Annotated in this window: 52 protein-coding genes and 1 pseudogene (2 of these 53 cut by a window edge); 20 read left to right on the forward strand and 33 right to left on the reverse strand. The window is 66.3% G+C overall.

Features of this window, described 5'->3' with window-relative positions; genetic code table 11:
• The 10 genes from APT59_RS01290 to APT59_RS01335 form a co-directional block, all read right to left on the reverse strand.
• Positions 1–749 carry the 5' portion of a curlin gene (locus tag APT59_RS01290; protein WP_059313201.1) on the reverse strand. It extends 364 nt beyond the left edge of the window, so the window shows 749 of its 1113 coding nt (coding positions 1–749); the start codon lies at positions 747–749; the stop codon falls past the left edge of the window.
• A gap of 76 nt (positions 750–825) precedes the next feature.
• Entirely contained in the window at positions 826–1497 is a 672-nt protein-coding gene (bioD, locus tag APT59_RS01295) for a dethiobiotin synthase (protein ID WP_059313202.1), read from the reverse strand.
• A 5-nt stretch (positions 1498–1502) separates the two neighbouring features.
• Complete coding sequence (bioC, locus tag APT59_RS01300; RefSeq protein ID WP_059313203.1) at positions 1503–2300, reverse strand: malonyl-ACP O-methyltransferase BioC; 798 nt, start codon at positions 2298–2300, stop codon at positions 1503–1505.
• Complete coding sequence (locus tag APT59_RS01305) at positions 2281–3006, reverse strand: alpha/beta fold hydrolase (RefSeq protein WP_059313204.1); 726 nt, start codon at positions 3004–3006, stop codon at positions 2281–2283. Before APT59_RS01305 ends, bioC begins: the two co-directional genes overlap by 20 nt.
• Before the next feature lie 7 nt (positions 3007–3013).
• The gene (gene bioF / locus APT59_RS01310) at positions 3014–4189 is read right to left on the reverse strand and encodes an 8-amino-7-oxononanoate synthase (protein ID WP_059313205.1); all 1176 of its coding nucleotides are present in this window, start codon (positions 4187–4189) and stop codon (positions 3014–3016) included.
• A gap of 89 nt (positions 4190–4278) precedes the next feature.
• Positions 4279–5328, reverse strand: a complete 1050-nt coding sequence (bioB, locus tag APT59_RS01315) for a biotin synthase BioB (protein ID WP_059313206.1) — start codon at positions 5326–5328, stop codon at positions 4279–4281.
• Positions 5329–6071: 743 nt separating this feature from the next.
• On the reverse strand, positions 6072–7622 hold the full coding sequence (locus APT59_RS01320) for a phospholipase D family protein (protein ID WP_059313207.1): 1551 nt from the start codon (positions 7620–7622) through the stop codon (positions 6072–6074).
• A complete protein-coding gene (locus APT59_RS01325) occupies positions 7619–8899 on the reverse strand; it encodes an NAD(P)/FAD-dependent oxidoreductase (protein WP_059313208.1) in 1281 nt (426 codons plus the stop codon). The genes APT59_RS01320 and APT59_RS01325 overlap by 4 nt, the downstream gene beginning before the upstream one ends.
• 188 nt (positions 8900–9087) lie before the next feature.
• Entirely contained in the window at positions 9088–9897 is an 810-nt protein-coding gene (locus APT59_RS01330) for a class I SAM-dependent methyltransferase (protein ID WP_059313209.1), read from the reverse strand.
• A 72-nt stretch (positions 9898–9969) separates the two neighbouring features.
• Positions 9970–10458: an Lrp/AsnC ligand binding domain-containing protein gene (locus tag APT59_RS01335; RefSeq protein WP_007159864.1), complete on the reverse strand. Its 489-nt coding sequence runs from the start codon at positions 10456–10458 to the stop codon at positions 9970–9972.
• 157 nt (positions 10459–10615) lie between these two features.
• Between APT59_RS01335 and dadA the strand changes: the two genes are divergently transcribed.
• The 4 genes from dadA to APT59_RS01355 all read left to right on the forward strand — a co-directional run bounded on the left by dadA (position 10616) and on the right by APT59_RS01355 (position 14142).
• On the forward strand, positions 10616–11914 hold the full coding sequence (dadA, locus tag APT59_RS01340; RefSeq protein WP_059313210.1) for a D-amino acid dehydrogenase: 1299 nt from the start codon (positions 10616–10618) through the stop codon (positions 11912–11914).
• Positions 11889–12245: a RidA family protein gene (locus APT59_RS01345; RefSeq protein ID WP_059313211.1), complete on the forward strand. Its 357-nt coding sequence runs from the start codon at positions 11889–11891 to the stop codon at positions 12243–12245. The genes dadA and APT59_RS01345 overlap by 26 nt, the downstream gene beginning before the upstream one ends.
• Positions 12246–12339: 94 nt before the next feature.
• A complete protein-coding gene (gene alr, locus APT59_RS01350; RefSeq protein ID WP_059313212.1) occupies positions 12340–13410 on the forward strand; it encodes an alanine racemase in 1071 nt (356 codons plus the stop codon).
• A gap of 177 nt (positions 13411–13587) precedes the next feature.
• Positions 13588–14142, forward strand: a complete 555-nt coding sequence (locus tag APT59_RS01355) for a cupin domain-containing protein (RefSeq protein WP_059313213.1) — start codon at positions 13588–13590, stop codon at positions 14140–14142.
• Between the two features lie 253 nt (positions 14143–14395).
• On the opposite strand, the gene APT59_RS01360 is transcribed toward APT59_RS01355, so the two are convergent.
• A complete protein-coding gene (locus APT59_RS01360; protein ID WP_059313214.1) occupies positions 14396–14947 on the reverse strand; it encodes a DinB family protein in 552 nt (183 codons plus the stop codon).
• 145 nt (positions 14948–15092) lie between these two features.
• Here APT59_RS01360 and APT59_RS01365 point away from each other — a divergent pair, with 145 nt between their 5' ends.
• The 3 genes from APT59_RS01365 to kdgT all read left to right on the forward strand — a co-directional run bounded on the left by APT59_RS01365 (position 15093) and on the right by kdgT (position 20965).
• Positions 15093–16079: a glycosyl hydrolase 53 family protein gene (locus tag APT59_RS01365; protein WP_237140559.1), complete on the forward strand. Its 987-nt coding sequence runs from the start codon at positions 15093–15095 to the stop codon at positions 16077–16079.
• A gap of 282 nt (positions 16080–16361) precedes the next feature.
• Positions 16362–18977 carry a cellulase family glycosylhydrolase gene (locus APT59_RS01370; protein WP_059313215.1) on the forward strand — a complete coding sequence of 872 codons (2616 nt, stop codon included), beginning with the start codon at positions 16362–16364 and terminating at the stop codon, positions 18975–18977.
• A 989-nt stretch (positions 18978–19966) separates the two neighbouring features.
• Positions 19967–20965 carry a 2-keto-3-deoxygluconate transporter gene (kdgT, locus tag APT59_RS01375; protein WP_059313216.1) on the forward strand — a complete coding sequence of 333 codons (999 nt, stop codon included), beginning with the start codon at positions 19967–19969 and terminating at the stop codon, positions 20963–20965.
• A gap of 232 nt (positions 20966–21197) precedes the next feature.
• Here the strand turns inward: kdgT and rep are convergent, their stop codons facing one another.
• Positions 21198–23210 (reverse strand): DNA helicase Rep, encoded by a 2013-nt coding sequence (gene rep, locus APT59_RS01380; RefSeq protein ID WP_059313217.1) that lies wholly within the window; start codon positions 23208–23210, stop codon positions 21198–21200.
• A gap of 59 nt (positions 23211–23269) precedes the next feature.
• Positions 23270–23962 carry a hypothetical protein gene (locus APT59_RS01385; protein WP_059313218.1) on the reverse strand — a complete coding sequence of 231 codons (693 nt, stop codon included), beginning with the start codon at positions 23960–23962 and terminating at the stop codon, positions 23270–23272.
• Positions 23963–24137: 175 nt separating this feature from the next.
• Between APT59_RS01385 and APT59_RS01390 the strand changes: the two genes are divergently transcribed.
• On the forward strand, positions 24138–24722 hold the full coding sequence (locus tag APT59_RS01390) for a flavin reductase family protein (RefSeq protein WP_059313219.1): 585 nt from the start codon (positions 24138–24140) through the stop codon (positions 24720–24722).
• A gap of 39 nt (positions 24723–24761) precedes the next feature.
• On the opposite strand, the gene APT59_RS22845 is transcribed toward APT59_RS01390, so the two are convergent.
• From APT59_RS22845 to APT59_RS01415, 6 genes and pseudogenes are all read right to left on the reverse strand, one after another.
• Positions 24762–25307 carry a methyl-accepting chemotaxis protein gene (locus APT59_RS22845; protein ID WP_420480532.1) on the reverse strand — a complete coding sequence of 182 codons (546 nt, stop codon included), beginning with the start codon at positions 25305–25307 and terminating at the stop codon, positions 24762–24764.
• Positions 25308–25508: 201 nt separating this feature from the next.
• Positions 25509–26723: pseudogene (locus APT59_RS22850) on the reverse strand (methyl-accepting chemotaxis protein); the annotation flags it as partial.
• Positions 26724–26821: 98 nt separating this feature from the next.
• Complete coding sequence (locus APT59_RS01400; protein ID WP_059313221.1) at positions 26822–27151, reverse strand: Arc family DNA-binding protein; 330 nt, start codon at positions 27149–27151, stop codon at positions 26822–26824.
• 31 nt (positions 27152–27182) lie between these two features.
• Positions 27183–27824, reverse strand: a complete 642-nt coding sequence (locus APT59_RS01405) for a LysE family translocator (protein ID WP_059313222.1) — start codon at positions 27822–27824, stop codon at positions 27183–27185.
• A 1-nt stretch (position 27825) separates the two neighbouring features.
• Positions 27826–28596: a 2OG-Fe(II) oxygenase family protein gene (locus tag APT59_RS01410; RefSeq protein WP_059313223.1), complete on the reverse strand. Its 771-nt coding sequence runs from the start codon at positions 28594–28596 to the stop codon at positions 27826–27828.
• 35 nt (positions 28597–28631) lie between these two features.
• Positions 28632–29270 (reverse strand): alanyl-tRNA editing protein, encoded by a 639-nt coding sequence (locus tag APT59_RS01415; RefSeq protein WP_059313224.1) that lies wholly within the window; start codon positions 29268–29270, stop codon positions 28632–28634.
• 92 nt (positions 29271–29362) lie between these two features.
• Between APT59_RS01415 and APT59_RS01420 the strand changes: the two genes are divergently transcribed.
• From APT59_RS01420 to APT59_RS01430, 3 genes are all read left to right on the forward strand, one after another.
• The gene (locus APT59_RS01420) at positions 29363–30346 is read left to right on the forward strand and encodes a LysR family transcriptional regulator (RefSeq protein WP_059313225.1); all 984 of its coding nucleotides are present in this window, start codon (positions 29363–29365) and stop codon (positions 30344–30346) included.
• A 199-nt stretch (positions 30347–30545) separates the two neighbouring features.
• Positions 30546–31946, forward strand: coding sequence for a sugar porter family MFS transporter (locus tag APT59_RS01425; protein WP_059313226.1), 1401 nt, complete (start codon positions 30546–30548; stop codon positions 31944–31946).
• Between the two features lie 78 nt (positions 31947–32024).
• Entirely contained in the window at positions 32025–32513 is a 489-nt protein-coding gene (locus APT59_RS01430; protein ID WP_059313227.1) for a UPF0158 family protein, read from the forward strand.
• A gap of 31 nt (positions 32514–32544) precedes the next feature.
• Here APT59_RS01430 and APT59_RS01435 read toward each other — a convergent pair whose 3' ends face one another.
• The 6 genes from APT59_RS01435 to APT59_RS01460 form a co-directional block, all read right to left on the reverse strand.
• Positions 32545–33702 (reverse strand): ATPase, encoded by a 1158-nt coding sequence (locus APT59_RS01435; RefSeq protein WP_059313228.1) that lies wholly within the window; start codon positions 33700–33702, stop codon positions 32545–32547.
• A gap of 86 nt (positions 33703–33788) precedes the next feature.
• Positions 33789–34313, reverse strand: a complete 525-nt coding sequence (locus tag APT59_RS01440; protein WP_059313229.1) for a glycine cleavage system protein R — start codon at positions 34311–34313, stop codon at positions 33789–33791.
• 59 nt (positions 34314–34372) lie between these two features.
• A complete protein-coding gene (locus APT59_RS01445; protein ID WP_059313230.1) occupies positions 34373–35431 on the reverse strand; it encodes a hypothetical protein in 1059 nt (352 codons plus the stop codon).
• Between the two features lie 136 nt (positions 35432–35567).
• Positions 35568–36848 (reverse strand): MFS transporter, encoded by a 1281-nt coding sequence (locus APT59_RS01450; RefSeq protein ID WP_059313231.1) that lies wholly within the window; start codon positions 36846–36848, stop codon positions 35568–35570.
• A gap of 219 nt (positions 36849–37067) precedes the next feature.
• Positions 37068–38801, reverse strand: a complete 1734-nt coding sequence (locus APT59_RS01455; protein ID WP_059313232.1) for an OPT/YSL family transporter — start codon at positions 38799–38801, stop codon at positions 37068–37070.
• 72 nt (positions 38802–38873) lie between these two features.
• Positions 38874–39788: a LysR family transcriptional regulator gene (locus tag APT59_RS01460; protein ID WP_059316800.1), complete on the reverse strand. Its 915-nt coding sequence runs from the start codon at positions 39786–39788 to the stop codon at positions 38874–38876.
• 112 nt (positions 39789–39900) lie between these two features.
• Here APT59_RS01460 and APT59_RS01465 point away from each other — a divergent pair, with 112 nt between their 5' ends.
• Together APT59_RS01465 and APT59_RS22515 are read left to right on the forward strand one after the other, a co-directional pair.
• On the forward strand, positions 39901–40881 hold the full coding sequence (locus APT59_RS01465; protein WP_059313233.1) for an aldo/keto reductase: 981 nt from the start codon (positions 39901–39903) through the stop codon (positions 40879–40881).
• A 65-nt stretch (positions 40882–40946) separates the two neighbouring features.
• Positions 40947–41099 (forward strand): hypothetical protein, encoded by a 153-nt coding sequence (locus APT59_RS22515; protein ID WP_167348550.1) that lies wholly within the window; start codon positions 40947–40949, stop codon positions 41097–41099.
• Positions 41100–41198: 99 nt separating this feature from the next.
• On the opposite strand, the gene APT59_RS01470 is transcribed toward APT59_RS22515, so the two are convergent.
• Genes APT59_RS01470 through APT59_RS01480 form a run of 3 tightly spaced genes read right to left on the reverse strand, consistent with a single transcriptional unit; the run spans position 41199 to position 43299 of the window.
• A complete protein-coding gene (locus APT59_RS01470; RefSeq protein WP_059313234.1) occupies positions 41199–42179 on the reverse strand; it encodes a DUF3618 domain-containing protein in 981 nt (326 codons plus the stop codon).
• Positions 42176–42589: a phage holin family protein gene (locus APT59_RS01475; protein ID WP_059313235.1), complete on the reverse strand. Its 414-nt coding sequence runs from the start codon at positions 42587–42589 to the stop codon at positions 42176–42178. The genes APT59_RS01470 and APT59_RS01475 overlap by 4 nt, the downstream gene beginning before the upstream one ends.
• Positions 42586–43299 carry a hypothetical protein gene (locus APT59_RS01480; protein WP_237140560.1) on the reverse strand — a complete coding sequence of 238 codons (714 nt, stop codon included), beginning with the start codon at positions 43297–43299 and terminating at the stop codon, positions 42586–42588. Before APT59_RS01480 ends, APT59_RS01475 begins: the two co-directional genes overlap by 4 nt.
• Before the next feature lie 372 nt (positions 43300–43671).
• Between APT59_RS01480 and APT59_RS01485 the strand changes: the two genes are divergently transcribed.
• Complete coding sequence (locus APT59_RS01485; protein WP_059313236.1) at positions 43672–44202, forward strand: Dps family protein; 531 nt, start codon at positions 43672–43674, stop codon at positions 44200–44202.
• On the opposite strand, the gene APT59_RS01490 is transcribed toward APT59_RS01485, so the two are convergent.
• Positions 44184–45437: a XylR family transcriptional regulator gene (locus tag APT59_RS01490; protein ID WP_059313237.1), complete on the reverse strand. Its 1254-nt coding sequence runs from the start codon at positions 45435–45437 to the stop codon at positions 44184–44186. The two genes, APT59_RS01485 and APT59_RS01490, sit on opposite strands and share 19 nt — an antisense overlap.
• A gap of 184 nt (positions 45438–45621) precedes the next feature.
• On the opposite strand from APT59_RS01490, the gene xylA reads away from it, so the two are divergent.
• The 4 genes from xylA to APT59_RS01510 all read left to right on the forward strand — a co-directional run bounded on the left by xylA (position 45622) and on the right by APT59_RS01510 (position 50813).
• Complete coding sequence (gene xylA, locus APT59_RS01495) at positions 45622–46938, forward strand: xylose isomerase (RefSeq protein WP_059313238.1); 1317 nt, start codon at positions 45622–45624, stop codon at positions 46936–46938.
• A 117-nt stretch (positions 46939–47055) separates the two neighbouring features.
• Positions 47056–48057, forward strand: a complete 1002-nt coding sequence (xylF, locus tag APT59_RS01500) for a D-xylose ABC transporter substrate-binding protein (RefSeq protein WP_059313239.1) — start codon at positions 47056–47058, stop codon at positions 48055–48057.
• A gap of 63 nt (positions 48058–48120) precedes the next feature.
• Positions 48121–49677 (forward strand): D-xylose ABC transporter ATP-binding protein, encoded by a 1557-nt coding sequence (gene xylG / locus APT59_RS01505; RefSeq protein ID WP_059313240.1) that lies wholly within the window; start codon positions 48121–48123, stop codon positions 49675–49677.
• Positions 49677–50813, forward strand: coding sequence for a sugar ABC transporter permease (locus APT59_RS01510; protein WP_059313241.1), 1137 nt, complete (start codon positions 49677–49679; stop codon positions 50811–50813). The genes xylG and APT59_RS01510 overlap by 1 nt, the downstream gene beginning before the upstream one ends.
• A gap of 507 nt (positions 50814–51320) precedes the next feature.
• Here APT59_RS01510 and APT59_RS01515 read toward each other — a convergent pair.
• Positions 51321–51605, reverse strand: a complete 285-nt coding sequence (locus tag APT59_RS01515) for a hypothetical protein (RefSeq protein WP_059313242.1) — start codon at positions 51603–51605, stop codon at positions 51321–51323.
• A gap of 269 nt (positions 51606–51874) precedes the next feature.
• Between APT59_RS01515 and APT59_RS01520 the strand changes: the two genes are divergently transcribed.
• Positions 51875–53194 carry a Na+/H+ antiporter family protein gene (locus APT59_RS01520; RefSeq protein ID WP_059313243.1) on the forward strand — a complete coding sequence of 440 codons (1320 nt, stop codon included), beginning with the start codon at positions 51875–51877 and terminating at the stop codon, positions 53192–53194.
• 69 nt (positions 53195–53263) lie between these two features.
• A complete protein-coding gene (locus APT59_RS01525; RefSeq protein WP_059313244.1) occupies positions 53264–54205 on the forward strand; it encodes a GNAT family N-acetyltransferase in 942 nt (313 codons plus the stop codon).
• On the opposite strand, the gene APT59_RS01530 is transcribed toward APT59_RS01525, so the two are convergent.
• From APT59_RS01530 to APT59_RS01540, 3 genes are all read right to left on the reverse strand, one after another.
• Entirely contained in the window at positions 54202–54432 is a 231-nt protein-coding gene (locus APT59_RS01530; protein WP_059313245.1) for a DUF2934 domain-containing protein, read from the reverse strand. The two genes, APT59_RS01525 and APT59_RS01530, sit on opposite strands and share 4 nt — an antisense overlap.
• Positions 54433–54607: 175 nt before the next feature.
• Positions 54608–55435: an AraC family transcriptional regulator gene (locus APT59_RS01535; RefSeq protein ID WP_059313246.1), complete on the reverse strand. Its 828-nt coding sequence runs from the start codon at positions 55433–55435 to the stop codon at positions 54608–54610.
• Positions 55436–55497: 62 nt separating this feature from the next.
• On the reverse strand, positions 55498–55517 hold the end of the coding sequence (locus APT59_RS01540) for an AzlD domain-containing protein (RefSeq protein WP_059313247.1). Its footprint extends 292 nt past the window's final position; 20 of the gene's 312 nt are visible here — the last part of the coding sequence; its start codon lies off the right edge, out of view; it ends in the stop codon at positions 55498–55500.

Here is a 55517-nt window from a genome sequence, read left to right on the forward strand (position 1 = left end):
TGGCGCGTGTTGACGGCCTGCGGTCTGTTTTCAAGGCCGTTCTGCTGCACCGCCGCGCTGTTGCGATTGCCGATCTGGATCAGCTGAACGTCTTGCTGCCGCGTGCCCTGGCGGGCCCCGGCCTGGTTGTCGTCACCGCGTTGCTCGACCACGGCCCGGTTGGCGTCGCCGCCCTGCAACAGGTCAACCTCGTTGCGCGCGCCCAGGGTCAGCACATCCTGCACATGATCATCGCCCACCTGCTTGAGTCGCGAGCGGCTACCGCTGTCGCGGCCGTCCTGAAACAGGCTCAGTTGATTGCGTGCGCCCTGCTGCTCGATGAGCATCCGCTGGTCGTAGCCACCCTGGCGCACCAGGGCTTCGTTCTGCAGACCGCTCTGGAGGATGTCCACCCCATCGCGCTGGCCGTGGCCCTGGTAGACATAGGCATGGCTCTGGCTGGCCTCGCGCTGGTCGATGACGATCTCGCGCGCGCCGCCGGCGGCCTGAGTGACATTGGTGAAGTTGCCGACACCGCCCTGCTCGACGCGGGTACGGTCGCCCTGGGAGTCGCGCTGGGTGAGATAGGCCTTGCTGGCGCGACCGGTCTGGACGACTTCCAGGCTGCCCTGGCGGCTATCGGGTTCCTGGGTGAGGAAGGCGCCGAGGCGCTCGCCGCGCTGATCCACGAGGGTCTGGTTGTCCAGCGCCCAGGCGGTGCTGGTCAGGCCAAGCAGGCCCAGGCAGGTCAGGAACGTGGAAGTGGGCACGGGGCGAATCCGGTAGCGGCAGACAGGGCAGTCTGCCGCCGGCCTGGCCCTGCGGCCATCGCCCGAAAGACTGATATCAGCCCGGCAGGCGCAGGTGCGCCGCGACCGCGGCGGGAGTGGCCGCAGCCAGGTGCGGCACCGTGCCCAGGCAGGGCGCCGGCAGGCGCTCGTGCAGGGTGGCGAGGTTGTCGTCCAGGCGCAGGGTGGCCGGGGCTACCAGATTGGCTACCCAGCCGGCCAGCGGCAGGCCGTCGGCGAGGATGGCCTCGGCGCTGAGCAGGGCGTGGTTGATGCAGCCCAGGCGCACCCCGACCACCAGGATCACCGGCAGGCCCAGTTCGCGGGCGAGGTCGGAGAGCGACTCGCGGCCGGCCAGGGGCACGCGCCAGCCACCGGCGCCTTCCACCAGGGTGAAGTCGGCCTGCAGCGCCAGGATCCGGCGCACCGGCGCGGCCAGGGCGGCGACGCTGAGGTCGATACCCGCCTCGCGGGCGGCCAGGTGCGGCGCGATGGCCGGTTCCAGGGCGATGGGATTGATGTCGGCATAGCCGAGCGGCAGCGAGGTCTCGCCCAGCAGCGCCAGGGCATCACCGTTGCGCAGGCCGTCGGCGGTGCGTTCGCAACCGGAGGCCACCGGCTTGACCCCGGCGGTGGCGAGGCCCTGCTGGCGGGCCCGATGCAGCAGGCCGGCGGCGATGGTGGTCTTGCCGATCTCGGTATCGGTGCCGGTGACGAAATAGGTGGGCATGGCGGTCATTCCTTGCGGAGCAGAACGTGGATTACCTGATAGGTGGCCGGCAGGCCGGCGGGCTGGCGCAGACTTTCATAGGCGCGAGTAAAGGCCGCCAGCCGCTGGCGCCCGGTGAGGCCCTGGGGGCGACCCTGGTTGAGGTTGTGGGCACCGATGGCCTTGAGGTGCTGGGTCAGGGCGCGCAGGTCAGGGAAGTGCAGGCGCTCGGGCTCGACGTCCAGCCCCAGCACCTGCAGGCCACTGGCTGCGGCGGCGTCGGCATAGGCCGCCTGGCGGCGGAAGCGATTGACGTGCACCTGGTCGTCCACCTGGGCCCAGCTCTGGCGCAATTCGTCGAGGGTGCCCTCGACCAGGCTGCTGAAGGCCAGTACACCGCCTGGCCGCAGGATGCGCCGCGCTTCGGCGAGCACGGCGGGCAGGTCCGGGCACCACTGCAGGGCCAGGCTGGACAGGATGAGGTCGCAGCAGTCCGCGCGCAGCGGCAGGCGCTCGGCGTCGGCGGTCAGGTAGTGGCGGGCGCCGGCACCTTGCTCGCGGGCGTGGCGGAGCATGCCGAGGGCCAGGTCCAGGGCCAGGCCTTCGGCGTGCGGATGGCGCCGGGCCAGGGCCCGGCTGCAATAGCCGGTGCCGCTGCCCAGGTCCAGCCAGCGTTGCGGGGCCTGGAGGGGCAGCCGACTGAGTAGGCGATCGGCGACCCGGCGTTGCAGGAGGGCGGCGCCGTCGTACTGCGCGGCGGCGCGGGAAAAGGACAGCGCCACCTGGCGCTTGTCGGGCAATACGTCAGCCATCTCGTCCTGCATAGATGAATTCACGGATACGGGTGGCCACCTCGTCCGGGCGCTCCAGCGGCAGGCCATGGCTGGCATGTTCCAGCACCTCGACCTGGGCGGTGGGCAGCTCGTCGCTCAAGGCCTGGGCGGCGGTAGCCGGGACCAGGGCGTCATGGGCACCGAACAGGTGCAGCTGGGGACCGCTGAAGGCCTGCAGGGCGGCGCGGGTGTCCAGGCGTGCGAGCAGCTCCAGACCGGCGATGACCGCCTCGGGATCGACCTCGGGCAGGGTTACCTGCAGCTGGCGGGCGAGGGTGCGGCTGTCGCGCGCGCCCTGGGCCACTAGCAGGGTGAAGCGCTTGAGGGTCAGCTCGGCGTCCAGCGAGCAGGCCTCGAAGAAATCGGTGAAGACGCTGCGCGCCAGGGCGGTCTGCCAGCCGGCGCGGGCGACGAAGCAGGGATTGCTGGCCAGGGTGATGAGGCCGTGCACGCCCTCGGGGCGGCGCAGGGTGAATTCGCTGGCGAGCATGCCGCCCAGCGACCAGCCACCCAGCCAGACGCCCTCGGCGATGCGGGCTTCCAGGTCGGTGAACCAGTCCTGGGTGTCGGCCAGGGTCGGCAGTGGCTCGATCAGAACGTCGAGAAAGGGTTCCTGCTCGACGAGTTCGTCACGCAGGGGCTCCAGCGGAGCGTTGCCCAGGCCCCAGCCGGGCAGCAAGATCAGGGTATCGCGCATTGGTCGGTCACTTATCCGCGTCGGGCGGTAATTCGGCCATGGCCTGGGCCAGAGCGTCGAGCAAGAGGTCCACGTGCGCTTCGCGATGGGCCGCCGTCAGGGTCACCCGCAGGCGGGCACTGCCGGCCGGTACGGTGGGCGGTCGGATGGCGGTGACCAGGATCCCGCGTCGGCGCAGGGCGGCGGAGAGTGCGAGGGCGCGCGCGCTGTCGCCGACCAGGATCGGCTGGATCGGCGTGGCGCTGAGCATAAGGTCCAGGCCGAGGGCCGTCGCGCCCCTGCGGAATCTCTGGATCAAAGTGTGCAGAAGCTCACGGCGCCAGCCCTCTTCGCGGACGAGCTGCAGGGCGGCCAGGGTGGCGCAGGCCACCGCCGGCGGCTGGCTGGTGGTGTAGATGTAGGGGCGGGCGAACTGGATCAGCGTCTCGATCAGTTCCTCGCTGCCGGCGACGAAGGCCCCGGCGGTGCCGCAGGCCTTGCCCAGGGTGCCGACCAGTACCGGGACCTGGCGCTGGTCCAGGCCGAAATGCTCGACGATGCCGCCGCCGGTGGCGCCCAGGGTGCCGATGCCATGGGCATCGTCCACCAGGGTCCAGGCGCCGTGGCGCTGGGCGACCTGGCAGAGCTCGGGCAGGGCAGCGAGGTCGCCGTCCATGCTGAAGACGCCGTCGGTGACCACCAGGGTGTCACCGGTGGTCTTGGCCAGGCGCGCGGCCAGGCTGGCGGGATCGTTGTGCAGGTAGCGGGCGAAGCGCGCGCCGCTGAGCAGGCCGGCGTCGAGCAGGGAGGCGTGGTTGAGGCGGTCTTCCAGCACGGTGTCACCACGGCCGACCAGGGCGGTGACCGCCGCCAGGTTGGCCATGTAGCCGGTGGAGAACAGCAGCGCGCGCGGCCGCCCGGTGAGGTCGGCCAGGGCCTCTTCGACCTGATGGTGCGGGCCGCTGTGGCCGATCACCAGGTGCGAGGCGCCTCCGCCCACCCCCCAGCGTTCGGCCCCGGCGCGCAGGGCGGCGATCACCTGGGGATGGTTGGCTAGGCCCAGGTAGTCGTTGCTGCAGAACGCCAGTAGGGCTTCGCCATCCACCACCACCTCGGGCCCCTGGGGCGCTTCCAGCAGGGGCCGGCGCCGATAGAGGTGCTCGGCGTGACGCTGAGCCAGGCGGGCGGCGAGGTCGAAGGCCATTGGGATTCTCGGCAGCGGTGGTTGCAGATTGTGCCCTCACCCCGGCCCTCTCCAGGGGGAGAGGGGGAGGAGCGGGGAGGGGCGCGGGATCAGGCGGTGGCGGCGTCGTAGAAGAGCTCGCTGTTGCGCTGCTCCACCAGGGCCTGCTCGATGGCGGCCCGGTGCACCTCGTCGGCATGCTCTTCGCGAGCTTCGGGCTGGATGCCGAGGCGGGCGAACAGCTGCATGTCCTTGTCGGCCTGGGGGTTGCCGGTGGTCAGCAGTTTCTCGCCGTAGAAGATGGAATTGGCGCCGGCCAGGAAGGCCAGGGACTGCATCTGCTCGTTCATCTGCTCGCGACCGGCGGAGAGGCGCACGTGGGACTTGGGCATGAGGATGCGTGCCACCGCCAGGGTGCGGATGAAGTCGAAGGGATCGACGTCCTTTTCCTCGGCCAGCGGGGTGCCCTGGACCTTGACCAGCATGTTGATCGGCACCGACTCGGGGTGCTCGGGCAGGTTGGCCAACTGGATCAAGAGGCCGGCGCGGTCATCCACCGATTCGCCCATGCCGAGGATGCCGCCGGAGCAGATCTTCATCCCGGCTTCGCGGACGTAGGCCAGGGTCTGCAGGCGCTCGCCGTAGGTGCGGGTGGTGATGATGTTGCCGTAGAACTCCGGCGAGGTGTCCAGGTTGTGGTTGTAGTAGTCCAGGCCGGCGTCGGCCAGGGCACGGGTCTGCTCCTGGTCGAGGCGGCCCAGGGTCATGCAGGTCTCCAGGCCCAGGGCCTTCACACCCTGCACCATCTGCAGGACATAGGGCATGTCCTTGGCGGAGGGGTGCTTCCAGGCGGCGCCCATGCAGAAGCGCGTCGAGCCGATGGCCTTGGCCTCGGCGGCCGCCTCCAGCACCTTCTGCACCTCCATCAGCTTTTCCTTTTCCAGGCCGGTGTTGTAGTGGCCGGACTGGGGGCAGTACTTGCAGTCTTCCGGGCAGGCGCCGGTCTTGATCGACAGCAGGGTGGAGACCTGCACGCGATTGGGATCGAAGTGCTGGCGATGCACGCCCTGGGCCTGGAACAGCAGGTCGTTGAAGGGCTGCTGGAACAGGGCGCGGACTTCGGCGAGAGTCCAGTCGTGACGCAGGGCGGTAGCGCTCATGGGAGATCCTCGATGCATTGAAACGGCCGGGTGCCGAAGCGGGGCCTTTGAATGCGGTCGACCTTAGCCGAAGTGTAGGTCGACTACTGTTCATAAAAAGACCAATTTCCGGATTTTTTGCAGGGAGATTGACCAAGTCGTAGGTTGGGTTGAGCGCGAGCGAAACCCAACAGGGTTGGCACGGTACCTGTTGTTGGGCTTCGACGATGGAGCTGTCTCAGCCCAACCTACGGGCGTCCAGCCGTTCAGCCGTTGGCTCGCGTAGGTTGGGTTGAGCGCGAGCGAAGCCCAACAGGGTTGGCACGGTGCCTGTTGTTGGGCTCCGACGATGGAGCTGTCTCAGCCCAACCTACGGGCGTCCAGCCGTTGGCTCGCGTAGGTTGGGTTGAGCGCCAGCGAAGCCCAACAGGGTTGGTACGGTGCAGGTTGTTGGGCGTCGACGATGGAGCTGTCTCAGCCCAACCTACGGGCGTCCAGCCGTTGGCTCGCGTAGGTTGGGTTGAGCGCCAGCGAAGCCCAACAGGGTTGGCACGGTGCCTGTTGTTGGGCTTCGACGATGGAGCTGTCTCAGCCCAACCTACGGGCGTCCAGCCGTTGGCTCGCGTAGGTTGGGTTGAGCGCCAGCGAAGCCCAACAGGGTTGGTACGGTGCGGGTTGTTGGGCGTCGACGATAAAGCTGTCTCAACCCAACCTACGATCTAACCCCCTCTCCCTCTGGGAGAGGGTTGGGGTGAGGGCGAAGCCTAGAGCATCCGCTCCAGCCCCACCGCCTTGACCACCCAGGCGTTGAAGCGGCGCCAGCCACTGCCGGGTTCGTGGTGCAGCACCCGGGGCTCGCCATTGCGCTCGCTGACCCACTCCAGCCGCACCTGCCCCCGATCCTCGACACGCTTGACCGCGTAGGAGACGCTGGGGTCCATGCCCTGCAGCATCAGCTGCCGCAGGCGACCGGTGAGGGCCGGGCTGTCCACCAGCACCCCGACCTCGGTGTTCCACAGCACCGAGCGCGGATCGAAGTTGAAGGAGCCGATGAAGGACCAGCGCCCGTCGATGGCCATGGCCTTGCTGTGCAGGCTGGATTCGGATTCGCCGAAGCTGTAGGGCAGGGCGGAGCGCTTCTGGTCCGGACGGGCGCGCAGCTCGAAGAGCTTGACGCCCTGGGCCAGCAGGGCCGCGCGATAGGGCGCGTAGCCGGCATGCACGGCGGGCACGTCGGTGGCTTCCAGGGCGTTGGTCAGCACCCGCACGTCCACGCCACGGGCGGCCAGGCCTCCCAGGTAGGCGACCCCCTGATTCATGGGCACGAAGTAGGAGGAGACCAGCAGCAGCTCGTGCTGGGCGCCATCCAGGATCGGTTGCAGCTGGCGGGTCAGCAGCAGCTGCCAGTCCGGCTCGTCGTCGGCCAGCACCTTGCGCGGCGCATCCCAGAACGCCTGGGCGTGGGCCCAGGTCAGCTCCTGCAGCCAGCCGTCGAGTTGCGGGGCGGTGGCGTAGCGACGCAGGCGGTTGTACAGCGCCAGGTCGCGGGTACGCTCGCTGTCGAGATAGTGGTGCAGCCGCGCGCGCAGCCGCACCAGGGCGGAGGACGAGGGAGCGAACCAGCGTAGCCGCCGGGCCGGCTGGCTCAGGGGGCTGTTCCAGTATTGGTCGAAGCTGGTACCCAGTTGCCGCGCCACCGGGCCAGCGGCGAGCAGGTCGAGATCGGTGAAGTTCATCTCCGGGCGGGCATCGAAGTACTCGTCGCCCAGGTTGCGGCCGCCCACGATGGCTACGCTGTCGTCGGCCAGCCACAGCTTGTTGTGCATGCGCCGATGCTGGTGGTTGAGATCCACCAGGCGGCCCAGGGCCCGGGTCGGGCCGGTGCTGCGGCCCAGGTGCAGCGGATTGAAGACGCGGATCTGCACGTTGGGGTGGGCGGCCAGCACGGCGATCTGGTAGTCGTTGCCGTCGCTGCTGGTGTCATCGATGAGAAAGCGGATGCGCACGCCGCGATCCGCCGCCTTGAGCAGTTCGTTGACCAGCAGCCGCGTGGTCAGACCGTCGTGGACGATGTAGTACTGGATGTCCAGGCTGCGTTGGGCCTTGCGGATCAGCTCGGCGCGGGCAGTGAAGGCATCGGTGCTGGTTTCCAGCAGGCGCAGGCCCGACAGGCCGGGATGGGCGGCGCCGGCCGCGCGTACCTGGCTGTCCAGGGCGGTGTCGGCGACCGGCAACACCTGGGAGGCCTGGCGCGGGATCGGTGTGGCGCAGCCGGCCAACAGCGCCAGCAGCAGCGGAACGACCAGGCGGATCACAGGCTGTCCTTGAGGCGATACCAGAGCATGCCCAGGGCCAGCAGCGGCGAGCGCAGGTGGCGACCGCCGGGGAAGCGCGCATGGGGCACCTGAGCGAAGAGGTCGAAACCGGCCGATTGAGCCAGGATCGCCTCGGCCAGCAGATGGCCGGCCAGGTGGGTGGCATTGACCCCATGGCCGGCATAGGCCTGGGCGTGGAAGACGTTGGGATGCTCGCGCAGCCGACCGATCTGCGGCAGGCGATTGGCGCCGATGCCGATCATGCCGCCCCAGGCGTAGTCCACCCGGACGTCCGCGAGTTCGGGGAAGACCTCCAGCATCTTCGGCCTCATGTAGCCGGCGATGTCCTTGGGATCGCGTCCGGAATAGTGGCAGGCACCGCCGAACAGCAGGCGGCGGTCGGCGGAGAGACGGAAGTAATCCACCGCCACGTTCTGGTCACAGACCGCCCGGTTGCCTGGCAGCAGGCGCGCGGCGCGTTCGGCCGAGAGCGGTTCGGTGGCGATCACGTAGCTGCCGGCCGGCAGGACCTGGGCGGCAAGGTCAGGCTGCAGCTCATTGATGTAGGCGTTGCAGCAGAGCACCAGGGTGTCGGCGGAAACTCGGCCGCGGGCGGTATGCACCCGCACCTTGGAGCCGTATTCCAGGCGGGTGACCTGGCTGTCCTCGAAGAGCTGCACGCCCAGGGCCTGGGCCGCGGCAGCCTCGCCCAGGGCCAGGTTGAGCGGATGCAGGTGGCCGGAACCTTCGTCCACCAGGGCGCCTTCGTAGCGCTGGGAGCCGACCACCTCGGCCAGCTGGGACTTGGGCACCAGGCGCAGTGGATGGGGATAGCCCAGGGCCTGGAGCGCGGCCTGTTCCTCCTGCAGGTGCTGCCAGTGACGCGGCTTGTTGGCCAGGTCGGCGAAGCCCCAGGTGAGATCGCACTGGATGTCGTGGCGGGCGATACGCTGGCGGACCAGATCCACCGCCTCGAAGCCCAGGCGCTTGAGTTCGCGTACCCCCTCGGCGCCTATGACCGATTCGAACTGCTCGACGTCGTGGCCGACGCCGCGGATCAGCTGACCGCCATTGCGTCCGCTGGCACCCCAGCCGATACGCCGGGCCTCCAGCAGCACCACCCGCGCGCCGCGCTCGGCCAGTTCCAGGGCGGTGTTGAGCCCGGAGAAGCCACCGCCCACCACGCAGACATCGGCCTGGATCTCACCCTCCAGGGGCGGAAAACTCAGTGTCTGGTTGGCGGTGGCGGCGTAGTAGGAGGGCGCGTGGGGCTGCATAGGCGGCGTCTGATTTTGCGGGTGAAAGGGACAAGAGCCTGTTCAACGTCTTGCGAGCTAGAGCCAGGCAAGGAGAACAGACTCGAGGAAGCGGATCGGACTGCGCTCGAGTTTACACAGAGTAAATGAGCATTCCGAACGTCTGTTCGACGCGGTTTGGCCGACGCGCAGCTGACTTTGAATAGGTTCTAAGCCGTCGGCCGTTGTGCCACCAGGGTAAAGCTCATCGGCAACTGGGCGGCCTGGCCCTGATAGCGGTCGTAGTCGACCTCGCGATTGGAGTGTGGATGCTCCTCCAGCCGTTGCAGGATCAGGCCTGCGTCCAGGCAGGCGGTCACGATGGCGCCCAGGGTGTGGATATGCCAGTAACTCGCTGCGCCCTGCCCATGGGATTCGCCGTCATAGGCGATGAGCGCCTCGCTGACCAGGGGCTCACGGCGGAAGTAGCTGTAGTGGGGCAGCAGCGGCTGGTCCGCGTGGGGCTCGAACATCTCCAGGAACGGATGGGTCTCGTAGATCACCAGGCGCCCACCCGGGGCCAGCAGACCGGTCACGGCGGCGAAGAAGGCGGGCAGGTCCGGCATCCAGTTCAGCACGCCGATGGTGATCAGCACCAGGTCATGCTGGCCGAGATCCTCGGGCAGCGCATAGATGTCGGCTGCTACCAATCGGGGCGCCAGGCCTGCCGCCGCGGCCAGTTGCTCGCCTTGGGCGAGGAAGGCGGGTGCCTGGTCGATGCCCAGCGCGGGTCGTGCGCCGAAGGCGGCCAGGGAGAGCAGTTCGCGGGCGTTGTTGCAGCCGACCTGGGCGCAGCTCAGGCCACGGATGTCGAGATCGACGAGAGTGGCGGTCAGGCAGGCATCGAGGACCGAGAAACCGGGTTGCCGGGCCTGTTCCAGCAGGCGCTGCCAGTCCTCACCCTGGGCGTGGAGCGAGGCCGACACCTCCCAGGCCTGGCGATTGGCGGCGGTGATGAGCTGACGCTGACGTGGATCCATGGGCAGGCCTCCTTGGCCATCCTGCGAAAGACCGCAGCCTAGACGCCCAGCGCCGGGATCGCCAGGCGAGCGCTAGTCCGGCACCGGCAGGCTCAGGGTCTCCTTGATCTCTTCCATGACAATGTAGCTCTTGGATTCGCGCACATGGGGCAGCTTGAGCAGGATGTCACCCAGCAGCTTGCGATAGGAGGCCATCTCCGAGATGCGTGCCTTGACCAGGTAGTCGAATTCGCCGGAGACCAGGTGGCATTCCAGCACCTGGGGCAGCTTGAGCACGGCGCGGCGGAATTCCTCGAAGGTGTCACCGGACTTGTAGTCCAGGCTCAGTTCGACGAACACCAGCAGGCCGGCCTTGAGATGCTGCGGATTCAGGCGGGCGTTGTAGCCCTGGATGATGCCTTCGCGCTCCAGGCGGCGGACGCGTTCGGTGCAGGGCGTGGTGGACAGCCCCACGCGCTCGCCCAGCTCGGTGAAGGAGATGCGGCCATCGTCCTGGAGGATGCGCAGGATGTTGCGGTCGATCTTGTCCAGCTCGCGTCTGGCCTGGTGATGAGTACGCATCGCGGGGGTCTCTGCCAAAGGGGGCTTTACCGGAAAATTACTCCGAATATAGGCAATTCTTCAGTGATTAGCACTGCAAGCGCCTTTCTATACTTGCCGTATATGCCTTCATTCCGACGAAAGCCGGCGAAATCCTCTCGCCGGCCAGGAGCTAGCGATGCGTGTACTGGTTTTGGGTAGCGGCGTCATTGGTACGACCAGCGCCTACTATCTGGCCCGCCAGGGTTTCGAGGTGGTCGTGGTCGATCGCCAGGCCGGTCCCGCCCTGGAGACCAGCCATGCCAATGCCGGTCAGGTGTCCCCTGGCTATGCCTCGCCCTGGGCCGCGCCCGGCGTGCCGCTCAAGGCATTGAAGTGGCTGTTCCAGAAGCATGCGCCCCTGGCCATCCGCCTGACAGGTGACAGCAACCAATACCTGTGGATGGCGCAGATGCTGCGCAACTGCACGGCTGCGCGCTATGCGGTGAACAAGGAGCGCATGGTGCGGCTGTCCGAATACAGCCGCGATTGCCTCGACGAGTTGCGTGAGGACACTGGCATCGCCTACGAAGGCCGCCAGCTGGGCACCACCCAGATCTTCCGCACCCAGCAGCAGGTGGATGCCGCGGCCAAGGACATCGCCGTGCTGGAGCGTTCCGGCGTGCCCTTCGAACTGCTCGACCGTGATGGCGTGGCCCGGGTCGAACCGGCGCTGGCGGCGGTCAAGCACAAGCTGGCTGGTGGCCTGCGCCTGCCCAACGACCAGACCGGCGACTGCTTCCTGTTCACCAATCGCCTGGCCGCGGAGGCCCGCCGCCTGGGTGTGGAATTCCGCTTCGGCGCGGAGATCCAGCAGCTCAGCGCCAACGGCGATCACCTCGACGGCGTCCGCGTCGACGGCGAACTGCTCACCGCCGATTACTACGTCCTGGCCCTGGGCAGCTATTCGCCGCAACTGCTGGCGCCCCTCGGGATTCGCGCCCCGGTCTATCCGCTCAAGGGCTATTCGCTGACGGTGCCCATCGTCGATGCCAGCATGGCGCCGACCTCGACCATCCTCGACGAAACCTACAAGGTCGCCATCACCCGCTTCGACGACCGTATCCGTGTCGGTGGTATGGCCGAGATCTGCGGCTTCGACCTGAACCTGGATCGGCGTCGCCGCGCGACCCTGGAAATGATCACCGGGGACCTCTATCCTCGCGGCGGCGACCTCGCCCAGGCCAGTTTCTGGACCGGTCTGCGACCCGCCACCCCGGACGGGACCCCCATCGTCGGCGCCACCCGCTATCGCAACCTGTTCCTCAACACCGGACACGGGACGCTGGGCTGGACCATGGCCTGTGGCTCCGGCCGGCTGCTGGCCGACCTGATCGCCCGCAAGCAGCCACAGATCAGTGCCGAGGGTCTCGATATCTCCCGCTATTCCGCCACCCAGGAGTCTCCGCGCAATGCCCGTACAGCGTCTGCACACTGATCGCCGCCTGAGCGAAATCAACATCCATAACGGCACCGTTTACCTGGCCGGCCAGCTAGCCGACGATTTTTCCGGCGATATCTACCAGCAGACCCGCGAAACCCTGGCCAACGTCGACAAGTTTCTCGCCGAGGCCGGCAGCGACAAGGAACACATCCTGGTGGTGACCATCTTCCTGCGCGACATCGCCCTGCACTTCGAGGGCATGAACCGCGCCTGGGACGAGTGGGCCGCCCAGGGCGCCACTCCGGGTCGCACCACCGTCGAAGCCAAGCTGGCCAAGCCGGACATCCTGGTGGAGATGAACGTCATCGCCGCCGTCAAGGCGTAAGACCGCCATTCTCCCTCTCCCTCTGGGAGAGGGCCGGGGTGAGGATGTTTCACGCCCCCCAAACTTTCCCTCTCTCTCCCTGCCGAGACCTCCCATGCGTCCCGCTCGCGCCGTCATCGACCTCGCCGCCCTGCGCCAGAACTACCGTCTGGCGCGTGAACTCTCCGATGCCCGCGCCCTGGCGGTGATAAAGGCCGATGCCTATGGGCACGGCGCGGTGGCAGTGGCCAAGACCCTGGCCAGCGAGGCCGACGGTTTTGCCGTGGCTTGCATCGAGGAGGCACTTGAGCTGCGCGCCGCGGGGATCCGCGCGCCCATCCTGCTGCTGGAAGGCTTCTTCGGGGTCGACGAATTGCCGCTGATCGTCGAGCACGATCTCTGGACGGTGATTCATGCCGACTGGCAACTGGAGGCTCTGGAGCGGGCCACCCTGGCGCGTCCGGTGCAGGTCTGGCTGAAGCTGGATTCGGGCATGCACCGGGTCGGCTTCTTCCCTGAGGATTACGCTGCCGCGTATCACCGGCTGCTGGCCAGCGGCAAGGTCAGCGGCATCGTCAAGCTCACCCACTTCGCCCGCGCCGACGAACCGGACAGCCCTGCCACCACCGCGCAGATCGCCACCTTCCGCGCTGCCACCGAGGGGCTGCCCGGCCCGACCAGCCTGCGCAATTCCCCGGCGACCCTGGGCTGGCCCCAGGCGGCCGGCGACTGGGTGCGCCCGGGGCTGATGCTCTATGGCATCTCGCCCTTCGCTGCGTCCCAGCCCGCCGCCGAGCGGTTGCAACCGGTGATGACCCTGACCTCCCGGGTGATCGCCGTGCGCGAACTGCCGGCCGGCGAGCCGGTGGGTTATGGCGCGCGCTTCGTCACCTCCGGGTCGACCCGGGTCGGCGTGGTCGCCCTGGGCTATGCCGACGGCTATCCGCGCCATGCGTCCAATGGCACCCCGGTGGCCATCGAAGGCCGTCCTGGGCAACTGATCGGCCGCGTCTCCATGGACATGCTCACCGTCGACCTGACCGACCACCCCCAGGCAGGCGTGGGCAGCGAGGTGGAATTCTGGGGCCGGCAGGTATCGGTGGCTGACCTGGCCGCACGCTGCGACACCATCCCCTACCAGTTGCTGTGCAACCTCAAGCGGGTGCCGCGCAGCTATCGCGACTGAGTCCAGGCGGATCGCGCCCGCTGGCGAGCACGGGCGAGCGCAGCCAGGCCCGCACGTCCGCCCTGGTGTTGTAAATCTCGAACAGCGTTGCCATGATGCCGAACACCGTGCCGTGGCACGCCTTCAGCGCGTGGCCTGGCCACGTCTCCCCCGCCTGCTCGAGGAGTCTTTCCCACCTTGGACGTCGGTGCCCGCCTGCAAACCATCCGTACCCTTAAGGGCCTGTCCCAGCGCGAGCTCGCCAAGCGTGCCGGGGTGACCAACAGCACCATCTCGATGATCGAGAAGAACAGTGTCAGTCCCTCCATCAGCTCGCTGAAAAAGGTGCTGGCCGGCATTCCCATGTCCCTGGTGGAGTTCTTCTCCCTGGACCTGGAACAGGACGCGCCAACCCAGGTGGTCTATCGCGCGGGCGAACTCATCGATATCTCCAGTGGCACCCACACCGTACGCATGCGCCTGGTCGGTCGTGCCCATCCCAGCCGGGCCCTGGCCTTTCTCGACGAGACCTATCCGCCGGGCGCCGACACCGGCGAAGAGATGTACGCCCATGAGGGCGAGGAGGCCGGCCTGGTGGTGGAAGGCCGGCTGGAGCTGACCGTGGGCGGCGAGGTGCACGTACTCGAACCGGGCGACAGCTACTATTTCGAAAGCAGCCGACCGCACCGTTTCCGCAATCCCTTCGAGACCCCCGCTCGACTGATCAGCGCGACCACGCCAGCGAATTTCTGAGCACCCGCAGCACGGCGGTTGCAGGGTGGAAAACGGCGCAGCCTTTTCCACCTGGAAGCCTGTGCCGGGGGCGCCCTCACCCCAACCCTCTCCCGGAGGGAGAGGGGGCTGTCCGAGTGGACGCTCGAGTTCCTCGGTCCGGGTAGATTCGTGAGCAGACCGTAGGTTGGGCTGAGACAGCTCCATCGTCGAAGCCCAACATTGCCACCACGCTGAGGTAAGGCCCGTTGGGCTTCGCTGCGCTCAACCCTACCTACAGGGCGATTCCCCACAACTCCTCTTCGTCGATCCCCAGCAAAGCCAGCTCCGCCCGGCGTAGCGGTTCGTCCTGAGCGAGAAAGAATTCGTCCAGTTGCGGGGGCGCCACGCCGCTCGCCAGGAGCAGGGCATGGGCCTGACCGCGATGATGCAGCTGGTGCACAAAGAGATGCTGCAGGACCCGCCCGGCCTGTTCGCGGACAGGACCGCTGGCGCGGGGTAGGGTAAGGGTCTGCGCCAGGCGCGCCGGATCGAGATCGCGGCACAGGGTGATCAGGCGCAGGTCGCTGGCGGCCTGGGCCTCGCTCAGCGTCGCCAGGTCCGGCCAGGCGTGGTCACGATAGGGGCGCGGCTGATGATGCAGGGCGTCCAGGTAGAAAAGATCCACGTCGAGTAGATGGCCAAGCAGGGCCCAGAGCGAGCCGAAAAAGGCCGCGGGCTGGGGCGCGCGCAAGGCAGCGGTGGACAAGCCGGCACAGGCCGTGAGCAGTCGGTGATTGGACCAGCGATTGTTGCAGGCCTGGGCCAGCAGCAGGGAGGCAGTCATCGGCAGATCCTTGGCTGGACGCGCGGACACCCACTGTAACCTGTGGAGATGTGCGGGGCGTCGCAGGCTGGCCAGCCTTGACGTTGAGACCGTGGCGGCGCTTTGCCATGCTCGCGCGCTGGAACTCCTCTTTGCAAGGATGCGCATGATGCCTAGCGTTTCGCCCTGGTACGGCCTTGGTCTGGTCGCGGCCCTGTTGTGGGGTGGCACGGTGCAGGCCGCCGATCCCGTGGCCCTGCCCGAATTGCCCTTCATTCCCCTGGGGGTGGTCGGGCACGACAACAATGCCGCCTATCCCGAGGCGCAGATGGAGCAGCGGCTGCAGCTACTCGACCGCTACAACCTGCGCAGCTATCGCTCCGGCGAATTTCTGCTGCTGGATCCGCCGCGGATGGATCGCCTGGTTGCCCTGGCCCGTCAGTACAACATCACCCTGCGTCCGGTGATCACCCGGCAGCTGACTCAGGCCCAGGCCTATGCCCTGGCCAAGCGCTATGCCAACGACATCAAGATCTGGGAGATCGGCAACGAGCAGGACTATTCGCGGGTAGGCGCCAGTATTCGCATCAGTCGGCTGGTGGACATCTACCGCGGTATCCGCCGGGCTTCAGACGAACTGAACGCAGGCCTCGAGACCACCATCAACGTGATGTCCTGCAATCCTGGCGAGAAGGGTCCCAAGGCACGCTGCCCCGGGGATCGGCTGGGCTCCATGTGGTTTCTCGACCAGGCCAAGGCGGCCGGCTTCGATTTCGACTACATCAGCTTCCACTACTACCCGCACTACCACGATCGTGGCCACTGGATGGATCTCTACCTGGGCCAGATGCGTGCCATGGCGGAAAAGTACCGCACGCGGATCTTCTTCAATGAGGTCAACTGCGGCGAGATCTACAAGGGCACCACCGATGGGGGGCGGCCAGGTGATCGCAGCTGCCATGACAGCCTCGAGGCCATCCTGTCCGAACTCAATGGGCGCTATCGCGACATCGTGCGCGAGATCAACGTCTACGAACTGCTCGATGAGCCGACCCACTCGATTCCCCACGAGCGGCACTTTGGGCTCATGTATGACCTGGACCGCCCCAAACCGGTCATGGAACTCATCCGTCGCTATGCCGGGGCGCCCTAGGGCGTCAGAAAGCGGACAAGTCTGACTTCAAGCGAGGATAGCCTCATCGCGTGACCGGGTAGTCACGGGAAAGTGGTAGGGAAAGTGCCATCATCGGCACCGTACATCTGGCAAAACACCGCGTTCACCCCCGCCTGATGATGGCACGGGTTCTTATTGGTCTAGCGCTTGCACTAGGCTTTGCGGGTGCCGGGTAAACGATCTTCCCTGGCAGTTTTCCTGCTGTACCGAGGTGGGATGCACGGATCGAATCGCGCACCTCGGCCTATCTGGTTCCACTGCATGACTATCCTGAGCTCTATCTCCCGCCGCCTGCCGCGTCAGGCGCTGCTGTTGCCTGCCCTGTTCGCCACCGCTTCGCTTGCCACCTCCGCCCAGGCCGTTGACCTGGTCGGTCTCAACTTCTCCGGCGCCACCTTCGCGGCCCAAGTATTGCCCGGTGTCAACGACCGCAACTTCATCTTCCCGGCCGAGAGCCATTTCCAGCAGTGGAGCGCCAAGGGCGTGAAGCTGGTGCGCTTCCCCATTCTCTGGGAGCGCCTGCAACCGTCCATGGGGGCCAATCTCGACCCGGCCTATGCGGCACTGGTCGATCGCACCCTGGGCTATGCCCAGAAGTACGGGGTCAAGGTCATCCTCGATCTGCACAACTACGCCCGCTACCAGGGCAAGGTCATCGGCGCGGGCGAAGTGCCCTACGAGGCCTTCCAGAACCTGATGACCCGCATCGCGCAGCGCTGGGGCACTCATCAGGCGCTCTATGGCTACGACATCATGAACGAGCCCCATGACGCCGTGAGCAACTGGCCGATCGCCGCCCAGTACGGCATCAACGGTGTCCGTGCGGTCGATTCGACCCATCCCATCTTCATCGAGGGCAATGGCTGGGCCGATACCACCCGCTGGCCGCAGTGGAACGACGCCCTGCTCAAGCTGAACGATCCGGCCAACAACCTGATCTTCATGGCCCAGGCCTTCTTCGATACCAACCTGAACGTGGCCAGCCTGGCGCCCAGCTATGGCGTCGAGCGCCTCAAGCCTTTCGTCACCTGGCTCAAGGCCAACAACAAGCGTGGCTTCATCGGTGGCTTCGGCGTACCTGACACAGATGCGCGCTGGTTGCCCATTCTCGACAGCATGCTCGCCTATCTGAAGCAGAACTGCATTCCGGCCACCTACTGGGCTGCCGGTCCCGGCTGGGGCACCTACAACCAGGCGGTCGAGCCCATCAATGGCAAGGAGCGTCCCCAGTGGGCGGTGCTGGCCAAGTACCTCGACAAGGACAGCTGCGCGGGCATCGGCCCCCAGGTAACGCCGACCGCCGCTACTCCGGCCAAGCCCCAGGCTGCGACCGGCGGGGCAACCGCCGGCAACACCGGTGGTACCGGTGCTACCGGCACCGCCGGGGCGACCACCGGCACGACCGCCGGCACCCTCACGGGCGCCGCCCCGGCCGCGGGCACCACCACCACTCCCGCAGGTAGCACGGCCACTACCGGGGCGACCACCGGAGCAGCCACTGGCACCGCGGGCAATGCCGCCAATGCCTCCAAGCTGACCACCGTCGAGCAGCTCTACCTGGCCTACTACGGCCGGGCGGCCGATGCCGGCGGGCTGAACTACTGGGCCTCGCGCCTGGCCGGCGACATGAGCGTCGAACAGCTGGCGGCCACCTTCGCCGGCAATGGCGAAGCCACCACCCTCTATGGCTCGCTGAGTGGCGCCGCTCTGGTCAACAAGGTCTATCAGAACCTCTATGGCCGCAGCGCCGACAGCAGTGGCAGCGCCTACTGGAGCAGCCGTCTGGCCAATGGCGTGACCTCGCGTGCCAACCTGCCGCTGGAAGTCCTGCGCGCTGCCGCTGGTGACGACAAGGCCTTCTTCGACAAGAAGGTGAGCACGGCGCTGGCCCAGGGCACCACCACCACGCCGGCCCCCGCGGCCAGCGTGCAACCGGTGCAGAACGTGGTCCTGCCGGTCGCCGGCGGTCTGGTCGCCTCGGCGCCGTTGACCGGCTACAAGAACATCCCCCTGGGGGTGGTCGGCCACGACAACAGCGCAGCCTATCCGCCTGCCGAGATGGAGGCCCGCCTGCAGCTACTGGCGGCGCGCAATCTGCGCACCTATCGCTCCGGCGAGTATCTGGTGACCAACCTGCCCGAGCTGGATCGGCTGGTGTCCCTGGCCCGCAAGTACAACATCACCCTGCGGCCGGTGATCACCCACAAGCTGACCCAGGCGCAGGCCTATACCCTGGCCAAGCGCTACGCCAACGACATCAAGATCTGGGAGATCGGCAACGAGCAGGACTACGCCAAGGCCGGTGCGCAGGATCGCATCAACACCCTGGTCGGGATCTATCGCGGCATCAAGCAGGCCTCGGACGAGCTGGGCGCCAACCTCAAGACCACCATCAACGTGATGGCGTGTAACTCGGATGATCGCACCACCACCTCGCGTTGCCCGGGTGATCGTAATGGGGCCATGTGGTTCCTCGACCAGGCCAAGGCGTCGGGCTTCAACTTCGACTACATCAGCTTCCACTACTACCCCTATGTCGACGACAAGGGCTACTGGATGGACATGTACCTGGGCCAGATACGCGCCATGGCCAACAAGTACAAGACCAAGGTGTTCTTCAACGAGATGAACTGCGGCAACGTCTACCAGGGCAACACCGATGGCGGCCGTGACGGCGATCGGGCCTGCTACGACAGCGTCAAGCAGATGCTCACGGTGCTCAACACCAGCTACCGGGATGTAGTGGCCGAGATCAACGTCTACGAACTGCTCGACGAGCCGAGCCTCTCGGTGGTCCACGAGCGGCACTTCGGGATGATGTATGACCTCAAGCGTCCCAAGCCGATCTTCGACATGGTGACCAGCTTCGCCAAGTAAGACCTGAACACGGCGATCGCCCCGCCCCCACGGCCTGTATGGCGTGGGGGCGGTGTCGTTTGGGGCGTGTCAGTTTGGAGCGGGGCGGCCCTCACCCTAACCCTCTCCCAGGGGGAGAGGGGATCGATCGGTGCAGGGCGAAGCTTGGGGGTATCGCCCGAGCCTGGGATGGCTTGCCCAAGCCTGTCCTTACTAGCCCTCACCAAGTAGGACCTGAGCACGGCAATCGCCCCGCCCCCCATGGCCTGTATGGCGTGGGGGCGGTGTCGTTTGGGGCGTGTCAGTCTGGAGCGGGGTGGGCCCTCACCCTAACCCTCTCCCAGAGGGAGAGGGGATCGATTGGCGCAGAGTGAAGCTTGGGTGTATCGCCCGAGCCTGGGATGGCTTGCCCAAGCCTGTCCTTACTAGCCCTCACCAAGTAGGACCTGAGCACGGCAATCGCTCCGCCCCCATGGCCTGTATGGCGTGGGGGCGGTGTCGTTTGGGGGTAGTCTGGAAGCGGGGTGGGCCCTCACCCTAACCCTCTCCCAGGGGGAGAGGGGATCAGTTGGTGCAGGGTGGATGGTTGTATCGTCAAAGCCAGGGAGGGCGTGCCCAAGCCCGAGGCTGCACCTGCTAGCCCCCTCTCCCTCCGGGAGAGGGCTGGGGTGAGGGCGATCCCGCCAAGGACCCCGCTTGAGCATCGCCCGTATCGCAGCCAGGGCATCGCTGCCGCGGGTGGTCTTCTGTTCCTGAGGCCTCTTCCAGACCAATAACCTGGGCCAGGCGCGGCAAATGGCCGGCACAGGGCGCCGAGCAGCCGGTGATTGCGGCAGGCCTGGTGAGGAAAGGGCAGCGGTGAGCGCTTCATTGTCAGCCCTGGCTGCCGCGCTTGCGCCTGCCTCTCTCTTGATCTTGGACTTTTGGCAAAGTAGCTTCCTAGAGCCTTTTCTCGTGGTCGGGAGCGGGTCCGCCCGCTCTCCAGGATGAATGTCCACTTCGGTGACGCCATGAAAATCAAAGCGACGATCGAGCGTATCCCGGGCGGCCTGATGCTGGTGCCGCTCTTGCTGGGGGCGGTGCTGCATACCAGTTGGCCAGGAGTCGGTCCTTACTTCGGCTCCTTCACCCAGGGTCTCATCACCGGCATCGTGCCCATCCTGGCGGTCTGGCTGTTCTGCCTGGGCGCCGCCATTCCCTCGCGGGCGACCGGTACCCTGCTGCGCAAATCGGGCACCCTGATCCTGACCAAGATCGGTACCGCCTGGCTGGTAGCCGTGCTGCTCGTGCAGCTGTTGCCCAGCGGTGGCGTGACGTCCGGATTCTTCGTTGGCCTGTCGGTACTCGCCGTCGTGGCGGCCTTGGACATGACCAATGCCGGACTCTATGCCTCGCTCATGGAGGAATACGGCACCCGCGAGGAAGCCGGCGCCACGGTCTTGATGGGCCTGGAGTCCGGGCCCCTGGTGACCATGCTGATCCTCGGCTCGACCGGGCTGGCGAGCTTCGAGCCGCGCCTGCTGATCGGCGTCGTCATGCCATTCCTGGCAGGCTTCGCGCTCGGCAATCTCGATCCGGAGCTGCGTGATTTCCTGTCGCGGGCGCCACGTATCCTGGTGCCCTTCTTCGCCTTCGCCCTGGGCAACACCATCGACCTGCGGGTGCTCATGACCACGGGGCTGCTCGGGGTGCTGCTGGCCCTGGCGGTGGTGCTGGTGTCGGGCAGCGCCCTGGTGGCGGCGGACATCCTGATAGGAGGCGGGCGCGGCACGGCCGGTATCGCGGCCTCCAGTACCGCCGGTGCGGCGGTCGCCACGCCGCACCTGGTAGCCCAGGCGGCACCGACCTTCGCCGCCGAAGCCCCGGCCGCCACGGCGCTAGTGGCCGTCTGCGTGGTGCTCACGGCGGTCCTGACCCCCATCGCCACCAGCCTCTGGGCTACCCATGTGGCGCCCAAGATACGCCCGGCTCAGGCGCGTCCGGCAGGGGACGGCCAGGGGGTGGGATGATGGCTCGTCGTTGCCAATAGCCTAGGCGCTGTCGGAAAGGTACCCAGGCTTGACCAGGCGGTGTGGAACGCACGCCCTATCCGCTTCCTCACCGATTCCGCCTTGCCTGGCCTGCGCTCGACGACTTTTCGTACCAAACCTGGGAAACCACCAGGCGCCGCCACCGGCAGCGATAGCCAGGGTCAGCGGCGCCAGTAGCCAGGGCGCGACGGCCCGGTTCCTGCGCCCTACGCTAGCCCTTCTTCAGCAACGCCCGCATCGCCGCCAGGGCATCGTTGCCGCGGGCGGCCTTCTGTTCCTGGGGAGCCTCTTCCAGGCCTTCCCACTGCAGGTCCTCAGGAGGCAATTCGTCGAGGAAGCGGCTGGGGGTGCAGTCGATCAGCTCGCCGTACTGCTTGCGCCGGGTGGCGTAGGTAAAGGCCAGGGTCTGGCGCGCGCGGGTGATGCCCACGTAGGCCAGGCGGCGCTCCTCCTCGATGGTGTCGGCCTCGATGCTGGAGCGGTGCGGGAGGATCTCTTCCTCCATGCCCATGATGAACACATAGGGAAATTCCAGGCCCTTGGAGGCGTGCAGGGTCATCATCTGCACGCCGTCGGCGCCTTCCTCTTCCTCCTGCTGGCGTTCGAGCATGTCGCGCAGGACCAGCTTGGCGATGGCATCCTCGATGGTCATCTGGCCTTCCTCGTCCTTTTCCAGGATGTTCTTCAGCGCATCCATGAGGAACCAGACGTTGCCCATGCGGAAGTCGGCGACCTTGTCGGAGCTGGCGTTCTGCCGAATCCAGTTCTCGTAGTCGATGTCCATCACCATGCTGCGCAGGGCGCCGATGGGATCTTCGCCGGCGCAGTTCTTGCGCACGCCATCCATCCAGCGCTTGAAGCGCCCCAGGCGCTCGGTGAAGCGGGCATCCAGGTGCTTGCCCAGACCGATCTCGTCGGCCGCGGCATACATCGACAGGTCGCGGCTGCCGGCATAGTTGCCGAGCTTTTCCAGGGTGGTGGAGCCGATCTCCCGGCGCGGCACGTTGATCACCCGCAGGAAGGCGTTGTCGTCGTCCGGATTCACCAGCAGGCGCAGGTAGGACATCACGTCCTTGACCTCCTGACGGGCAAAGAAGCTGGTACCGCCGGAGAGTCGGTAGGGGATCTGATGGTGCTGCAGCTTGAGCTCCATCAGCTTGGCCTGGTGGTTGCCACGATAGAGGATGGCGAAGTCCGCGTAGGGTCGCTGGGTCTTGAGGTGCAGGGTGAGGATTTCCAGGGCGATGCGCTCGGCCTCGCCGTCCTCGTTCTTGCAGCGCAGCACCCGGATCGGGTCGCCATGCCCCATCTCGCTCCACAGCTGCTTCTCGAACACGTGGGGGTTGTTGGCGATGAGCACGTTGGCGCACTTGAGGATGCGGCTGGTGGAGCGATAGTTCTGCTCCAGCATCACCACCTTGAGCGAAGGGAAGTCGTCCTTGAGCTGCATCAGGTTTTCCGGCCGCGCCCCGCGCCAGGCGTAGATCGACTGGTCGTCGTCGCCCACCACGGTGAACTGGGCGCGCTCCTGCACCAGCATCTTCACCAGCAGGTACTGACTGGTGTTGGTGTCCTGGTATTCGTCCACCAGCATGTAGCGGATGCGATTGCGCCAGCGCTCCAGCACCTCGGGGTGCTCCTGGAACAGCTTCACCGGCATCAGGATGAGGTCGTCGAAGTCGACCGCGTTATAGGCCTTGAGGGTGCGCTGGTAGTGCAGGTAGACCACCGCGGCGGTCTGCTCCTTGGGCGTGCGCGCCTTTTCCAGGGCTTCTTCCGGCAGGATGAGGTCGTTCTTCCAGTTGCCGATGTAGTTCTTGATCTCGTCCAGGCCGTCGTCGCCCTGGTATTCCTTCTGCATGATGTCGGTGAGCAGCGCCTTGATGTCGCCCTCGTCGAAGATCGAGAAGCCCGGCTTGTAGCCCAGGTGCACGTACTCGCGGCGGATGATGTTCAGCCCGAGGTTGTGGAAGGTCGAGACGGTCAGGCCGCGGCCTTCGCCGGCCTTGAGCAGGCTGGCCACCCGCGCCTTCATCTCCCGCGCCGCCTTGTTGGTGAAGGTCACGGCGCAGATGTACTGGGCGCGGATACCGCACTGCTGTACGAGGTAGGCGATCTTGCGGGTGATGACGCTGGTCTTGCCGGAGCCGGCACCGGCCAGCACCAGCAGGGGACCGCTGATGTAGGCCACGGCTTCGGCCTGGCGGGGATTGAGCTTGGACATGGCGGACCGGTGGGACGACGCTGGGCGGGGGATTCTACCAGCGCCGGTCCATCACGGTCTCAGGGCTTGGGCGGTGGCGCGACGAAGGTCAGCTGGCGCGGATAACCGTACTTCTCTCCGGGCAGCGCCGGGCTGTCGAGAAACACCGCCATGCTGCGGCCGAATTCGTTGACGTAGGTGACGGCATAGTCCTGGCCGTCGGCCAGGCGGACGATGGCGCCGGTCTTGAATTCTTCACGATTGCGCTCGGTGACCGGAATGGAAATGCCGGCGGCCTTGCGGTAGACGCCCTTGAGCCAATCCTGGTTGGTGAAGTCGTTGATCGGGGTGCTGAAGCGCCCCGGCAGGCGCTGCAGATGACGACCGGTGCCGGGGGCGTCATCCACCGCCAGGCGCCGGGGATAGCCTACGGCCTCGGCGTCCAGCGGGGTGCCGTCGAGGAACACCGCCAGGTTGTCGCCGACGCGCTGCACCTCGGTGATGGCACGCCATTCACCATCGCCCAGCTGGACCTGACGCCCACTGATGAAGCCCTCGACGTTGGCTGGCGTGGCCGGAATGGTCAGCCCCGCGACCCGTCGAAGCACGCCCCGATCCCAGTCTTCGTTGGTGAAGTCGTTGATGGAGCTGGAGAGGAGTGGCTGGGTAGCGGAAGTCTCGTGCGATGGGCTGGTGGTCTGGGCATGGGCCAGCGGCAGACCGAGATAACAGGCGCAGAACAGCAGGGCGGAGAGAGCCAGGCGAGTGGGCATAGAGGTCATCCTTAACGCAGGTTTCTTGTCGGTCCCATACCGGGAGTGGGCGATAGACCCTGGATGTCTCCCGGCGTTTAGGCCATGGCGGCGCAAAGCGGCATTTTTTTACCCGTGCGGCGCCGAATGGCAACCGCTGCGTTACCCTGAGGGCTTTTCCCGCTGGAGTGCGTCCATGAATTCGACCCTCGCCGCCGTCCCCCTGGCCAAGGCCTATCGCCTGCTCAACCACGGCCCCACGGTACTGGTCAGCGCCGCCCACGACGGCCGGCGCAACGTCATGGCCGCGGCCTGGGCCATGGCGGTGGATTTCGAGCCGTGCAAGGTGGCGGTGGTGCTGGACAAGCAGACCTGGACCCGTGAGCTCTTGGAAGCCGAGGGCAGCTTCGTGCTCAATGTGCCTTGCGTGGCCCAGGTGGATCTGGTGCAGACGGTCGGTAATACCACCGGGCGCGAGCTCGACAAGTTCGCCGCCTATGGCATCGAGACCCTGGCGGGTGAACGGATCGCGGCGCCGCGGATCGCCGGGTGTGTGGCCTGGCTGGAATGCCGGCTGCTGCCCGAGCCGCACAACCAGCAGGGTTACGACCTGTTCCTCGGCGAGGTGGTCGCTGCCCAGGCCGATACTCGGGTGTTTCGTGATGGCCGTTGGGACTTCAGCGGCCAGGATCCCTTGCGCACCCTGCACCACGTCGCCGGTGGCCACTTCCTGGTGATCGGCGACGGCATTCAGGGGCAGTTGCTGACGCCCCGGGGGTAGGACGGACGACACCAGCGCCTGGCGTCGTCCGGGCAGTGGTCAGACGCGGAAGCGCGCCACCATCTGCTGGAGGTCGCCGCCCAGCCGCGCCAGTTCGCTGACCGACGCCGCGGCATGGGCATTGGCGTTGGCGGATTCCTCGGCCAGGCCGCTGACCTTGACCACGTTGCCGTTGATCTCCTCGGCCACCAGGCTCTGCTCTTCCACGGCGGTGGCGATCTGCTGGTTGAGGCTCTGGATTTCCGCCACCGTCTGGTAGATGACGTCCAGGGCGCGTTCGGCGTCCTGGGCCAGGGTCACGGTGCCCAGGGTGCGGTCACGGCTGGCCTGCATCCGCGTGCTGGCTTCGGTGGTGCCCTGTTGCAAGGTGGCGATGAGTTCGCCGATTTCCTGGGTGGACTCCTGGGTCCGCTGCGCCAGGGACCGGACCTCGTCGGCCACCACGGCGAAGCCACGACCCTGCTCGCCCGCGCGGGCGGCTTCGATGGCGGCGTTGAGCGCCAGCAAGTTGGTCTGCTCGGCGATCGCCTTGATCACGTCGATGACGCTGCCGATGCGACCGCTGGCGGCATCCAGGCGCTCCATGGCGGCGCCCAGGCCCTGAACCTCTTCGGCCGCCAGGGTGATTTCCTGGGCTGCGCGCTTGACCGTGCGGCTGCCCTCACGGGCCATGCTATCGGCGTTCTGCGCGGCGATGGAGGCGTTGGCGGTATTTTGCGCCACGTTGTGCACCGTGGCCGCCATCTCGTTCATGGCGGTGGCCACCTGGTGCATCTCGTCGCGTTGCTGGGTGGCGCCGCGGCTGGTCTGGACGCCAAAGGCCGAGAGTTCGTCGGCCGCGCTGCTGAGCTGCCCCACGCCATTGGCGATGCCACCGACCAGCTGGCGCAGATCGGCGGCCATGGCCTGGGTGGTGCGCTGCAGTTCGCCGAGTTCGTCACGGCGGGTCACCGCATCGCTCGGGGTCAGGTCGCCGGCGGCGACGCGCTTGAGCATGGCCATGGCGGTCGCCAGCGGCTGGGTGATCTGGCGGGCGATCAGCCAGGCGGCGGCGATGCCGATGAGCAGGGCGACCAGGCTGGTCAGCAGCAGCTTGAGCAGGGCGGCCTGACGTTCGGCGGCAGCGGACTTGAGCTGACCCTCGCCCAGCTGATCCAGCAACTGCACCAGCTTGTTGCCCTGGTCCTGCAGGCTGGCGACCGCGGCTTGGGCCTGGCGATTCTGGGCGACGATGGACTCGAAGAAGGCGCGGTAGCGGGTCACGTCCTGGGTGGCGCTGTAGAGGCGCGCGGCGGTGTCGCCATCGATCTGCTTCTGGGCGGTCGCCAGGGTCTTGAGCAGGTCGTCGATGACCTTCAGGGTCGCCTGGGACTTGCTGTCATCGGGAGTCCCGAGGAAGCGGCGGATGGCCAGGCGCACGCCGACCATCTGCGCCTTCATCTCGGCCACTGCCTTGAGGTCGGCGGTGCTGTAGCTGCCACCCGGAGCAAAGACCCGCTCGAACAGCTGATCGAAGGTCTCGGTGACGGTATCGGAGACCTTGGTCAGCTCCTTCTGCGCCTCGGCGCTGGTCTGGCTGGACTGCTGCAGGGCAGCGAAGCGTTCCTGGTAGGTCTTCATCTCCTGCTGGATGTTGTGCAGGATGGCGACGTTGGCCGGGTTGCTCAGCAGAATCAGGCCCTTGGCGACATCTTCCGCGACCACGGCCAGATCGGCCTGTTGCTTGGTGACGCTGGCGGCACTGGGATCGAGTAGGTAGTTCTTCTCGTCGATCCTGACGTTGAGGATATGGGCCTTGAGCTCCCCGCTGTAGCGCGTCTTGGTGATGCGGTCGAGCAGGGTGTTGGCGGTGAGATAGCCGAACAGGGCCACCACCGTCACCATGACCAGCAGGGCACCAAAGCCCAGGGCCAGCTTCTTGGAAATGCCGAGATTGCTCAGCCAGGAGGCTTTGGAAGCAGACATGGGAATACCGAGAGAGAGTTCGAAGACTCCCTTCATCGGCCATCCCCGTCGATACTTGAAAGCCGACTGTCAGCGCCCTCAAGACAGCCTGGCGACGCTGACGGCTGGCTCCTGGGCAGGCGCGGTCGATCTGCTCAGGCGGTTTCTCGGCTGGCCATGGGCACCGGCAACTCCAGCTCCAGCACGGAGATCAGCGCCCTCTGCTGGCGCTCGTTGAGTTGGCGAAAGCGTTGTAGCAACAGCTGTTCATTGCCATTGAGCAGATCGTCGTCCTCGTCGATCTGCTGCTGCTCCAGCACCCCGTCCTGCACCAGGCTGCGCTCCAGCCAGGCGACGATCTCGGTATTCATGCTATGGCGATGGGAGCGCGCCACGGCGGCGATGCGCTCACGCATGCCATCGGGTAGGCGGACGACAAACTTTTCCGTGGGAATTCCAGCGGGAGCGCGGTGAACGTAAGGCATGGCGAACCTCCAAAGAACGGGGTGGCTGACGTCAAAGCGCCGACAACAGCAGTCGACCGGCGAAGAAGACCAAGACCAGGCCCATGGTTCTTTCGAACCAGTGGCCCAGGCGGAGAAAGGTCCGGCGAACGCGCGGACTGGAAAACAACAGGCTGACCAGGGCGAACCAGGCGGCATTGACCGCGCACATCCACAATCCATAGAGACCCTGTACGGTCAGCGGCGTGCTGGCGCTGACCACGGTGGTGAATATGGCCAGGAAGAACAGCGTGGCCTTGGGGTTGGTGGCGTTGGTCAAAAAGCCGGTCAGGAAGGCCTTGCCGGGCGACTGGCGCTCCAGGTCGGCGGCCTGCCACTGACTGTCGTCCAGCGGCGCGGCGGTAGGCTTGCTGCGGATGAGGTTGAAGCCCAGCCAGAGGATGTAGGCGCCGCCGACGATCTTGGCGACCCCCAGCAGCCAGGGCGTGGCGTGCATCAGGGCGCCGATGCCCAGCAAGGTATAGAGCACGTGCACCGAGATGCCGGCGCCGATGCCCAGGGCGGTGCACAGACCGATCAGGCGGCCGAATCTCACGCTCTGACGTACGGTCACGGCGAAATCCGGGCCGGGTGCCAGTACCGCGAGAAAGTGGATGGTCGCCAGGGCGAGGAATTCGCTCAGGTAGGGGGACATGTCAGCTCCAGTACGTCAGGGGTTCGGCAACCCCGCGATAACCGACGAAGCACGACAGCGACAGGCGCGGCTGATCGTTGCCGGGGGTCACGGCGTGCATGCGGCGGGAATTGAAAAGGATCAGGTCGCCCGGTTCGGGGCGGATGGTCAGACAGGGCGGGCCAAGGCGATCGGGTTCGATGCCGTAGCTGTCGCCGCGCATGGCGTCGAAGGCCTCCGGGGACAGTTCCCGCGACCAGAGCTGCAGTTCGCCGCCGCTGCTGGGCATGGTCAGGTAGACGTTGCAGGCCAGCTGGGTCACCAGGCTTTCGGCCTCTTCGCTGCCCGGGGCGTCCTTGGCGAAGATGTCGTGGTGGGCGAGAAAGCGTACCCCCGGCTTCACCACCCGCGACAGACCGACGTACATCTTGCGGCCCCAGAGGGTCTGCAGCTGGGCCCCCGCGGGCCAGACCTCATCGAGGGTGCAGCGCACCAGATCGATGGGGTTGAGATAGGGGCGACAGCGTCGACGTAATTCTTCCAGGTTGCTGGTGACGCTGGCGAAGTAGTCGTCCATCTGCGCACGCTGGTGCTCCGCTTCGTAGAAGGCCATGCCGATGCGGCCAATGCTGGGCGCGTTGATGTAGGTGGCAAAGCCGTTGCCGAGGATCTGCTGACCCAGGTCATTGGCCAAGGAACGTGGCACGAACTGGCGAATGCGCACGGCCAGCAGGTCTTCAGCGGTGAGGCGGAGCAGGCTCTCGGTGTCGAGAGCGTCGAGTTCGAGCAGCATGGCGCTTCCTTTCTGGGGGTAGGGTGGGCGGTTGATCAGGCGCCAGCCATGTCGTAGCTCACCAGCAGGCGTCCCTTCTTTTCCTTGACGCCCAAGGCGCTCAGGGCGCCGACCGCGCGCAGCGACCGCACGTGGGTCCCGCCGCAGGCATAGCGCGCCACATCCTCGCCAAAGCGCACCTGGCGCTGGCCGTCGGCCTGCACCTCGATCTGCAGCGGCAGGTCTTCTTCCACCAGGGCGTCGAAGTGCGCCTGCAGGGATTCGGCGTCCAGGGCGACGGTTTCCTCCCCCGGGACGAATTCGATACGGCCTTCACCCGGCCAGTGATGGGCCTTGACCGGCTTCCAGCCATGGGTCTCGCCGATGTGGCCGAGCAGATGCCCGGCCGAATGCAGCCGCGAGTGCAGCTGGCGGCGCGCTTCATCGACCCGCGCCAGCACGCGACCTGGCGGCAGGGCACGGTTGGTGTGGTGCAGGATGCGCTCGCCGTCCTGGACCACCCGGGTCACCTCGGCAGTGCCGATCCAGCCCGTGTCGCTGGGTTGCCCTCCGCCCTGGGGATGGAAGGGCGTGGCGCGCAGTTCGACGACATAGCCTTCCTCGGCGGCGCTACAGGCGTGGACCTCGACCTCGGCGATCAGGCTGTCGCTCAGGAAATACAGGCGCTCGGTCATACGTCTACTACCTAGAAAACGAGAAACATCCTCATTTTAAAGAGTGCACACAAGGGTGATAATCCATCTTCTCTCCAAAGGAATTTTGCGCTGTGAGCATAAATCTCCCCCTGCCGCTGCTCAGCGAGATGGCCATCTTCGTGCGGGTGGTGGAGAGCGGCAGCTTCTCTGCGGCGGCCCGCCAGCTGGGGCTGACTCCCTCGTCCACCAGTCGCAGCGTGGCGCGCCTGGAGAAGGCCCTAGGCACCCGACTGCTCAATCGCAGCACGCGCAAGCTGCGGTTGTCGGAAGCGGGGGAGGAAGTCTATCGGCGCTGCAGCGACATGGTCGGCGCGGCGCGGGCGGTGCTGGAGGTCAGCGGCCAGTTCAATCAGGCGCCGGCCGGCGTCGTGCGGCTGTCGGTGCCCAAGGCGGTGGGCAGCACGGTGATCCATCCGCACATGGCCGACTTCCTGCGCCGCTATCCGGCGGTGGACGTGCAGCTGCTGCTGGAAGACCGCCATGTCGACCTGATCGACGAGAACGTCGATCTGGCAATCCGCATCACCGATAGACCACCGCCGGGACTGGTCGGGCGCCAGTTGCTCACCATCGATCACCTGCTCTGCGCCACGCCAGCCTATCTGGCCGAGCACGGCAACCCCGCGCACCCGCGTGATCTGGCCCTGCACAGCTGCATCTACCTGGCCGAGGAGCCGGCCGACTCGCGCTGGAAATTCCGCCAGGGCGCCAAGGTGGTCCACGTCAGCGTCCGGGGTCGCTACGCCGCCAATCACACCGGGGTGCGTCTGGACGCGGTACTCAGCCATATCGGCATCGGTAGTCTGCCGCTGTTCACCGCCGAGGCGGCCCTGGCCCGTGGCGAGATCGTCCAGGTGCTGCCGGAATGGTCCTTTCTGCCGCATTACCATGGCGGCGCCTGGCTGCTCTATCCCGCCACTCGCCATCTGCCGCCCAAGCTCAAGGTATTCATCGACTTCCTCGTCGAGCGTCTGGGAGATCAGCCGCTGCGCCCGGGGCAGGGCGCCGCCGCACTGCCGGAACAGCGCTTTCAGGAGTTGACCATCGGCAGCTAGAACCGGGTTGATCGTGCATTCGTGATGCTTTTCACAAGTTCTGTTACAGCTGGCATCATTAGGTGAAACGATTCACCTAACGTTTCTCTGCCCTGAACACCGTGGTTTGCCCTGGGTCATGCTCACCGAGACCCGCCCGCGCGGGTGGATCAGGTCGTCGCCACGATCCCTGCCCTGGCAAAACAAGAAAGGATTTCCCATGCTCGCTTCATCACCCTCGCTCGCCACTCCCGTGGCGGCCACCCCGCGCAAGGGGCTGGTCGTGCTCATTGCCGTGATCGCCGCCCTGGGTGGCCTGCTGTTCGGTTACGACACCGGCATCATCGGCGTCGCCCTGCTCGGCCTTGGCCGCGAATTCGCCATGGACGACACCGTCAAGCAGCTGGTGACCGGCGCCATCATCTTTGGCGCCCTGTTCGGCTGCCTCGGCACCGGCCCGATCTCCGATCGGCTCGGCCGGCGCAAGACCATCATCGGCGTGGCCCTGGTGTTCGCCCTGGGGTCGGTGCTCTCGGCACTGTCGCCCAACGTCACCCTGCTGATCCTGTCGCGCTTCCTGCTCGGCCTGTCGGCTGGCAGTTCCACCCAGATCATCCCGGTCTATATCGCCGAGGTGGCGCCACCGGAGCACCGTGGCAAGCTGGTGGTGCTGTTCCAGTTCATGGTGGTGTTCGGTATCACCGTGGCCTATTTCACCGGTTTCGCCCTGGACGAGCACTGGCGCTGGATGTTCGGTCTCGGCCTGGTGCCGGCGCTGATCCTGCTGGCGGGCATGGCGGTGCTGCCGGAGAGTCCGCGCTGGCTGCTGGTCAAGGGTCGTGAACAGGATGCCCTGGCGGTGCTGGAACGGGTGCGGGGTGGCAGGACCGCGGCCGAGGCCGAACTGGCCGAGATCAAGACCGTGAGCAACGCGCCGGAAGGCAACTGGAGCGATCTGTTCTCGCCGTGGGTTCGGCCGGCCCTGCTGGTGGGCGCCGGCATCGCCATGTTCTCGCAGATCACCGGCAACAATGCCCTGATCTACTACGCACCGACCATCCTCACCCAGGCCGGTTTCTCCGACCAGACCGCGGTGCTGGCCACCGGCTGTAGCACCATCCTGGTGGTGATCATGACCGTGGTGGGCAGCTTCCTGGTGGATCGCATCGGTCGTCGTCGCTACCTGCTGACGCTGATTCCCGGCTCCATCGTCGCCCTGGCGATCATGGGTTACCTGTTCCAGGGTGCCGGTCCCCAGACCGATGTCGAGCGCTGGACGGTGGTGGCCTGCCTGGCCGCCTACCTGATGCTCAACTGCGGCGGCTTCGGCGTCTGCATCTGGCTGATCAACGCCGAGGTCTATCCGTTGTTCGTGCGCGGCAAGGGCGCCAGCGTCGGCGCCTTCAGCCACTGGGGCTTCGACCTGCTGGTGACCCTCACCACCCTGAGCCTGGTGACCAAGCTGGGCGCCGCCCACACCTTCTGGCTCTATGCCGGCATTTCCTTGGTGGCCCTGCTGTTCATCTGGCGCCTGGTGCCGGAGACCAAGGGCAAGAGCCTGGAGCAGATCGAGCACGACCTGCGCGAACGGCGCTTCTTTCCCTATCAGCGGAAGGGCTGAACGCCAGCTCCGGTGCTAGGGTCGCAACAGGAGCGGAGATAGATCTCCGCTCCTGTTCGCCTGTGCCGGAGTCCCGCCATGCGCCCCCTCACCCTCGACCTCGATCTGCTGGCTGCCGCCCTCGACAGCCGAGAGCGAGGCACCCACTTCCTCGATCTCGAAAGCGGCGCCCTGCGTCTGCTCGACCCGGACGACCTCAGTCTGGAAGAGCGCGAGGAGCTGGAAGATCCCGAACGCTACCTGCCGCTGCCGCGGCTGACCCAGGACGACCGCCTGGAGCTGCGCGAAGCCTTTCTGCACCAGTTGCGCCATCCCCACGCCCAGCCACTCTTGCGTGCCGCCCTGGAGAGCCGGCGGCCGATCCGCACCTTCGACTACGAGCTGGAGCTCTTCCCCTCGGTACGCGACGCCTGGCAGGCCTTCGCCCTGAGTCGCCTCAAGGAAGAGCTGCTGGTGCTGCTGGACGAAGCCGGCCTGGAGGCCCTGCCGGCGGATGGCCGGCTGCCGCTGCCGGACGATATGCCCGAGGGCATCCGGCGGCGGTTGGAGAAGGGGCAGGGGCGATAGGGCTTGCCGCCCGATGGTCAGCTGAACACCCCTAGTTTGACGAAGCGTCCGGCAGCATGCCGGCGCTACGCATGAGGTCCGGCAGTCCTTGCTCTTCGATGGCGTAAACGCCGCGCTCAGCTTTCCAGATCAATGCCTTTTCCTGCAAAGCAGCCAGGGCCTGCTGCACGTTCTGCGCGTAGGCGGCCTCTTGGGCCTGGGCCTCGCTCATACCGGCGAGCTGTAGCATTTCTGCGTACTTGCCAAGAGTTGCCAATTCGAAAGGCGCATAGTCCTTGCCCTGGACCGCCATCACCTTCAGTACGGCTGCTTGAATCGGTGTGAGGCTGCGAATTACGGCGAGAGCGCTCTCGGACATCTCTCGCACGTGCTCGTCGACGGCTTCAGCAAAAGCGACATTGCCCACTGCAGCATCATCGATCATGGAGTATTCGAGTACCTCACGGGCTGCTTGCAGTGCCTCGGGGCGATAGCCCGCTTCGACGAATTTGCTCCAGACCACTTCTGGATCAAGGGTGAAATCGAGCCTGGACTGCGCGCAGAACCAGTCCACATAGCCTTTGTCAAGATGGGGAAAGTTGACCAGAGGCGCATTGAAAAAGGCTTGGTCGCGGCTGTTTCTGAGCATTGCCAGCTTGTCCCGGCTGGAGCCGGTGCAGATAAGTCTCAGGCCGTGATGGTGTGAGCCGTTCAATTCGTCGCGAGCCGCCTTGAGGGCGAAGAGCGTGTTGCTGCCAGCCGCTGTGGTCACAGCATGCTGAGCTTCGTCGATAATGAGCGCTATCGGCTTGCCGAGACTGTCGGAAAGCGCTGCCAGCGCAGCGGCCAGGGTTACGCCCTTGGCTTTGCCGATGCTGCTGGTATCTATCTCGACCCCACCCACCTTGAGTTTCACCACGCCGCTTTGCTTGGTCAGCTTGGCGATCAGACCAAGATTGCGCTCGATGGCAACCTTAACCGCTTGGTTGATCAACTCAGCCGGATCAATCTGTCGATTCGACCAGAGATCGACGTAGATCACCTCGGCACCTGCTAGCTGGAGTGCGGGCGCCAGATCTTCCCGCATGAAGGTGGTCTTGCCGGTTCGCCGTGGCGCCGCCAAAAACAGACCGGGATGCAGCGGGTCTGCCATGATCTTGGCGGCATAGGTAGTAGCCATGGCGTGTCGGTGATAGAAACGCTCGGGCATCGACAACTCCCTGTTTAAAGGCGATTAAAGTCGATTATAGATCTTTATAGATCTTTATAGATCGTCGCCATGAAGCCTACTTAGGGCTAATCGTGCCCGTGCCGATAGAGCTTGAGTTCCACCATCAGGTCGTCGGTGAGGGTTTCTAGATGGGCCTGCAGGGTTTCGAGGGCCAGGTCCGCCGGTAATGCCAGCAGGGCGGTGGCATGGAACAGCACTTCGCTGCTCATGGGCGCCGGGCGCGTCTCGGTGGACAGGCGTTCGACATTGACCCCGACCTGATGCAGCGCCCGGGTGATGTCGCGGACGATGCCGACGCGGTCGTTGCCCAGGAGGTCGAGCTGCACCAGCGGTGCACCCACCGCAGCCGGCTGGCCCGGCTCGCCCACCAGGATGCGCAGGCCGGGAATGGCCAGCTGTTGCAGGGTCTCCACCAGGCCGTTGCGCAATTCCGGCTCGACTTCCACCGAGAGGATCCCGGCGAACTGCCCTGCCAGATGGGCCATGCGGCTCTCCAGCCAGTTGCCGCCCTGGGCGGCTACGCAGTCGGCCAGGGCTTCCACCAGACCGGGACGATCAGGGGCGATGACGGTCAGGACCAGGTGTTCCATGGCGGGCTCCAAGGCAGGCGAGGGGTGCCTGCAGTCTAGCCCGCCAGGCGGACGCTGGCCTACTGGATATCCTCGGGTTTGACGATCACCCAGTGCTTGTCGGCGTTGACCGCCACACCGCTCTTGGCCTGACCCTCGGCGTTGCTCTTCATCATCGCCTCGATCTGGGTGCGGTACTTGGCCTTGCGATCGATCCACAGGTGGATGCCACCCTTGGCGCCGTCCACGCCCTGGAACAGCATGGGGCCGTCGCTGACCGGGGTGTCGCCGCCGACCAGGATGGGTTTCTTCCAGGGATCTATGTAGGTGAGGATGGCCGCGTACTTGCTGGCGAACCAGGTGGCCGGGGTCCACAGATAGGGCGTGACCTGCAGCCTGAGATTGGCCTTGGGATCGTACTTGCCTTCGGCGATCTGCTTACGGGCGGTGGTCAGCTGGCCGCTGACGGGGTCCTTGAGCAGGGTGCTGACGCCAATGACGTTTTCCGGCTTCACGCCATAGCCGTAGCGCGGATCGGCAGCGATCATACGCACCAGCTCTTCGTGGGCGGCGCTGATCACATAGACCTCGATGCCGTTCTCCATCAGCTTGTGATAGAGCTCCTGCTGGCCGGTGAAGGGCTTGGGCGGATTGACCTCCACCGTCTCGACCTTGTCGTCCTTGCCGTAGTAGGTGGCCGGGATCGGCTTGCCGTAGGCCATCAGTTCGTCGACATAGCCCTTGAGCTGCTGCAGGGTGAAGCCGGAGAACACCTGGGCGACCCAGGGATAGCAGACCAGGTCGTCGATCTCGCAGAGCCGGTAGTAGTAGCTGTTGAGGCTTTCCTGGTGGCCGCCGACGTCCTTGAAGGGGATCAGCTTGAGCGAAGGATCCAGGGTCTCGCGGGTCAGCACGCCCTTCATTTCCAGGAATGGTAGCAGGGCCTCTTCCAGGTCATAGCGGTAGCTGGTGTTGTCCATGTCGAACACCGCGTAGTTGCCCTGGTTGGCATTGGCGGTGATCAGGGCATCGAGCTGGCGGGCGGCGTCGGCCGGCCAGTGGGTCAGCTCGGTGGCAGCGGCGGTAAGCGACAGCAGGCCGCCGGCCAGACCGGCGAGAAGGCGGGGAAGGGAAGACATCGGTGGGCTCCGGCACAGCGACCACCCAGTGCGGTCGCCTGGCTGCAACCCTAGCAAAAGGCTGTTACAGATCCGTGTGAGAGACGACCCGTGCGAATGCGAGAGCGGCAGGACCTGCCGCTCTGCGACAGGGCTGTCAGGCGGTCACGGTCTTGAAGCGCGGCTCGGTGTTGCCCTTGAACAGTGTCAGGGTCGCGACCAGGCCGAGGACGGCGGCCAGGGTCAGCCACATGCCGGGGGCGGCCTTGTTGCCGGTCTCCTGGATCAGCCAGGTGCAGACCATCGGGGTGAAGCCGCCGAAGGTCGCGGTGGCCAGGCTGTAGGCCAGGGAGAAGCCGGTGGTGCGCACATGGGCGGGCATCACCTCGGTCAGGGCGACCACCATGCCACCGTTATAGGTGCCATAGAGGAAGGACAGCCACAGCTCGACCATCAGCAGGCGCGAGAAGCCCGGGGCGTGGGTCAGCCAGATCATCGCCGGGTAGGCGGTGAGGATGGCCAGGACCGTGGCGAAGATCAGCAGCGGACGACGGCCGACGCGATCGCTCAGGGCGCCCATCACCGGCAGCCAGATGAAGTTGGACACGCCCACGCAGGCGGTCACGATCAGGCTGTCCAGGGCGGTCAGGTTCAGCTCATGCTTGCCGAAGGTCGGGGTGTAGGCGGTGATCAGGTAGAAGGAGGCGGTGGTCATGGAGACCATGGCCACGCCGGCCAGCACCACGCCGAAGTTCTGGCGGATGGAGGTCATGGTCTCGCGGAAGGTCGGGCGATGCTTGCGCGCCTCGAATTCCGGGCTCTCTTCCAGGGAGCGACGGATCATGAACAGGAAGGGCACGATCAGGCAGCCGATCAGGAAGGGAATGCGCCAGCCCCATTCACCCATCTCGGCGGGCGACAGCCAGTGGTTGAGCAGCGCGCCCAGCACGCCGGCGAAGACCACCGCGACCTGCTGGCTGGCGGACTGCCAGGAGACGAAGAAGCCCTTGCGCCCGGGGGTGGCGATTTCCGACAGGTAGACGGACACGCCACCCAGCTCCACGCCAGCGGAGAAGCCCTGCAACAGGCGGCCCAGCAGCACCAGCAGCGGCGCGGCAACGCCCAGGGTGGCATAGCCCGGCACCACGGCGATCAGCAGGGTGCCCAGGGCCATCAGCATCAGGGTCACGATCAGGCCGTGACGGCGACCGTGCCGGTCGATATAGGCACCAAGGAAGATGGCGCCCAGCGGCCGCATCAGGAAGCCGGCGCCAAAGGTGGCCAGCGACAGCATCAGGGAGGCGAGTTCGTTGTCGCCGGGAAAGAAGGTCTTGGCGATGGCCGTGGCATAGAAGCCATAGACCATGAAATCGTACATTTCGAGGAAGTTTCCGCTGACGACGCGGAACACGGATTTGGCTTTCGAGGTGGTGGCCATGACTGCTAGCTCGATTGGGTTTGTTATGGAGACAGCTCGCGCAAAGGGCGCCCAGGCCTCTGTGGGTGGGTCGCGCTATTTGTAACCATATGTGTTGCAAAACTGCGCTGGCAAGCTGAATCGGACCGGAACCCCCGAAATTGCTGACTTTGAAAGGTTGCTGAAAGATTCGAGACATTACGTCTGGAAATTATTGTCCAGTTGACAAGATGTCGCAGCTCAGCTGAAGAACATCTGCCAGAACGCCGCGCCCACGCCGGCCAGGCTTTCTCCCGCGATGAGACCCGCGGCGGCCGCCAGGGCGAAGCGCTCGGCCACGCCTGGTGCTCGCCAACGCACCAATGCAGTGAGCAGGGCGCCCAGGGTCATCATCAGCGACACCGAGGCCGGCAGGATGAAGGCCAGGCCCAGGGCCGCAGAGCTGGGCAGCCAATGGGCGCGCCGCGCTGGCAGCAGGGCTTCGGCCAGGCCCAGCAGCAAGCCGGCCAGGGCGCCGAGGACGATGCCCAGCCGCATGGCGCCATCCAGTGCACCCAGGCCCTGGGTCAGGGTTTCCGCCACTGCCTTCCACTGGGCCACCGCTGGCGCTGGCCAGGCGGCACTGAGCAGCAGTGCCTGGGGATCGGGAATCAGCACCTGGTAGGTGAGCACCCCGGTCACCGCGCCCAGGGCGATGCCCAGGCACTGGGCGACCACCTGCTTGGCCGGGGTGGCGCCGATGGCCTTGCCGACCTTGAAGTCGTTCATCAGGTCGGTGCTCTGGCCGGCCGCGCCACCGGCGGTGTTGGCGCCCATCAGGTTGATGTTGACCTGGCCAGGGGCGGCCAGGCCGAAGGTCAGCTGCGACAGCTGGCCAATGGCACCGATGGGCGGGATGCCAGTGGCACCTACCACCCGCGCGGCCATGGCGGCGAGAAAGAGCGCCAGTGGCAGGGCGATCAGGGCGAGCCAGGGATCGATGCCGAACAAGCGGACCTGAAGCGTCACCACCAACAGCGCGGCGACCACCAGCAGCGCCAGCGGCCAGGCCCGTGGCCGGCGCCAACCCCGGCGCTGCCGCTCACCGCGAGGCAGCGTGATCAGGCGTACCGCCAGCGAGGCCAGGGTGGCGCTGACCATCAGACTCACCCCCGGCCAGAGCAGCCATTGCACCAGGAATCCATATTGCGGACCGCTGGCGTCCGCCGGCAGGTCGGCAACGCCGCTGGCCAGCAGCCAGGGCGCCACGCCCGCCCAGGCCAGCAGCGTACCGAGCAATAGCGACAGCCCGACGCGCAGACCGATGATGCCGCCGAAGCCGAGCAGCAGCAGGGAGGGATCGAAGCTGAAGGTCAGTCGCTCCAGCGCGGGCGAGGGCGCTGCCCGCGGCAGTGCCCAGGCGAAGGTATCCACCAGCTTGACGGCTGCCGACAGTGCCAGCGCGCCCAGCAGTACCCGTAGCCGGGCCAGGGCCTCGGCGCCGCTGGCATAGACCTGGCGCAGCGCTTCCAGGGTGGCCAGGCCCTCGGGAAATTTCAAACTGGCATCGGCCAGCAGCAGGGGACGCAGATACCAGGCCACCCAGATGCCGAGAAAACTCACCGCGAACACCCAGCCCATCAGCGGCAGGGTCGGCAATTGCTGGCCGGTCAGCAGGGTATAGGCGGGGATGGGCGCCACCAGCCCGCCCGAGACGATGCTGGCGGCCGCCGAGGCCACGGTCTGGTTGATGTTGCTCTCGTGCAGCGTCCAGCCCGGTTGCTGCAGCCGTCGCCCGAGACGATGCCAGAGGCCATAGCTCACCAGCAGGGCGATGATCGACATGTTGAACGACCAGCCGATCTTGAGCCCGGCATAGACGTTGGCAGGCGTCAGCAGAATGCCCAGCAGCGCACCGGTAAGCAGCGCCCGGGGGCTGAGTTCGCGGGTCACTGGCTGGAGCTGATCGAGCGGGGCGGCGGTGGCGTCGGACACGACGGGCTCCTTGGTCGTGGAATCAACGGGCGTCGTCAGGGGACCCCTGGGCGCGCCGGTTGGTTCGCCCGTTCAAGGATGGCGCTCGGTCCAGGTCTGGCGCAGGGCCTCGATCAGCTGGCGCAAGCCTGGCGGGGGCTGGCGTCGACTCGGGTAGTAGATGCACAGCGGCGCGCCGGGGGAAGCCCAGTCTGGCAGCACCTGCTCCAGGCGCCCGTCGCGCAGTTCCCCGGCCACTCGCCATTCCAGGCAGTAGGCCAGCGCCAGGCCGTCGAGGGCGGCCTGGATCGAGGTCTCGGTCTCGTTGACCGTGAGAGGCCCTGGCACGTCCAGGGTCCGGGTCGTGACGCCGCTGCCCAGCTCCCAGCGATAGAGGGTGCCATTGCCCAGTCGCAGGCGTACGCAGCGATGCTCGGCGAGATCCTCCGGCTGTCCGGGCCGACCGTGGCTGGCCAGATAAGAGGGCGCGCCCACCACGATCCAGCGCAGTTCGTCGGTGAGCGGCAGGGCGACCATGTCCTGGGGCACGGTGTCGCCATAGCGGATGCCGGCGTCGAGGCCATCGGCGACGATGTCCACCGGGCGATCTTCGACGCTGATGTCCAGTTGCAGTTGCGGATAGGCCGCCAGCAGCCGGGGCAGGGTAGGGGTCACCAGCAGACGCGCCGCATCCCGCGGAACGCTCAGCCGCAGCCGGCCCACCGGGGCGTCGCGGTGCTGGTCCAGCTCGCCCAGGGCATCGCCGATGAGGGCGAAACCCTGCTCGAGCTTTTCCGCCAGCGCAGCGCCCGCCAGGGTGGGCACTACCGAGCGACTGGTGCGGTTGAGCAGCTTGACCCCCAGGCGGGTCTCCAGCTGACGTAGCGCATGACTCAGCGCCGAGGTGGTCACCCCCAGTTCGATGGCGGCCTGGCGGAAGCTGCGGCGGCGGACCAGGGCGACGAAGACGTTGAGATCGGCCAGTTCGCCGCGATTGAGGGTCGGCATGAGCGGGACTCGCGCGATAAGGGTCAAGAGTTCGTTGAGCCCCATTCAACGCCTTTTGAATTAGCCTCACAAGGTTAATCCTTCCGACTGGCGTCTTCGCCTGGAGATCTCTATGAGTGAAACCCTGCGCATCCCGGGTATCGACACCCCCGTTTCCCGCATCGGCCTTGGCACCTGGGCCATCGGTGGCTGGATGTGGGGCGGCACTGACGAGGCCCGTTCCATCGAGACTATTCGTGGCGCCGTGCATGGCGGCATCAACCTTATCGACACGGCTCCGGTGTACGGCTTCGGTCGTTCCGAGGAAATCGTCGGCAAGGCCCTAGAAGGCATCCGTGACCAGGCGGTGATCGCCACCAAGGTCGCCCTGGAATGGCCGGACGAACAGGTGCGGCGTAATGCCAGCGCGGCACGCATCCGCCAGGAGGTGGAGGATTCACTGCGCCGCCTGCGGACCGATCGCATCGACCTCTACCAGGTGCACTGGCCCGATCCCCAGGTGCCCCATGAAGAAACCGCTCGCGAACTGGAGCGGTTGCGGCAGGAGGGCAAGATCCTCGCCATCGGCGTGAGCAACTATTCGCCCGAGCAGCTGGAGGCCTTCCGCCAGTTCGCCAACCTTTCCACGGTGCAGCCGCCCTATAACCTGTTCGAGCGTGCCATCGAGGCCGATGTCCTGCCCTATGCCCAGCGTCACGGCCTGGTGGTGCTGGCCTATGGCGCCCTGTGCCGCGGGCTGCTGTCCGGGCGCATGAACGCGGAGACCCGCTTCGACGGCGACGACCTGCGCCAGGGCGATCCCAAGTTCCAGCCGCCGCGCTTCGCCCAGTACCTGGGAGCCGTGGAGGCCCTGACCGCCTTTGCCCGCGAGCGCCATGGCAAATCGGTGCTGGCCCTGGCGGTGCGCTGGATCCTCGATCAGGGACCGACCATCGCGCTCTGGGGCGCCCGCAAACCCGAGCAGTTGCAGGGGTTGGACGAGGCCTTCGGCTGGCAGCTGTCCACCGAGGACCTGGCCTCCATCGACGCCATCCTCGCCGAGCACGTCAAGGACCCCGTGGGGCCGGAATTCATGGCGCCGCCCTTGCGTTGACCTGCGGTAGGGCACCCTGGCCCCGCCCCGTTGCCTAAAGGATTCAGCCACAAGAGGTGAGCATCATGGCCAAGCGCGACGATCTCGACCACAAGCCGGAAAACGCTGGCAAGGTCGGCGAGACCCACAAGGAACTCAATCAGGGCGGCGAAGAACAGCGTCCGGAAAATCACCAGCGGCCCGAGCAGTCCAAGGAAAATCCAGATCCGGGCTACTAAGACCGCGATGATCGACACAAAAAAGGCGCACCGATCCAGACCGGTGCGCCTTTGCTTTTGGTGCTGGGGTCGTTCCCTGACCCCGACGGTGTCGTCTTGTTAGAGGCTACGCGGGGTGGCCATGCCGCTTTCGTCGCCCACCGCACCCGGTGTATTGCCTGTGGCTGCCGTCCGCCCGACGTTCATGCCCGCCGTGGCCTGGGTAGCGCCCAGGGTGCTGCCGGTGCCTGCCGCCGGTGAGCCGGCCATGGATTCGACTCCGGCATCGGGATCGTTGCCCAGGTTCCTGGGTTTAGCCTGGTCGCCATCGTCATGATTACCCTGACGAGCCCCGTCGGCCACTTCCCGGCCGGTGGCCTTGACCTGCTCGTAGCCACTGCTGGCCACCTTCTTCGCCTTCGACGTGAGCTTGTCACTGTGTTTGCCCAGGGCGCGGTTTTCAGTCTCGGTCCGCGGCAGCGAGGCACCTAGTAGAGCACCGAGCGCGATGCCCAGGGCCCCTACCACCAGGGGCTGTTCACGCAGCAGGGTATCGAAGGTGCCCTTGAGCTGTTGCGCCTGGGCGCCAAGGGCATCCTTGGTCTGCGCCGCCGTATCGGCCAGTCGCTCGCCGGTTTCGGAAGCCTTAGCCGACACCTGATCACTCAGACCAGCGACCTTGTCGCGTGCATCATGACTGCCCCGATTCAGTGAATCGCGGGTATGCCCGGCGCCCTCGGTGACCGACCCCATGGCCCGGCCCAGGCTTTCACTGACACCGGCCAGCTTGTCCTTGAGCGGACTGCCTGCACTGGCAGGGGCCGGACTGCGGTTCTGCCCGAGCGCCAGCCACAGGAGGCCTACCGAGGTGAGCACCGCCGGTACGGGATTGGCCTTCAGGGTATTGCCCAGGTTATGAGCGAATTCGCCGCTGTGGCCCTTGGTGTAGGACAACGCCTGATCGAACAGCTGACCGGGTGAGAGACGGCTTTCCAGCGCCCCTACCAGGTCTTCGATATGCCCGCGCTTCTGATCGATTTCCCGTTCAAGTTCTTCGGGATTCTTTTGGGACTCGTGGTCGACTTGATTGGCGATGCTCATTGCGCGGCTCTCCGTACGGCGTCCTTGTCCTTCTGCAGGCTGTTGACGGTGCGATCAGGGGTGAAGTGGGCCGGCTCGAACTGCTTCTTGCCCGACTGCAGCATGATGAAGCCGATCACCATGACCACGGCGCCCACCAGCAGGGCGGCAGCCCAGGGCGTCAGGTACTGGGAGAGGAAGTAGACGACGCCCATGAGCAGGACGATGAAGCCGGCCAGCAACACGATGGCTCCGGCCGCCACGCCGGCGACGCCGGCCTTGGTGGTGCGCAGGGATTCGCCCAGTTCGGCCTTGGCCAGCGCCAGTTCCTTGGTGAACAGCGCCGGGACCTCTTGGACCAGTTGCTTGACCAGGCCGACGACCGAGGTATCGCCCTCGGTGGGCCGCGGAGTGGGATTCTCGTTGATCATGGCTGCTTGTCTCCGCTCAGAGTGGGGCGATCCAGTTGGCTGGATGCGGTACCGGTGGTCAGGCTGCTGTCGCTACGGGCCGGGTTGATCGCCGCGCCGCCAATGGGGTCGCCGCCGCGCGTCGTGGTTGGCGTATGGACGTCAGGACCCTTGGGAATATTGCTGGTGTGGATGACATCGGCACCGGCTGCCGGCTCCACCAGTTCGTTTTCCGCTGCCACTGACGGCGTGGTCAGCGAAGGCACCTCGTCCGGGCCGCTGGTGCGGTGAGTACTGTCAGTGTCCGGCTGGCTGGAGGCCTTGAGAAAGCGCGACAGGCCAAAGCCGATGGCGATGCTGCTGGTGAGAAACAGGGCCGGGTTGTCCCGGGCCAGGGTGCCGGCCTGATGCAGCAACTGCTCGGCGCTCTTGCCCCGGAGGTCTTCCGCCAGTCCAGTCAGGCTCTGCGCCATGTCACTGACATAGTGCGCCAGGCCCAGGGTGTCCTTGTCTTCGAGTTCCTCGGCGGCGGCCTGAGCGCTCTGGGCGATCGCACCAAGCTGATCGGCTGCGGTATCGCGGTAGTGTTCATAGTGCGCGGCGCCTTCTTGCTTGGCGTCCTGCACCGTGTCCCGAGCGACATCTTTCAGGTCGTGCAGATGGGCTTCGGCCGAAGAGCCTTCCGTGGCCTGGGAACGGGATCCGTTCGGCGTATCAAGGGGATTCGTCATACTTGAGTACCTGTTGCAGAACCTTGTAGTGGCCGGCAGAGAACTCTCGGCGACCGTTCGTGTGCCTTACCTTTAAGGTGACCGGGCGGAAGGACGCGCAGTTCGCGCCAGGTGGTCGTTTAATGGCACAACGGACAAACGGCTTTACCTACAGGGCTAGCTACAAGCGTAGCGGCAAGCCCCGGCATGGCCTCTAGGGCGGACAATGAAACGCAGTCGCAACGGTGGCGACCATTCGTCTTGCCCATGATGGCGATACAGGAATTCGATGAACGATTTTTCCTTTGCCGGGGTCGATTTCCACAGACGTTGATGTTCGCGCCACTACTGCGAACCCCCTTTTTTCTTTCACGTCCTGACAGGAGATCTCTCATGGCCGTTGCCAATGCCAAGCAAGAACTCAAGACCGTTTCTAACGTCAAGCAGAAGGCTCATCAGGGCGAAGACGCCACCCTGCAGAACCAGCAGGCCGTAGGTGAAGCCCTGGCCGTGCTGCTGTCCGATGTCTTCGCGCTGTACATCAAAACCAAGAACTACCACTGGCACATGAAGGGCTCGCACTTCCGCGACTACCATCTGCTGCTGGAAGAGCAGGCCACCCAGCTGTATGGCATCACCGACCTGATCGCCGAGCGTGCGCGCAAGATCGGTCAGCCCACCGTGCGCTCCCTGGAGCAGATGGTGCAGCTCAAGCGCCTGGCCAGTAGCGACGCCACCGACCTGTCGGCCGATCAGATGCTGACCGAGCTGCATGATGACAACCAGTCGCTGGCTGCCTACATGCGCACCACCCACACCCTGACCGACGACGCCAACGACGTCTCCACCACCAGCCTGCTGGAAGAGTGGATCGATCAGGCCGAAGAGCGTGCCTGGTTCCTGGGTCAGACCGTCGGCAAATAAGCCACGGTCGCTTCCTGAAAGCCCGTCTCCGGACGGGCTTTTTCATGGGCATCTTTCAGCGCCACGGGGCGCTGCTGATACTGTCGCGGCGTACAGCCGAATTCGCGGCGAAACACCGAGTGCAGGTACTGCGCCGAGGTGAAGCCGCAGCGCCGGGCGACCTCGGCCAGGCTCGGCGCCCCTTCCTGCAGGGCGACCGCGGCCGCGGCCAGCTTGAAGCCGAGAATTTCGTCATGGACGCTGCGGCCCAGCTCGCGGCGAAAGGACATCTCCAGCGCTGACCGGGAGATGCCCACGTAGCTGGCCACCTGGGCGGTCTTGATGCCCTGGCAGGCGTATTGGCGAATGAAGTGCAGGGCGCGCATCACCTGGGGATGGCGCACCGCCTGATGACGACTGGAGGCCTGGATGTTGATTCCTTCGGGCGGGATCAGCACCCGTGGTGCGCCGAGTTCGACGCCGTGCAGCCGCTGATGCAGCAGTCGCGCGGCCTCGCGGCCGATGGCCTCGGTGCCCTGGATCACCGAAGTCAGGGGCACCCGGGTCAGGGTCCGGGCCAGGGGGTCATTGTCGATACCCACCAGCGCCACCTGTTCCGGTACCGGGATGTTTGCCGTGAGGCAGGCCTGCAGGAGCTGCCGGGCCCGGGCATCGGTGACGGCCAGGATGCCCACCGGCTTGGGCAGCGCCTGCAGCCAGGCGATCAATTGTTCCACGGCCGTGTCCCACAGCGGGGCACTGGTTTCCAGGCCGCGATAGATTTCCACCGGCAGGCCATCGCGGCGGAGCAGGGCGGCAAAGGCCGCCTCGCGTTCGCCGGCCCAGCGATTGGTGTCGGCGGCCGGCAGGCTGAAGCAGGCGAAGCGGGTCAGCCCGGCTTCGATCAGGTGATCGTAGGCCAGCCGCACCAGGGCGGCGTTGTCGGTGGCGACATAGGGAATGCCGGGCGGGTAGTCGCCTGGCGCGGCATAGGAGCCGCCCACGGCCACCACCGGCAACTCGCTGTTCACCAGGGCGGCGCTCACCGCCGGGTCGTCGAAGTCGGCGATGATGCCGTCCCCCTGCCAACGCTCGATGCCCTTGAGCCGGCAGAGGAAATCCTCCTCCAGGAACAGATCCCAGCGCGCGCGGGTGCCGCTCAGGTAGTTGCCGATGCCGGCCAGGATGCCGCGATCGTAGATCTTGCTGCCGTTGAACAGCAGGGCGACACGGTGCACGGGCGGCTGGCTGGGCATGGCGGATTTCCGGCAGGAAGCGCGGGTGGGGCTCCAGACTACGACCGGCGAGCCCGCCCCTCAAGCAGCAAAATCGCACCTGGCCCTGGTGATTTTCACAATAGGCAGCCCAGGTGGCGGCGCTACCATCGACGCAAACCGGTACGCCGTATCGGGTGCGCTAGATAAGAACAAGGACAACGCCATGGCTTATTTCCCCAATGTCGAGAAGGTCCGCTACGCCGGGCCCGACAGCGATTCCCCGCTTGCCTTCCGTCACTACGAGGCCGACCGCCTGGTCATGGGCAAGCCCATGCGCGAGCACCTGCGGATGGCGGTCTGCTACTGGCACACCTTCGTCTGGCCGGGTAGCGATGTCTTTGGTCAGGGCACCTTCCAGCGGCCCTGGCAGGCGGCGGGTTCGCCCCTGGAACAGGCGCGCGCCAAGGCCGCCGCGGCCTTCGAATTCTTCAGCAAGCTGGGCGTGGACTACTACTGCTTCCACGACACCGACGTCGCCCCCGAAGGCGCCAACTTCACCGAGTACCGCGAGAACTTCGCCCGCCTGGTGGACGAGCTGGAACGTCACCAGAGCGAGTCCGGCCTCAAGCTGCTGTGGGGCACCGCCAACTGCTTCAGCCATCCGCGCTACGCCGCCGGCGCTGCCAGCAACCCCGATCCAGAAGTCTTCGCCTGCGCGGCCACCCAGGTCTGCACCGCGATGAACGCCACCCACCGCCTGGGCGGCGAGAACTATGTGCTGTGGGGCGGTCGCGAAGGCTACGAGACCCTGCTCAACACCGACCTTGCGCGCGAGCGCGAGCAACTCGGCCGCTTCATGCAGATGGTGGTGGAACACAAGCACCGCATCGGCTTCAAGGGTGATCTGCTGATCGAGCCCAAGCCCCAGGAGCCCACCAAGCACCAGTACGACTACGATGTGGCCACCGTCTTCGGCTTCCTGCAGCAGTTCGGGCTGGAGAAGGAGATCAAGGTCAACATCGAGGCCAACCACGCCACCCTGGCCGGCCATAGCTTCCAGCACGAGATCGCCAGCGCCGTGGCCCTGGGCGTCTTCGGCAGCATCGATGCCAATCGCGGCGATCCGCAGAACGGCTGGGACACCGACCAGTTCCCCAACAGCGTCGAGGAGATGACCCTGGCGATCTACGAGATCCTCAAGGGCGGCGGCTTCACCCGCGGCGGTTTCAACTTCGACGCCAAGGTGCGCCGCCAGAGCCTGGACGAGGTGGACCTGTTCCACGGCCACGTAGCGGCCATGGACACTCTGGCCCTGTCCCTGGAACGCGCCGCAGCACTGCTGCAGGACGACCCCCTGGGCAAGTTCAAGGCCGAGCGCTATGCCGGCTGGGAGCAGTCCCTCGGCCAACGCATCCTGGGGGGCCAGCTGAGCCTGGAACAACTCGCCGAACACACCTTCAGCCAGGGCCTGGCGCCCCAGCCGGTGAGCGGTCGCCAGGAAATGCTCGAAGGCGTCGTCAACCGCTATCTGTATCGCTAGCGGCCGCGAGAGCGGGTCGGCAGAAATGCCTGCCCGACCCGCTTGTGCAAGACCGCTGAATCGTTACACTCGAACCCGTTCGCCTGCTCCACAACAACAATAACCAAGGACGCCATCATGAACTTCAAGACGACCCTGCTCGCCGGTCTGCTCGCCCTGTGCACCACCGGTTTCGCCCAGGCCGATGCCCAGCATCCCAAGATCGGTTTTTCCATCGACGACCTGCGTCTGGAGCGCTGGGCCCGGGACCGCGACTATTTCGTCGCTGCCGCCGAGCAACTCGGGGCCAAGGTCTATGTGCAATCCGCCGACGCCAACGAGCAGCGCCAGCTGTCGCAGATCGAGAACCTGATCTCCCGCGGCGTGGACGCCATCGTCATCGTGCCCTTCAACGCCACGGTGCTGAACAACGTGGTGGCCGAGGCCAAGAAGGCCGGGGTCAAGGTGATCTCCTATGACCGCCTGATCCTCAACGCCGACATCGACGCCTATATTTCCTTCGATAACGAGAAGGTCGGCGAGATGCAGGCCAATGGCGTGCTCAAGGCCCAGCCCAAGGGCAACTTCTTCCTGCTCGGCGGCGCGCCCACCGACAACAATGCCAAGATCCTCCGCCAGGGCCAGATGAAGGTCCTGCAGCCGGCCATCGACAAGGGCGACGTCAAGGTCGTCGGCCAGCAGTGGGTCAAGGAGTGGAACCCGACCGAAGCCTTGGCCATCGTCGAGAACGCCCTGACCGCCAACGACAACAAGATCGACGGCATCGTCGCCTCCAACGACGCCACCGCTGGCGGCGCCATCCAGGCCCTGGCCGCGCAGAAGCTGGCCGGCAAGGTGGCCGTGTCCGGCCAGGACGCCGACCTCGCCGCCATCAAGCGGGTGATCGCCGGGACCCAGACCATGACCGTCTACAAGCCGCTCAAGCTGATCGCCTCCGAGGCGGCCAAGCTGTCGGTGCAACTGGTGCGCAACGAGAAGCCGGCCTTCAACTCCAGCTACGACAACGGCACCAAGAAGGTCGACACCCTGTTGCTCACGCCCACCGAGCTGACCAAGGACAACGTCGACCTGCTGGTCAAGGACGGCTTCTACACCCAGGCCCAGATCGACGGCAAATAACCACTGGCCACCGGCTGGTCGCCTGACGCCTGGCGTCGGGCGGCCCCTGGGCAAGGAGCGGCCATGGCCGACTATCTGTTGGAAATGCACGGCATCGCCAAGAGCTTTGGCGGGGTGCGGGCGCTGGACGGCATCGACCTCAAGGTGCGTCCGGGCGAATGCGTAGGGCTGTGCGGCGAGAATGGCGCCGGCAAGTCCACCCTGATGAAGGTGCTCTCGGCGGTCTACCCCCACGGCACCTGGGAAGGCGAGATCCGCTGGGACGGGCGGCCGCTGGAAGCCCAGTCCATCGCCGAATCCGAGGCGGCCGGCATCGTCATCATCCATCAGGAACTGACCCTGGTGCCGGATCTATCCGTGGCCGAGAACATCTTCATGGGCCACGAACCGCGTCGCTTCGGCGGGCGGCTGGACTATCCCACCATGCTGCAGCGCTCGGCCGAGCTGATGCGCCGGCTCAAGGTGCCGGACATGAACGTGGCCCTGCCGGTCTCCCAGTACGGCGGCGGCCTGCAGCAACTGGTGGAGATCGCTAAGGCGCTGAACAAGAACGCCCGGCTGCTGATCCTCGACGAACCGACCTCGGCGCTGACCACCTCCGAGATCGCCGTGCTGCTGGACATCATCCGCGACCTCAAGGCCCAGGGCGTGGCCTGCGTCTACATCTCGCACAAGCTCGACGAGGTGGCGGCCATCTGCGACACCATCACGGTGATCCGCGACGGCAAGCACATCGCGACCACGCCCATGGCCGAGATGGACATCGACCGCATCATCACCCAGATGGTCGGCCGCGCCATGACCAACCTCTACCCACAGATTCCCCATGAAATCGGCGAGGTGATCTTCGAGGCGCGCCGCTTCACCTGCCTGGACGTCGACAATCCCCAGCGCAAGCGCGTCGACGACGTGTCCTTCGCCGTGCGCAGCGGCGAGATCCTCGGCATCGCCGGGCTGGTGGGGGCCGGGCGCACCGAACTGGTCTCGGCCATCTTCGGTGCCTACGACGGCCGCTACGAGGGCGAGGTCTGGCTCAATGGCCAGCGCATCGACACCCGTACCCCGCTGAAATCCATCCGCGCCGGACTCTGCCTGGTGCCGGAGGATCGCAAGCGCCAGGGCATCATTCCCGACCTGGGGGTGGGCTCCAACATCACCCTCACGGTGCTGGACAGATTCGCCCACCTGAGCCGTATCGACAGCGAGGCGGAACTGTCCTGCATCGACGCCGAGATCGCCCGGCTGCAACTCAAGACCAGCAGCCCCTTCCTGCCCATCACCGGCCTTTCCGGCGGCAATCAGCAGAAGGCGGTGCTCGCCAAGATGCTGCTGGCGCGGCCCAAGGTGCTGATCCTCGACGAGCCCACCCGCGGAGTCGACGTCGGCGCCAAGTTCGAGATCTACCGGCTGATCGGCCTGCTGGCCGCCGAGGGCGTGGCCATCGTCATGGTCTCCTCGGAGTTGGCCGAGGTGCTCGGCGTTTCCGACCGGGTGCTGGTGCTCGGCGAAGGCCGGCTGCGCGGCGATTTCCCCAATGAGAATCTGACCCAGGAGCGGGTACTGGCCGCCGCCCTGGGCACCACCGAACGGGCGGTCGCCCAAGCCCGGGAGCACTTCTGATGCACGCCGTGAAACAGCTGTTCACCCGTTACAAGATGCTCGCCCTGCTAATCGCCGTGGCCCTGATCTGGCTGTTCTTCAGCTGGCAGACCGAAGGCGGCTTCGTCACCCCGCGCAACCTTTCGAACCTGCTGCGGCAGATGTCCATCACCGGCATCCTCGCCTGCGGCATGGTGCTGGTGATCATCGCCGGCGAGATCGACCTGTCGGTGGGCTCGCAACTCGGCCTGCTCGGCGGGGTGGCGGCGATACTCGACGTCACCTACCACGTGCCCCTGCCGATCACCCTGCTGGCGGTGGCCGCCGGCGGTCTGCTGATCGGCCTGATCAACGGCTACCTCAGTGCCTATCGCGGGATACCGTCCTTCATCGTCGGCCTCGGCGGCATGCTGGCCTTTCGCGGGGTGCTGCTGGGGCTCACCGGCGGCGTCACCGTCGCCCCGGTGTCACCGGAGCTGGTCTACCTCGGCCAGGGCTATCTGCCGCCGGTGGTGGGCAGTGTCCTGGGCGTGCTGTTGTTCGCGGTGGCCGTGGTGCTTACCTGGCGCCAGCGCAGCAAGCGCAAGACCCTCGGCCTCGCCCTGGCGCCGCTGTGGCGCGACGTGCTGCGGGTAGTGGTGATCGGCGTGGTGCTGGTGGCCTTCATCCAGACCCTCAACCGCTACGACGGCATCCCGGTGCCGGTGCTGATCCTGCTGGTGCTGCTCGGGGTGTTCAGCTACATCACCAGCCAGACGGTATTCGGCCGGCGCATCTATGCGGTGGGCAGCAACCTGGAAGCCACGCGGCTGTCGGGCATCAACGTCCAGGCGATCAAGCTCGGCATTTTTGGCCTGATGGGCGTGATGTGCGCCCTGGCCGGCCTGGTCAACACCGCCCGCCTGGCCGCCGGCTCGCCCTCGGCCGGCACCATGGGCGAACTGGACGCCATCGCCGCCTGCTTCATCGGCGGCACCTCCATGCGCGGCGGCTCCGGCACCGTCTATGGCGCCCTGCTCGGTGCCCTGGTGATCGCCAGCCTGGACAACGGCATGTCCATGCTCGACGTGGACAGCTACTGGCAGATGATCGTCAAGGGCAGCATTCTGGTCCTGGCCGTCTGGGTCGACGTCAGCACCCGCACCAGCCGGCGCTGAGCGGGATGGCCAGCGGTGGATGAGGCTGCGCCTTCATCCACCCTACGGCAGGCTAGCTATTGCTCCGAATGACCCCCTCTTCCCTTGGGAGAGGGCCGAGGTGAGGGCGGACGCCTCGTGGCTCGCGGCCATGGGCCGCTCCTACAGGGGAGGCATCCCGCGATCACTCCTCTGTCTGCCTCGCGCTGTGTTGCCCTCTCTCCCTCCGGGAGAGGGCTGGGGTGAGGGCGGACGCCGCGTGGATCGCGGCCACGGGCCGCTCCTACAGGGAATGCATCCCGCGATCACTCCTCTGTCTGCCTTGCGCTGTGTTGCCCCTCTCCCTCAGGGAGAGGGCCGGGGTGAGGGCGGACGCCTCATGGATCGCGGCCATGGGCCGCTCCTACAGGGGAGGCATCCCGCGATCACTCCTCTGTCTGCCTCGCGCTGTGTTGCCCCCTCTCCCTCCGGGAGAGGGCTGGGGTGAGGGTGGCTCGACAGGTGCTTAATCCCACCTGCGACCTCCGCTCAGCTGTCGAACCGCTGAACCCGTGGGCCGCGTTGGCGCAGGTCGGCGAGGCTTTCCGGGCTCAGGGTGCCGATCGCACGATCGAGGTCGCGTTGCAGGTCCTTGATCACGGTGGCCAGGGTGGTGTTGCATTCCAGGTTGCACAGGGGAATGGCCTTGGTGACCGTGACCGCGCGGGCCGTGTCGGTGACGGTGAACAGCAGGGTGCGGTCGGCGCGGCGCGGGACGGCCAGGCAGGAATGCGGGCTGAACGCGGTAATCAGCATATCAATGGCGTTTTGCATGGGCAGCTCGTCCTTGTTGTGACCGTGAAAGCGTGCGACTCAGACGTCCCTGCGCGCTGAAAGGTTCAGTCCAGAGCGATTGCGCGATGCCCCTTTCATCCTATGAGACTGCTCCGGCGCCTGGTCGGTCTTGGTCGCTGACGCAGGTACAGGCAGCTGCCGCCTCCATGCCCAGGGGTAAGCCAGGCGCCGCGCCATCCATCCCTGGCCTTTGACGCCCGCGCCGCGCTGCGGCAGAGTGCGCGCCCTTTCGTGGTGCGGAGATGGCGATGAACGCGGTGGTGGTGGCGGTAGGGCTCATGCTGGTCTTGAGCCTGGCCCGGGTGCACGTGGTGGTGGCGATGATCGCCGGTGCGGTGACCGGTGGCCTGGTGGGTGGTCTGGGTTTGGAAGGCACCCTGCTGGCCTTCAATGCCGGCCTGGGCAACGGCGCCAAGGTGGCGCTCTCCTATGCGCTACTGGGCGCCTTCGCCGTGGCCATCAGCCAGTCGGGGCTGGCGCACATGCTCGCCGATCGGGCGCTGGCGCTGATGGAGCGTCAGGCCGCCCAGGGCGGGCGTTCGCTGCGCTGGGCGCTGCTTGGTCTGCTGCTGGCGGTGTCCATTGCCTCGCAGAACATCCTGCCCATTCACATCGCCTTCATCCCGCTGCTAGTGCCGCCGCTGCTCTATGTGCTGACGCGCCTGGAGCTGGATCGCCGGCGGCTGTCCTGCGTCATGACCTTTGGCCTGATCGCCCCCTACATGTTCCTGCCGGTGGGCTTTGGCAGTCTCTACCTGCACGACATCCTGCTGGCCAGCGTGGCCCGCGCCGGGGTGGACGTCAGCGGCGTCGACCCCAGCCGCGCCATGCTCTTGCCGGCGCTAGGCATGGTGGTCGGCTTGCTGCTGGCGGTGTGCGTCAGCTACCGCCGGCCACGTCGCTACGATCTGGCCCGGGTGGCGCGTATCGAGCGGGCCGACCGCCCCTACAACGGCCGGACCCTGGCGGTGGCCCTGATCGCCGTGGTCGCGGCCTTCGGCGTGCAGCTCTGGCTGGATTCCATGATCCTCGGCGCCCTGGTCGGCTTCGTGGTCTTTACCGCCACCGGGGTGGTGCGCTGGCGGGAGGCGGACGATCTGTTCAGCGAGGGCGTGAAGATGATGGCGGTCATCGGTTTCATCATGCTGACCGCCGGTGGCTTCGCCGAGGTGCTGACCGCCACCGGCCAGATCAACGACCTGGCCGCCACCGCCGCCGCCCTGATCGGCGACAACCGCGCCCTGGGCGCGCTGCTGCTCCTGCTGCTGGGCATGGTGGTGACCCTGGGCATCGGCTCGTCCTTTTCCAGCGTGCCCATCCTGGCCGCCATCCTCGGTCCGCTGTGCCTGCACCTGGGCTTTTCGCCGCTGGCCATCGTCTGCCTGATCGGTACCGCCGGCGCCCTGGGCGATTCGGGCTCGCCGGCGTCGGATTCGACCCTGGGGCCGACCTCCGGTCTCAACGTGGACGGCCAGCACAGCCATATCTGGGACACCGTGGTGCCGTCCTTCCTGCACTTCAGCCTGCCAATGATGCTGTTTGGCTGGGCGGCGGTGCTGCTGCTGTAACCGGCAGTTGCCGCCCGGGCGCAAAGCATCGGCCGGGCGGGTCCAAGGCGTATAGCCCAGGAGCCGCCCATGTCCACCCCCGCCATCCATATCGAACCTCTCACCGAAACCGGCCTGCCCGCCGCCACCGAAGTGGTCCGCCTGGCCTTCGCCACCTGGATGGGCGCCGCCGAACCCGGAGAATTCTGGAACGATCGCGACTATGTGCGCAGTCGTTTCGCCGCGCCCCATACCGCCTGGTTCAAGGCGTTGGATGCCGGGCGACTGGTCGGCGCGGTCTGCGTCACTCGCTGGGGCCGTCACGGCATCCTCGGGCCGCTGGCGGTACATCCTGACTACTGGGACGCCAAGGTGGCCAAGGCGCTGATGGGCGCCGCGGTGGAGCAGCTCGATGCCTGGCAACTGGTGCATGCCGGACTCTTCACCTTTCCCGACAGTCCGCGCCACCTGGGGCTCTACCAAGGCTTCGGCTTCTGGCCGCGTACCCTGACCGCAATGATGGCGCGTCCGGTGCAGACGCAACCGGCACCGCCAGCGCTCAGATTTTCCCTGGCGGCCACGCCCGATCGACTGCTGGCCGCCTGCGCCGAACTGGGCCGGGCCAATGCTCCGGGTCTGGATGTGTCTGCCGAAATGGCTGCCGTGCGCGAGCAGGGGCTGGGCGAGAGTCTGGTGCTGGAAGACAAGGCGGGACGGATGGAAAGCTTCGCCGTCTGCCATTTCGGTCCACGCAGTGAGGCGGGGAGCGGCGTCTGCTATGTGAAGTGCGCTGCTGTCCTGCCGGGAGTGGGGGCGGAGGCGCGCTTCGCACGATTGATCGCCGCCTGCGACGGCCTCGCTCGGGACCATGGCCAGCAGCGGCTGTTGGCTGGCGTCAACACCGCGCGCCGGGGTGCCTACCAGTGGCTGCTGGCCCAGGGCTTTCGCAGCGAGATCCTCGGCATCACCCTGCACCGGGGCGAAGCCCATTACGACCATCCCGAGGTCTGGCTGCTGGACGACTGGCGTTAGGCCTTGGTGCTGTCCTCAGCGGTCTTCTTGCGCGACCGACTGCGGGGCTTGGGCGCTGGTGGCGCGACGCTGCTCTGGATGCCGCCGACCTGGGTCAGGTTGTCGTCGGGCTGATCTTCCAGTTCGCGGTTGGCCTGAAACCAGTGTTCGAAATCCTGGCCATGGGGACGGCCTTCGCGCTCCCAGATTTCATAGGCGCGCTGGCGGATGCGTTCTTCAAGATTCATGCAAAGGACCTCTAATGGAAGGGCAGGGAAGCGCGGCCAAAGGGTCCGGCGCTCATCCTGACTAGGCCCGGTCAAGCGTTGAAAAGTTCTTCCCGGTTGGTGTGGCCCTGATAGCGTTGCCGCTTGCCAGGCTCTGGCACAGGGTTCTGCACGGGAAGACCGTTCGTCGAGGTGGCTAGGTGTGCCAGGCGCGGCGATAGGCGCCTGGGGCTACGCCATAGGCCTGCTTGAACTGGCGAGTGAGGTGGCTCTGGTCGGCGAAGCCCAGCTGCAGGGCCACGTCCAGGGGCGCCCAGCCGGCGCGCAGCAGCCCCTGGGCGCGGGTCAGGCGTTGTTGCTTGAGCCAGGCGTGGGGCGGCAGACCAGTCGCGCGGCGGAATACCCGCAGGAAGTGAAAGGGTGACAGCCCCACGGCCTGGGCCAGTTCTTCGAGACTCGGTGGTTGTTGCAGGCGCTGGCCGAGCAGCTCCCGGGCGCGTCGTACCGCCAGGGGTTCACGGCCCGGCTCGGTGAGGGCGCCCAGGCGGGCATGACGCCCGAACAGCAACAACAGGGCTTCGCGCCAGGCGGTCTGCTGCTCCAGGGCCTCGGCACCCTGGTCGGCCAGCCGATGCAGCTGGCTGAAGGCCGCGCTCACCTGGGCATCCTGCAACACGCTGGTGGTGAAGGCCGGGACAGCGTCGAGCGGGCGTCCCAGTTCGGTGAAGACCGGTGCCAGTTGCGCCAGCGTCGGATAGAAGCCGCGGTACTGCCAGCCTTCCTCGACCGCCGTGGCGCCGGTGTGCAGTTCGTCCGGGTTAATAAGCACCATGCTGCCCGCCGCCGCCAGGTGCTCGGCGCCCCGATGCCGAAAGCGCTGGGCGCCGCGCTCGATCACGGTGAACACATAGCCTTCGTGCACGTGGGGAGCGAAACGCTGCCGGCGATACCTGGCGTGCAGCAACTCGACGCCGCCCAGGCCGCGGGCCGACCAGAGACGGGCGCTTTCCTGTGGTTCCTTCATGACGCTCTCGTGGTCCGACCGAACAGCAGGCTTGGTCTCACCTTAGCAAAACTCGGCCGTGCCTAGAGCAGCCAGCGCAGCA

The sequence above is a fragment of the Pseudomonas oryzihabitans genome (assembly GCF_001518815.1).
Lineage (GTDB): Bacteria > Pseudomonadota > Gammaproteobacteria > Pseudomonadales > Pseudomonadaceae > Chryseomonas > Chryseomonas oryzihabitans_E.

Bases quoted from the DNA above. Each gene is read 5' to 3' on its own strand.
- bioD (WP_059313202.1), bottom strand. From the start codon at position 1,497: ATGCCCACCTATTTCGTCACCGGCACCGATACCGAGATCGGCAAGACC.
- bioC (WP_059313203.1), bottom strand. From the start codon at position 2,300: ATGCAGGACGAGATGGCTGACGTATTGCCCGACAAGCGCCAGGTGGCG.
- APT59_RS01305 (WP_059313204.1), bottom strand. From the start codon at position 3,006: ATGCGCGATACCCTGATCTTGCTGCCCGGCTGGGGCCTGGGCAACGCT.
- bioF (WP_059313205.1), bottom strand. From the start codon at position 4,189: ATGGCCTTCGACCTCGCCGCCCGCCTGGCTCAGCGTCACGCCGAGCAC.
- bioB (WP_059313206.1), bottom strand. From the start codon at position 5,328: ATGAGCGCTACCGCCCTGCGTCACGACTGGACTCTCGCCGAAGTCCGC.
- APT59_RS01325 (WP_059313208.1), bottom strand. From the start codon at position 8,899: ATGCAGCCCCACGCGCCCTCCTACTACGCCGCCACCGCCAACCAGACA.
- APT59_RS01330 (WP_059313209.1), bottom strand. From the start codon at position 9,897: ATGGATCCACGTCAGCGTCAGCTCATCACCGCCGCCAATCGCCAGGCC.
- APT59_RS01335 (WP_007159864.1), bottom strand. From the start codon at position 10,458: ATGCGTACTCATCACCAGGCCAGACGCGAGCTGGACAAGATCGACCGC.
- dadA (WP_059313210.1), top strand. From the start codon at position 10,616: ATGCGTGTACTGGTTTTGGGTAGCGGCGTCATTGGTACGACCAGCGCC.
- APT59_RS01345 (WP_059313211.1), top strand. From the start codon at position 11,889: ATGCCCGTACAGCGTCTGCACACTGATCGCCGCCTGAGCGAAATCAAC.
- alr (WP_059313212.1), top strand. From the start codon at position 12,340: ATGCGTCCCGCTCGCGCCGTCATCGACCTCGCCGCCCTGCGCCAGAAC.
- APT59_RS01360 (WP_059313214.1), bottom strand. From the start codon at position 14,947: ATGACTGCCTCCCTGCTGCTGGCCCAGGCCTGCAACAATCGCTGGTCC.
- APT59_RS01365 (WP_237140559.1), top strand. From the start codon at position 15,093: ATGATGCCTAGCGTTTCGCCCTGGTACGGCCTTGGTCTGGTCGCGGCC.
- APT59_RS01370 (WP_059313215.1), top strand. From the start codon at position 16,362: ATGACTATCCTGAGCTCTATCTCCCGCCGCCTGCCGCGTCAGGCGCTG.
- kdgT (WP_059313216.1), top strand. From the start codon at position 19,967: ATGAAAATCAAAGCGACGATCGAGCGTATCCCGGGCGGCCTGATGCTG.
- rep (WP_059313217.1), bottom strand. From the start codon at position 23,210: ATGTCCAAGCTCAATCCCCGCCAGGCCGAAGCCGTGGCCTACATCAGC.
- APT59_RS01385 (WP_059313218.1), bottom strand. From the start codon at position 23,962: ATGCCCACTCGCCTGGCTCTCTCCGCCCTGCTGTTCTGCGCCTGTTAT.
- APT59_RS01390 (WP_059313219.1), top strand. From the start codon at position 24,138: ATGAATTCGACCCTCGCCGCCGTCCCCCTGGCCAAGGCCTATCGCCTG.
- APT59_RS22845 (WP_420480532.1), bottom strand. From the start codon at position 25,307: ATGGAGCGCCTGGATGCCGCCAGCGGTCGCATCGGCAGCGTCATCGAC.
- APT59_RS01400 (WP_059313221.1), bottom strand. From the start codon at position 27,151: ATGCCTTACGTTCACCGCGCTCCCGCTGGAATTCCCACGGAAAAGTTT.
- APT59_RS01405 (WP_059313222.1), bottom strand. From the start codon at position 27,824: ATGTCCCCCTACCTGAGCGAATTCCTCGCCCTGGCGACCATCCACTTT.
- APT59_RS01410 (WP_059313223.1), bottom strand. From the start codon at position 28,596: ATGCTGCTCGAACTCGACGCTCTCGACACCGAGAGCCTGCTCCGCCTC.
- APT59_RS01415 (WP_059313224.1), bottom strand. From the start codon at position 29,270: ATGACCGAGCGCCTGTATTTCCTGAGCGACAGCCTGATCGCCGAGGTC.
- APT59_RS01425 (WP_059313226.1), top strand. From the start codon at position 30,546: ATGCTCGCTTCATCACCCTCGCTCGCCACTCCCGTGGCGGCCACCCCG.
- APT59_RS01430 (WP_059313227.1), top strand. From the start codon at position 32,025: ATGCGCCCCCTCACCCTCGACCTCGATCTGCTGGCTGCCGCCCTCGAC.
- APT59_RS01435 (WP_059313228.1), bottom strand. From the start codon at position 33,702: ATGCCCGAGCGTTTCTATCACCGACACGCCATGGCTACTACCTATGCC.
- APT59_RS01440 (WP_059313229.1), bottom strand. From the start codon at position 34,313: ATGGAACACCTGGTCCTGACCGTCATCGCCCCTGATCGTCCCGGTCTG.
- APT59_RS01445 (WP_059313230.1), bottom strand. From the start codon at position 35,431: ATGTCTTCCCTTCCCCGCCTTCTCGCCGGTCTGGCCGGCGGCCTGCTG.
- APT59_RS01450 (WP_059313231.1), bottom strand. From the start codon at position 36,848: ATGGCCACCACCTCGAAAGCCAAATCCGTGTTCCGCGTCGTCAGCGGA.
- APT59_RS01460 (WP_059316800.1), bottom strand. From the start codon at position 39,788: ATGCCGACCCTCAATCGCGGCGAACTGGCCGATCTCAACGTCTTCGTC.
- APT59_RS01465 (WP_059313233.1), top strand. From the start codon at position 39,901: ATGAGTGAAACCCTGCGCATCCCGGGTATCGACACCCCCGTTTCCCGC.
- APT59_RS22515 (WP_167348550.1), top strand. From the start codon at position 40,947: ATGGCCAAGCGCGACGATCTCGACCACAAGCCGGAAAACGCTGGCAAG.
- APT59_RS01470 (WP_059313234.1), bottom strand. From the start codon at position 42,179: ATGAGCATCGCCAATCAAGTCGACCACGAGTCCCAAAAGAATCCCGAA.
- APT59_RS01475 (WP_059313235.1), bottom strand. From the start codon at position 42,589: ATGATCAACGAGAATCCCACTCCGCGGCCCACCGAGGGCGATACCTCG.
- APT59_RS01480 (WP_237140560.1), bottom strand. From the start codon at position 43,299: ATGACGAATCCCCTTGATACGCCGAACGGATCCCGTTCCCAGGCCACG.
- APT59_RS01485 (WP_059313236.1), top strand. From the start codon at position 43,672: ATGGCCGTTGCCAATGCCAAGCAAGAACTCAAGACCGTTTCTAACGTC.
- APT59_RS01490 (WP_059313237.1), bottom strand. From the start codon at position 45,437: ATGCCCAGCCAGCCGCCCGTGCACCGTGTCGCCCTGCTGTTCAACGGC.
- xylA (WP_059313238.1), top strand. From the start codon at position 45,622: ATGGCTTATTTCCCCAATGTCGAGAAGGTCCGCTACGCCGGGCCCGAC.
- xylF (WP_059313239.1), top strand. From the start codon at position 47,056: ATGAACTTCAAGACGACCCTGCTCGCCGGTCTGCTCGCCCTGTGCACC.
- xylG (WP_059313240.1), top strand. From the start codon at position 48,121: ATGGCCGACTATCTGTTGGAAATGCACGGCATCGCCAAGAGCTTTGGC.
- APT59_RS01510 (WP_059313241.1), top strand. From the start codon at position 49,677: ATGCACGCCGTGAAACAGCTGTTCACCCGTTACAAGATGCTCGCCCTG.
- APT59_RS01515 (WP_059313242.1), bottom strand. From the start codon at position 51,605: ATGCAAAACGCCATTGATATGCTGATTACCGCGTTCAGCCCGCATTCC.
- APT59_RS01520 (WP_059313243.1), top strand. From the start codon at position 51,875: ATGAACGCGGTGGTGGTGGCGGTAGGGCTCATGCTGGTCTTGAGCCTG.
- APT59_RS01525 (WP_059313244.1), top strand. From the start codon at position 53,264: ATGTCCACCCCCGCCATCCATATCGAACCTCTCACCGAAACCGGCCTG.
- APT59_RS01530 (WP_059313245.1), bottom strand. From the start codon at position 54,432: ATGAATCTTGAAGAACGCATCCGCCAGCGCGCCTATGAAATCTGGGAG.
- APT59_RS01535 (WP_059313246.1), bottom strand. From the start codon at position 55,435: ATGAAGGAACCACAGGAAAGCGCCCGTCTCTGGTCGGCCCGCGGCCTG.